The 56375-nt window shown below is 59.6% G+C and carries 57 protein-coding genes and 1 tRNA gene (1 of these 58 running past the window's edge); 37 read left to right on the forward strand and 21 right to left on the reverse strand.

What is annotated here, in order from left to right; all coding sequences use genetic code 11:
• From CVU60_11865 to CVU60_11975, 23 genes are all read left to right on the forward strand, one after another.
• Nucleotides 1-127: USH1C-binding protein 1 (locus CVU60_11865; protein PKN41140.1), on the forward strand; the 127-nt coding region annotated here is incomplete at its 5' end.
• 104 nt (nt 128-231) lie between these two features.
• The gene (locus CVU60_11870; GenBank protein ID PKN41141.1) at nt 232-735 is read left to right on the forward strand and encodes a hypothetical protein; all 504 of its coding nucleotides are present in this window, start codon (nt 232-234) and stop codon (nt 733-735) included.
• A 76-nt stretch (nt 736-811) separates the two neighbouring features.
• Nucleotides 812-1297 (forward strand): CesD/SycD/LcrH family type III secretion system chaperone, encoded by a 486-nt coding sequence (locus CVU60_11875; GenBank protein PKN41142.1) that lies wholly within the window; start codon nt 812-814, stop codon nt 1295-1297.
• A 133-nt stretch (nt 1298-1430) separates the two neighbouring features.
• Entirely contained in the window at nt 1431-2390 is a 960-nt protein-coding gene (locus CVU60_11880) for a type III secretion system protein (GenBank protein ID PKN41261.1), read from the forward strand.
• 66 nt (nt 2391-2456) lie between these two features.
• Nucleotides 2457-3236, forward strand: coding sequence for a type III secretion system protein (locus tag CVU60_11885; GenBank protein ID PKN41143.1), 780 nt, complete (start codon nt 2457-2459; stop codon nt 3234-3236).
• A gap of 156 nt (nt 3237-3392) precedes the next feature.
• Nucleotides 3393-3866 carry a hypothetical protein gene (locus CVU60_11890; GenBank protein ID PKN41144.1) on the forward strand — a complete coding sequence of 158 codons (474 nt, stop codon included), beginning with the start codon at nt 3393-3395 and terminating at the stop codon, nt 3864-3866.
• Nucleotides 3867-4285: 419 nt separating this feature from the next.
• A complete protein-coding gene (locus tag CVU60_11895) occupies nt 4286-6091 on the forward strand; it encodes an EscC/YscC/HrcC family type III secretion system outer membrane ring protein (GenBank protein PKN41262.1) in 1806 nt (601 codons plus the stop codon).
• Nucleotides 6088-7554, forward strand: coding sequence for an EscD/YscD/HrpQ family type III secretion system inner membrane ring protein (locus CVU60_11900; GenBank protein PKN41145.1), 1467 nt, complete (start codon nt 6088-6090; stop codon nt 7552-7554). The genes CVU60_11895 and CVU60_11900 overlap by 4 nt, the downstream gene beginning before the upstream one ends.
• Nucleotides 7547-7759, forward strand: coding sequence for a hypothetical protein (locus tag CVU60_11905; protein ID PKN41146.1), 213 nt, complete (start codon nt 7547-7549; stop codon nt 7757-7759). The genes CVU60_11900 and CVU60_11905 overlap by 8 nt, the downstream gene beginning before the upstream one ends.
• Before the next feature lie 45 nt (nt 7760-7804).
• Nucleotides 7805-8056 carry a type III secretion protein gene (locus tag CVU60_11910; protein ID PKN41147.1) on the forward strand — a complete coding sequence of 84 codons (252 nt, stop codon included), beginning with the start codon at nt 7805-7807 and terminating at the stop codon, nt 8054-8056.
• 11 nt (nt 8057-8067) lie between these two features.
• Entirely contained in the window at nt 8068-8436 is a 369-nt protein-coding gene (locus CVU60_11915) for a hypothetical protein (GenBank protein PKN41148.1), read from the forward strand.
• Between the two features lie 9 nt (nt 8437-8445).
• On the forward strand, nt 8446-9060 hold the full coding sequence (locus CVU60_11920; protein PKN41149.1) for a hypothetical protein: 615 nt from the start codon (nt 8446-8448) through the stop codon (nt 9058-9060).
• A 61-nt stretch (nt 9061-9121) separates the two neighbouring features.
• Nucleotides 9122-9898 carry an EscJ/YscJ/HrcJ family type III secretion inner membrane ring protein gene (locus tag CVU60_11925; protein PKN41263.1) on the forward strand — a complete coding sequence of 259 codons (777 nt, stop codon included), beginning with the start codon at nt 9122-9124 and terminating at the stop codon, nt 9896-9898.
• Between the two features lie 84 nt (nt 9899-9982).
• Nucleotides 9983-10690: a hypothetical protein gene (locus tag CVU60_11930; protein ID PKN41150.1), complete on the forward strand. Its 708-nt coding sequence runs from the start codon at nt 9983-9985 to the stop codon at nt 10688-10690.
• Entirely contained in the window at nt 10669-11289 is a 621-nt protein-coding gene (locus CVU60_11935; GenBank protein ID PKN41151.1) for an HrpE/YscL family type III secretion apparatus protein, read from the forward strand. Before CVU60_11930 ends, CVU60_11935 begins: the two co-directional genes overlap by 22 nt.
• 59 nt (nt 11290-11348) lie before the next feature.
• The gene (locus CVU60_11940; GenBank protein PKN41152.1) at nt 11349-12665 is read left to right on the forward strand and encodes an EscN/YscN/HrcN family type III secretion system ATPase; all 1317 of its coding nucleotides are present in this window, start codon (nt 11349-11351) and stop codon (nt 12663-12665) included.
• A 2-nt stretch (nt 12666-12667) separates the two neighbouring features.
• Nucleotides 12668-13156, forward strand: a complete 489-nt coding sequence (locus tag CVU60_11945; protein PKN41153.1) for a type III secretion protein — start codon at nt 12668-12670, stop codon at nt 13154-13156.
• A gap of 23 nt (nt 13157-13179) precedes the next feature.
• On the forward strand, nt 13180-13875 hold the full coding sequence (locus CVU60_11950; GenBank protein PKN41154.1) for a type III secretion protein: 696 nt from the start codon (nt 13180-13182) through the stop codon (nt 13873-13875).
• Entirely contained in the window at nt 13872-15014 is a 1143-nt protein-coding gene (locus CVU60_11955; GenBank protein PKN41155.1) for a YscQ/HrcQ family type III secretion apparatus protein, read from the forward strand. Before CVU60_11950 ends, CVU60_11955 begins: the two co-directional genes overlap by 4 nt.
• Nucleotides 15001-15654, forward strand: coding sequence for an EscR/YscR/HrcR family type III secretion system export apparatus protein (locus tag CVU60_11960; protein ID PKN41156.1), 654 nt, complete (start codon nt 15001-15003; stop codon nt 15652-15654). Before CVU60_11955 ends, CVU60_11960 begins: the two co-directional genes overlap by 14 nt.
• Before the next feature lie 12 nt (nt 15655-15666).
• Nucleotides 15667-15999, forward strand: coding sequence for an anti-sigma factor antagonist (locus CVU60_11965; protein ID PKN41157.1), 333 nt, complete (start codon nt 15667-15669; stop codon nt 15997-15999).
• Between the two features lie 10 nt (nt 16000-16009).
• A complete protein-coding gene (locus CVU60_11970) occupies nt 16010-16426 on the forward strand; it encodes an ATP-binding protein (GenBank protein PKN41158.1) in 417 nt (138 codons plus the stop codon).
• Between the two features lie 113 nt (nt 16427-16539).
• Nucleotides 16540-17127, forward strand: a complete 588-nt coding sequence (locus tag CVU60_11975; GenBank protein PKN41264.1) for a transglycosylase — start codon at nt 16540-16542, stop codon at nt 17125-17127.
• A 138-nt stretch (nt 17128-17265) separates the two neighbouring features.
• On the opposite strand, the gene CVU60_11980 is transcribed toward CVU60_11975, so the two are convergent.
• The 4 genes from CVU60_11980 to CVU60_11995 form a co-directional block, all read right to left on the reverse strand.
• Nucleotides 17266-18693: a hypothetical protein gene (locus CVU60_11980; GenBank protein ID PKN41159.1), complete on the reverse strand. Its 1428-nt coding sequence runs from the start codon at nt 18691-18693 to the stop codon at nt 17266-17268.
• Nucleotides 18694-18744: 51 nt separating this feature from the next.
• Nucleotides 18745-22272, reverse strand: a complete 3528-nt coding sequence (locus CVU60_11985) for a hypothetical protein (protein PKN41160.1) — start codon at nt 22270-22272, stop codon at nt 18745-18747.
• Between the two features lie 47 nt (nt 22273-22319).
• Nucleotides 22320-22775 (reverse strand): hypothetical protein, encoded by a 456-nt coding sequence (locus CVU60_11990; protein ID PKN41161.1) that lies wholly within the window; start codon nt 22773-22775, stop codon nt 22320-22322.
• A 454-nt stretch (nt 22776-23229) separates the two neighbouring features.
• Nucleotides 23230-23306: transfer RNA gene (locus CVU60_11995), tRNA-Arg, on the reverse strand.
• Between the two features lie 95 nt (nt 23307-23401).
• Here CVU60_11995 and CVU60_12000 point away from each other — a divergent pair.
• From CVU60_12000 to CVU60_12025, 6 genes are all read left to right on the forward strand, one after another.
• Nucleotides 23402-23968 (forward strand): phenolic acid decarboxylase subunit B, encoded by a 567-nt coding sequence (locus CVU60_12000; GenBank protein PKN41162.1) that lies wholly within the window; start codon nt 23402-23404, stop codon nt 23966-23968.
• Between the two features lie 41 nt (nt 23969-24009).
• Complete coding sequence (locus CVU60_12005) at nt 24010-24660, forward strand: site-2 protease family protein (protein ID PKN41163.1); 651 nt, start codon at nt 24010-24012, stop codon at nt 24658-24660.
• 10 nt (nt 24661-24670) lie between these two features.
• The gene (locus CVU60_12010; GenBank protein ID PKN41164.1) at nt 24671-25684 is read left to right on the forward strand and encodes a tryptophan--tRNA ligase; all 1014 of its coding nucleotides are present in this window, start codon (nt 24671-24673) and stop codon (nt 25682-25684) included.
• 66 nt (nt 25685-25750) lie between these two features.
• A complete protein-coding gene (locus CVU60_12015) occupies nt 25751-26416 on the forward strand; it encodes a hypothetical protein (GenBank protein ID PKN41165.1) in 666 nt (221 codons plus the stop codon).
• 244 nt (nt 26417-26660) lie between these two features.
• Nucleotides 26661-28745 (forward strand): peptidase M3, encoded by a 2085-nt coding sequence (locus tag CVU60_12020; protein ID PKN41166.1) that lies wholly within the window; start codon nt 26661-26663, stop codon nt 28743-28745.
• Entirely contained in the window at nt 28746-29585 is an 840-nt protein-coding gene (locus CVU60_12025; protein PKN41167.1) for a ribosome biogenesis GTPase YlqF, read from the forward strand.
• Between the two features lie 93 nt (nt 29586-29678).
• Here CVU60_12025 and pspF read toward each other — a convergent pair whose 3' ends face one another.
• Nucleotides 29679-30719, reverse strand: coding sequence for a phage shock protein operon transcriptional activator (pspF, locus tag CVU60_12030; GenBank protein ID PKN41168.1), 1041 nt, complete (start codon nt 30717-30719; stop codon nt 29679-29681).
• A 169-nt stretch (nt 30720-30888) separates the two neighbouring features.
• Here pspF and pspA point away from each other — a divergent pair, with 169 nt between their 5' ends.
• The 3 genes from pspA to pspC all read left to right on the forward strand — a co-directional run bounded on the left by pspA (nt 30889) and on the right by pspC (nt 32290).
• Nucleotides 30889-31548, forward strand: coding sequence for a phage shock protein PspA (gene pspA, locus CVU60_12035; protein ID PKN41169.1), 660 nt, complete (start codon nt 30889-30891; stop codon nt 31546-31548).
• A 74-nt stretch (nt 31549-31622) separates the two neighbouring features.
• Nucleotides 31623-31853 carry a phage-shock protein gene (locus CVU60_12040; protein ID PKN41170.1) on the forward strand — a complete coding sequence of 77 codons (231 nt, stop codon included), beginning with the start codon at nt 31623-31625 and terminating at the stop codon, nt 31851-31853.
• Nucleotides 31850-32290, forward strand: a complete 441-nt coding sequence (gene pspC, locus CVU60_12045) for an envelope stress response membrane protein PspC (GenBank protein PKN41171.1) — start codon at nt 31850-31852, stop codon at nt 32288-32290. Before CVU60_12040 ends, pspC begins: the two co-directional genes overlap by 4 nt.
• A 38-nt stretch (nt 32291-32328) precedes the next feature.
• Here the strand turns inward: pspC and CVU60_12050 are convergent, their stop codons facing one another.
• Entirely contained in the window at nt 32329-33945 is a 1617-nt protein-coding gene (locus tag CVU60_12050; protein PKN41172.1) for a hypothetical protein, read from the reverse strand.
• A gap of 216 nt (nt 33946-34161) precedes the next feature.
• Here CVU60_12050 and CVU60_12055 point away from each other — a divergent pair, with 216 nt between their 5' ends.
• A complete protein-coding gene (locus tag CVU60_12055; GenBank protein ID PKN41173.1) occupies nt 34162-37296 on the forward strand; it encodes a hypothetical protein in 3135 nt (1044 codons plus the stop codon).
• Between the two features lie 51 nt (nt 37297-37347).
• Here the strand turns inward: CVU60_12055 and CVU60_12060 are convergent, their stop codons facing one another.
• The gene (locus tag CVU60_12060; protein ID PKN41174.1) at nt 37348-37773 is read right to left on the reverse strand and encodes an acyl-CoA thioesterase; all 426 of its coding nucleotides are present in this window, start codon (nt 37771-37773) and stop codon (nt 37348-37350) included.
• Between the two features lie 311 nt (nt 37774-38084).
• On the opposite strand from CVU60_12060, the gene CVU60_12065 reads away from it, so the two are divergent.
• Nucleotides 38085-38645, forward strand: coding sequence for a hypothetical protein (locus CVU60_12065; protein ID PKN41175.1), 561 nt, complete (start codon nt 38085-38087; stop codon nt 38643-38645).
• A gap of 208 nt (nt 38646-38853) precedes the next feature.
• Here the strand turns inward: CVU60_12065 and CVU60_12070 are convergent, their stop codons facing one another.
• The 9 genes from CVU60_12070 to CVU60_12110 all read right to left on the reverse strand — a co-directional run bounded on the left by CVU60_12070 (nt 38854) and on the right by CVU60_12110 (nt 47244).
• Nucleotides 38854-39567 (reverse strand): lactate utilization protein C, encoded by a 714-nt coding sequence (locus tag CVU60_12070; protein ID PKN41176.1) that lies wholly within the window; start codon nt 39565-39567, stop codon nt 38854-38856.
• On the reverse strand, nt 39564-41009 hold the full coding sequence (locus CVU60_12075) for an iron-sulfur cluster-binding protein (GenBank protein PKN41177.1): 1446 nt from the start codon (nt 41007-41009) through the stop codon (nt 39564-39566). Before CVU60_12075 ends, CVU60_12070 begins: the two co-directional genes overlap by 4 nt.
• 1 nt (nt 41010) lies before the next feature.
• Complete coding sequence (locus CVU60_12080) at nt 41011-41745, reverse strand: Fe-S oxidoreductase (protein PKN41178.1); 735 nt, start codon at nt 41743-41745, stop codon at nt 41011-41013.
• Between the two features lie 202 nt (nt 41746-41947).
• Nucleotides 41948-42658, reverse strand: coding sequence for an ABC transporter ATP-binding protein (locus CVU60_12085; GenBank protein PKN41179.1), 711 nt, complete (start codon nt 42656-42658; stop codon nt 41948-41950).
• On the reverse strand, nt 42639-43421 hold the full coding sequence (livG, locus tag CVU60_12090) for a high-affinity branched-chain amino acid ABC transporter ATP-binding protein LivG (protein PKN41180.1): 783 nt from the start codon (nt 43419-43421) through the stop codon (nt 42639-42641). The genes CVU60_12085 and livG overlap by 20 nt, the downstream gene beginning before the upstream one ends.
• Complete coding sequence (locus CVU60_12095) at nt 43421-44305, reverse strand: branched-chain amino acid ABC transporter permease (GenBank protein ID PKN41265.1); 885 nt, start codon at nt 44303-44305, stop codon at nt 43421-43423. Before CVU60_12095 ends, livG begins: the two co-directional genes overlap by 1 nt.
• Before the next feature lie 7 nt (nt 44306-44312).
• Nucleotides 44313-45263, reverse strand: a complete 951-nt coding sequence (locus CVU60_12100; protein PKN41181.1) for a flagellar biosynthesis protein FlgM — start codon at nt 45261-45263, stop codon at nt 44313-44315.
• Between the two features lie 45 nt (nt 45264-45308).
• Nucleotides 45309-46481 (reverse strand): branched-chain amino acid ABC transporter substrate-binding protein, encoded by a 1173-nt coding sequence (locus CVU60_12105; GenBank protein PKN41182.1) that lies wholly within the window; start codon nt 46479-46481, stop codon nt 45309-45311.
• A gap of 319 nt (nt 46482-46800) precedes the next feature.
• Entirely contained in the window at nt 46801-47244 is a 444-nt protein-coding gene (locus CVU60_12110; protein ID PKN41183.1) for a hypothetical protein, read from the reverse strand.
• A gap of 340 nt (nt 47245-47584) precedes the next feature.
• Here CVU60_12110 and CVU60_12115 point away from each other — a divergent pair, with 340 nt between their 5' ends.
• Nucleotides 47585-49333 carry an acetylpolyamine amidohydrolase gene (locus tag CVU60_12115; protein ID PKN41184.1) on the forward strand — a complete coding sequence of 583 codons (1749 nt, stop codon included), beginning with the start codon at nt 47585-47587 and terminating at the stop codon, nt 49331-49333.
• Between the two features lie 148 nt (nt 49334-49481).
• Here CVU60_12115 and CVU60_12120 read toward each other — a convergent pair whose 3' ends face one another.
• The gene (locus tag CVU60_12120) at nt 49482-51068 is read right to left on the reverse strand and encodes a GGDEF domain-containing protein (GenBank protein ID PKN41185.1); all 1587 of its coding nucleotides are present in this window, start codon (nt 51066-51068) and stop codon (nt 49482-49484) included.
• 417 nt (nt 51069-51485) lie between these two features.
• Here CVU60_12120 and CVU60_12125 point away from each other — a divergent pair, with 417 nt between their 5' ends.
• Together CVU60_12125 and CVU60_12130 are read left to right on the forward strand one after the other, a co-directional pair.
• Entirely contained in the window at nt 51486-51827 is a 342-nt protein-coding gene (locus CVU60_12125; protein ID PKN41186.1) for an alkylphosphonate utilization protein, read from the forward strand.
• A gap of 135 nt (nt 51828-51962) precedes the next feature.
• Nucleotides 51963-52673, forward strand: a complete 711-nt coding sequence (locus CVU60_12130; GenBank protein ID PKN41187.1) for a short-chain dehydrogenase — start codon at nt 51963-51965, stop codon at nt 52671-52673.
• Nucleotides 52674-53108: 435 nt separating this feature from the next.
• Here CVU60_12130 and CVU60_12135 read toward each other — a convergent pair whose 3' ends face one another.
• The 4 genes from CVU60_12135 to CVU60_12150 all read right to left on the reverse strand — a co-directional run.
• Entirely contained in the window at nt 53109-54206 is a 1098-nt protein-coding gene (locus CVU60_12135) for an oxidoreductase (GenBank protein PKN41188.1), read from the reverse strand.
• A 57-nt stretch (nt 54207-54263) separates the two neighbouring features.
• Nucleotides 54264-54644 carry a hypothetical protein gene (locus CVU60_12140; GenBank protein ID PKN41189.1) on the reverse strand — a complete coding sequence of 127 codons (381 nt, stop codon included), beginning with the start codon at nt 54642-54644 and terminating at the stop codon, nt 54264-54266.
• 143 nt (nt 54645-54787) lie between these two features.
• Entirely contained in the window at nt 54788-56344 is a 1557-nt protein-coding gene (locus CVU60_12145; protein ID PKN41266.1) for a 4Fe-4S ferredoxin, read from the reverse strand.
• A 14-nt stretch (nt 56345-56358) separates the two neighbouring features.
• Nucleotides 56359-56375, reverse strand: the 3' portion of a protein-coding gene (locus CVU60_12150) for a tat (twin-arginine translocation) pathway signal sequence (protein PKN41190.1). The gene runs 904 nt beyond the window's last position; the window shows 17 of its 921 coding nt (coding positions 905-921); its start codon lies off the right edge, out of view — the gene reads right to left on this strand; the stop codon is at nt 56359-56361.

Below are 56375 nucleotides of genomic sequence, written 5' to 3' on the forward strand. Positions count from 1 at the left end.
CAAGACCCAGACCCTCATGGTCTACCTGCAGGACTTCATCGGACAGCACAATTCCTTCCTGCAGGGCGCGAACACGGCCATCAGCAACGCCAACCAGGTGCTGACCAACATCGCCCGCGGGCAATAGGATCGCCGGGATAGTCTCGAGCACGGAATAAACACGCCGCAATCGGGTATTCGCGATCCGGCACACACAAACGCACCAAGCACGCAACCGTAGAGGACATAACCATGACAACACCAATTTCCGGATCCCAGAGTCTTTCCCAGATCATGTCCGATATCGACCTCGGCCCGGCCGGCGGCATCCAGATGATGTTCGCCAAACTGCAGATGGCCCAGTCCCAAATATGTAAGAATCAGGCCAACGATTATATGGCACAGATTCAGGACATCCAGGCTGAGCAGAAGGCCTGCGCGAGTATGATCGAAAAGGCCCGGGCCCTGCAGAATACGGCCAAGACGGACGATAAGGCCACGACCATGCCTGCCGATATGAAAAAATTCTTCGACGACCGCGGCCTGTCCTATGACACGAAAGGTAACGACACCAAACACAACAAGGATGAATGGGACTTCAACCTCAAATCCCTGACCAACTACCAGGAACAGATCGGCAGCAAGACCCAGACCCTCATGGTCTACCTGCAGGACTTCATCGGACAGCACAATTCCTTCCTACCAGGTACTGACCAATATCGCTCGCGGACAGTAGGGCGTCGCCTCCAAGAGTGACGTATTCCAACCAAAAACACGGCCCGTCCGCAGATCCGCGCTCACGCCGACTGCCAACCGGGCCAAAGAGACATCCATGAATACCACACAGTCTTCCCTCGACGATCAAGAAATCCAGGCCATCGTCAAGGCGATGCAGAATGGCGCCAGCATCAGCGATGTGGCCAACATGAACGCGGAAGTCCTTGAAGGGCTCTATTCCCTGGGCTACAACCTCTACACCTCGGGCAACTTCAGCGACGCAGAGATCATCTTTCAGTCCCTGTGCCTTTACAAACACTCGGATGTCCGCTTCTGGATGGGCCTGGCAGGCTGCCGTCAGGCCAACGAAAACCTGCAGGGAGCCGTGGACGCATACTCCATGGCCGGGGTGGCCGGCGGGCTTTCAGACCCGTCTCCCTTCCTCTATGCGGCCAACTGCTACATCAAGATGGGTGACAAGGAGAATGCCGTGGGTGCCCTGAAAGGACTGCTCACCATGGGCGAAGAGTCGAATGCGGCCCATGCCCAGTGCAGAGACAAGGCCAAAGAGCTTCTCAAGATGCTGGAAAGCAAGGCGTAAGGGTACAGTCATGAGCAGCGACCTTACCATCAATCGTTTTCAGACCGGAAACATAGACGCGTCCACCGCCTCGCAGGAGTTGACCGGAACCCGGCAGGTCGGAGGGACGACCATCCCCCCGGCTATCGGCGACATGACCCTGAACAATGCGCTGGAACAGCTCGGGCTCCCGGTGCTGTCCACCCCGGTGGGCAGCATGTCGCTGGACGCTCTGATGAGCGCCATCGGAAACGAATCCCGCAGACAGGCGTGCAAGGACGGCGTCAACAGCCTGGAGCTCAAGGCCCAGCAGCAAAAAGAAGTCAACGACAAGCAGCTGGAACAACTCGCCAAACAGCTTGAGGAAATGAAGAAGAAGGCTGTGCTGAACGGATTTCTGAAAGCCTTCAAGATCATTGGCATGATCGTCGGCGCCATTGCCTCCGCAGCGACCATCGTCGCCGGAGCCATGACCGGCAACCCGCTGCTGATCGCGGCCGGTTGCATCGGCATGGCCATGACCGTCGACACCCTCGTGTCCACGGCCACGGATGGCAAGGTCAGCTTGATGGCGGGGTTCGAGAAGCTCGGCAAGGCCATGGGCATGGACGACGAGACCGCCAAGTGGTTCGCCTTCGGCATGCAGATGGCCATCATGGTGGTGGCCATCGGCGTGAGTCTTGGAGCGGGGCTGGCCGGCACGTCCTCCAGCGCCGCCAAGGTCGGTGCCGATGCCGTCAAGGTCGGTGCCGAGGTTGCCAAGGCAGGCGCCCAGACCGCCCAAGTCAGTACCCAGGCCGCCCAGAAGGCCCTCAGCGTTATCTTGACCGCGCAGAAGATCCTGAACTTCACCTCGGCCGGCCTGGGCGTGGCCCAGGGCGCAACGACCGTCGCCAGTGCGGTCGTTGATTACAACGTGGCCCAGACCAAGATCACCACCAAGGAACTGGAAGCCATTCTCGAACGGCTCAGAGAGTCCATTGAAATGGACAGGGCGCTGGTGGAAAACGAGATGGAGCGCGCCAACGATCTCATGGCCAAGGTCACGGAAATCATAAAGGGATGCGCCGAGACGCAGGCCGCAATTTTGACGACCACTCCGGCCATGGCCTAGCCGGACGGGCCCGGCCTGCCGGAGCCCCCACGCCAACCCGTTTCAAACAGGCCACGAGGTAGAAACATGACAATCACGAATGTCAATCAGATCAGCGGATTCGATGCCGCCCAATACAACCAGCTCCTGGAAACGGCCAAGTCGGATTATGTCTCCAGTGCCCAGGTCGACCAGGCCCTGCTGGCCGCGGTCAATTCCGGAAAAACCTTTGAACAGGCCCTGAGTGCGGTCAGCACGTCCCTGCCAACCCTGCCTCCCCCCATCGGCACCGGCAAACTGTGGGACAACGGGCTGGACGGGCTGCCGTCTTTCAGCGCCAACTACCTGGCCCTGATCGGAGACGTGGCCTCCGAACAACGCCGCAAAAGCGCCGAGCAGCGAGCCTTGCAGACGGAGCTCATCATCGACACGATCAAGGATCAGGCTCAGGAGATGCGCAGCAAGGCCGTCTTCCAGCTGTGCATGGGCATCGTTTCGGGAGCGCTGAGCATCGCCCAGGGAGCCATGGCCTTCAAAATGATGTCCAGCGGTGTTTCCGCGAATGCCAAAATTACGGATACGGCGGCCAAAGGGCACGCTGACATGCTGCTCAATACGCGGGTACAGAGCTTCAACGCTGGTGCAAGCGGCGTGACCGGCATGGTGGGCAGCATCAGCCAGGCAGTTGGCAGCTTTTACGACTCCGACATCAAGCTCATGGACGCCACCATCGAACGGGCCAGGGCCCAGACCGACGCCCTCAAGAGCATGGAGGACAGCCTCAGGGAACTGATCGGAAAGATGCTCTCGACCATGGACTCCATCCAGCAGAACACCAACCAGACCCGGACCAAAATTCTCGGGTAAAAGCCCGCTGGCGCGACCGGGACCCATCCCGGCGCGCCGAGGAGGGCCCGACGTCCGACAGGTCCGGGCCTATTTCAAAAACGCGACACACGGGCAAACTTGTTTGACAAAATGAGGGCCTTGGCCCAAGAGTTTCACGTTCTACAAGGAGTTCACATGACCTTGCCCCAACAGGCCGCCGACGCCATCACCTCGGCTGCAGGCTGGCAACCGGCCCGGCCGAACGACGACGGCGTGTTCCGCTTCCGCCTGGAAGGAGACCTCGAGATGGACTTTTTCTCGCCCGACGGGCGCACCGGCATCTTCCGCTCCACCCTGGCCACCCTGCCGGACACGGAAGCTGAGGCCGATGCGTTGCTGAAAACCTGCGCGCAGCGCGCGGTGGCCGCCTCCCGAAAGCGAAAATCCATCCTCTCCCTCGACGCCGGTCGCCTGCAGTTGCACCGTGCCGTCAGGCTCGACGGGCTTTCGCCGGACATGCTGGCCCGCGTAGCCTCCGATGAGGCCCGGAACTTCCTGAACGACCTCGCGTGGTGGCAGGTCCAGACCGGAGCGAAACCCGGACAATCCGCCGCACCATCTCCCTTCAGCCTGTCCGGATTCGGCGGCTCCTGGTCTCCGGGACGCTGATGGGCATGACCATTCATACACCTTCACGCTTCCTGCGCCGCGCGGCAATCCTCCTGGTCCTCGCCCTGGCCGTCCTGACGGCGGTCCCGGTCCCGGCCGCCCCCGGCGATCCAACGCTCAACGGCATCCGGCACCGTTCCGAACCCGGGCACACGCGCGTGGTTCTGGATGTCAGCGCACCGGCGGACTTCACGCAGTCCCTGGAGGAAAAAGCCGGAACACGGCGGCTTCGGATCACCCTGCGCGGCGTCGGCATGGCCAAAGATGTCAAGCCCGAGCTCGCCGTCGGCGACGGCATCGTCTCGTCCATACAGGCCACCGCCACCCCGGACTCGGGCGTGGAGGTGGTCCTTGACCTCATGGCCATGGGCCGCCACCGCATCTTCACCCTGACAGGTCCCGACCGGGTGGTCGTGGACATGTACACGGCCCCGGCAGTGAAAAAGCAGCCTACGACCGCGTCGACGCTCGCCGTACTCTCGGTAGCCCCGCCCCCCGTGGCGTCCGGGAGCGGTTTCTCCAAGCCCTTCAGCTACTACGCGGACCAGCAGGAACTCGCCACGGTGCTCATGCACTTCGCCCGCTCGCAAGGACTTGGGGCGTCCCTGTCCGCCGGGGTGACCGGCAAGATCAGCGGCCGTTTCTCCGACGTGCCCGCGGACAAATTTTTGCAGGGCATGCGCGCCGCCTTCGGCGTGTCCTGGTATCGCATCGGCAGCACTCTCCATTTCTTCAACGACGCGGAGATGACCCGCGCCTTCATCACCCCCAGGGCGCTGACGGCCGAAAAACTCTATTCCATGCTCCAGCAGTCGGCCGTATTCTCACCGCAGCTCCACCCGGTCCTGGCACCGGACGGGAACATGATCGTCGTTTCCGGTCCGCCGGAATACATCAACCAAGTCATGAGTGCAGTGACGGCCTTCGAGGAGGCCCAGACCGGGACCGTTGTCATGCGCGTCTTCCCGCTCAAGTACGCCTGGGCCGAAGACATCACCGTGAACAGCATGGACAAGACCGTGACCATACCCGGCATCGCAAGCATCCTGCGGGCCATGCTGAACGGAACGCCCGTCTCGGCCACGCGGGTGACCCAGCAAAAAGCAACGCTGGACACACTCTCGGGCACAGGGCTGGCCGCCCAGGGCCGGGAACCAGAGCAGCAGGAGCAGGCCGCGCAGCCCGAGGCGACCGGCCCAGGCGCCAACATCATGGCCGACCCCAGGGTCAACGCCGTCTTGATCCACGACGCCGAATACCGCATGCCCTACTACGCCAAGGTCATCGAAGACCTGGACAAACCCGTGGAGCTCGTCGAAATCCACGCGGCCATCGTGGACATCGATACAGACTTCAAGCGCGACCTCGGCATCAACTACCAGGCCGCGGACGGCTCCAGCAAAGGTTGGGGCTTCGGCGGCGAGCTCTCGTCAAGTGATGACGCGTTTTCCCCGCTGCCCGCCATCGGCTCTCCGGCCGGTGCCGGACTGACCCTGTCCACCATCTACACCATGGGCTCCGACTACTTCCTGGCCCGCATCCAGGCCCTGGAAGAAGAGGGCGAGGCGCGCATGCTCGGCCGCCCGTCCGTCCTCACCGTGGACAACGTGCAGGCCACCCTGGAGAACACCACCACCTACTACATCCCCATTCAGGGCAACGAAGCGTCGGACCTGTTCAAGGTCGAAGCGGGCACTGTGCTGCGCGTCACCCCGCATATCATCACGGAGCAGGACGGACGGCGCACCATCAAACTGGCCGTGAACGTCCAGGACGATCAGAACAACAACAGCGAAGCCACGTCCACCACAACCATCCCGCCCATCAAACAGACCAAGATCAACACCCAGGCCATCGTCGGGGCCGGACAGAGTCTGCTCATCGGCGGCTACTACTACGAGCAGAAGGGCAGCTCCGAAAGCGGCATCCCCATCCTCAAGGACATCCCGGGCGTAGGAAATCTGTTCAAGACCACGTCGAAAAGCAGCAAACGCATGGAACGGCTCATCCTCATAACCCCGAGGGTCATCAATCTGCAGGACATGCCCGCCATCCCGCCACGACTGGATGATCCGGCCATGCGCCAGAGCCCGACCCAGGCGGACTATTCAGAGCGCCCGGCACCGCCCAAGCGTAGCGGTTGTGCGCACGCCGCCCCGACCGACGAGGCTCTCGCGGCGCCGTTCAAACCCGAAGCCCGGCCGGCGGGAGGCACCCAGCCATGACCCCGGCCGGCTCCATCCGCCTGCGAATCTTTTCCGGCCCCCACATGGGCGCGGAAATCATCCTGCCGCCCGGGGAACACCTGGTCGGCAGTGACGATTCCTGCGACATCATCCTGAGTGAGGGCTTGGTGTCGCCGCGACACGCCCTGGTGCGGATCATCCCCGTTCAGGACGACTCGCCGAAGGCCAACATCCGGCCCGTGGACGACACCGTACTGATCGACCAGAGCCCGGCCGCTGCCGACGGCACACCCTGGAATCCCGGTTCACCGTGCCTGCTGGGCTCGACCATGCTGGCCTGGCTGCCGGCCGAAGACACGGCTGAAGCATGGCAGGACCTCATCGCCCGCCTCGCGAAACCCGCAGACAGCACCGACCGACAGGCAACGGCCCCTTTGGCGCCCGACACATCGGCCGTCGAAGCCGGAACGGTTCAGGCGCCAACAGAATTGGCAAACGCCGACGCCGTTGACTCCGCCACGACGCCGCCCCGACCCCGAAACCGGACCACAGGCAAGATCATACGCGCCCTTGTGGTCCTGCTCTGCCTTGGCTCCCTGGCCGTATCCTACGAATTTTCTACCCGGCCGACCGGCGTCAGCCAGCAAGAACTCACTGAAATTCTGAATGAAAGCGGGTTCACTAGCCTCTCGGTCCAACGCGACGGAGAGATCCTGGAGGTACGCGGGGAAGTGGCGGACGACCACGAACGGGCCCGCTTGCTCCGACTGGCCCAAAGTCTGCAGTCACCTGTTCAACTCGATGTCCACGTGCGTGCGGACCGGATCGGGGCCATCGCCTTCGCCTTCAACAGCCAAGGACTGTTCCCGGAGATCTTGAAGACCGAGGAAAGCAATGGCTACCAGGTACGCGGCTACATGCGCAGCAGTCAGGTGGAGGAAGCCGCCTTCGTCGCGGCGCAGGAGGATTTCCCGGCCAACATGCGTCCCCTGCTGGTGCGGGACATCATCCATGCCGACGCAGTGGACGAAGCCCTGCGCCCCCTGCTGGCCCGCGCGGGCATGGACTTCGTCTCGACCGACTACCACCCCGGGATGGTCATCTTCTCAGGGACTTTTTCCGAAGCCCAACGCAGCGTGCTGGAGTCGGTCATGTCCGAGACGCAACAAGCCCTTGGCGTTCCGGTGCCTTTCAGAATCGTTGCCGCGACGCAGGTCACACTGACCAGGGCTGCAACTCCCGCGAACACGACATCGGCCATGCCCATGGCTGCCCCGAGCCCCATGGCGACAGAACCTACCGAAGCGAGCATCGAGGGACTACAGGTGACAGGCGTGACCCTCTCACCCATGCGCTTTATCTCCGTACACACGGGTGAACGGGTTTTCGAGGGCGGATTGCTGCCCACGGGGCACACCCTGGAAAGCATCGACGACAAGGAACTAAGGCTCCGCAAAGACGGGGTTGTAACCATTTACAGACTGCGAGGCACCAATGAATGAAGCTTTTGTCTCGGTCCTGGACATACTGGAGAACGATCCATCGGGTGCGGGCCTAAGGCCCATCCGGGAAGACCTTCTGAACATGGACATGGACATCCGTAGGAACATGGACCGGGGTCTGGCACCGGATGAAATGACCACGGCCCGGACATCGCGCGCCATGATCCAGGCCGCGGAGAGCATCCTGAACAAGCTCTCATCCTGATCTGAAAAACGCAGCCTGCCGCTCCGGCGGGCAAGGAAGGTACATATGGCTATTTCAGGAACCCCCGGACTGAACCTGGGCAATCTCTTCGACAAGAGCATGGAAGCCGTAAGCAAGCGCGGCGCGAACATCGAGCAGAAAATGAAGGAGCTGCAGAACAGTGAGTCTGCCAGCCCCGAGCAGATGGCCATGCTCAATTTCGAACTTGGCCAGTACAACGCCATGCTCGAATCCCTCTCCACCGTCACCAAGAGCATGAACGACATGCTCAAAAGCCTCGCCCAGCGCGCGGGCTAGGGAGAATACCCATGCTTTCCACGGAACACAGACAACGCCTCCTCGACATCGCCAATGCAGGCTGCTCCAAGGGCCTCGTAGTCGAGGCGCGGGCCATCTACGAAGGCCTGCTGACCCTGGACCCGGACATGGCCCCGGCCAACATCGGTCTGGCCTTGAGCCACATCGTCCTCAACGAATTCGCCGAAGGCGAGGAACTCCTGCGGGAGAAAGTTCTGGCTGCCGACCCTGCCGACCAGGAAGCCCGCGCCATGCTCGGCCTTTGCCTTACTCTTGCCGGACAGCGCGAGGCCGCCGAGGACGTACTGGAGCCCCTGTCCAGGGAAGACGGTCCCAGGGCCGAACTGGCGACGACCCTGCTCGAACACGCGCGTCAGTAGCAGACACCCATGGAACTGGGGTCCGTTGCCAACCTGGCGAGTCGGCTGCTCGCCGCCCTGGAAAAAACCGGAGTCTCCAGCGGCGCGGAGCTGCGCTCGGACTTCGGTCCCAGTGGGCAACCGGACCCGGAACTTGTACGCGCCTTCGAGGAAGCCATGGAGCGCGGCCCCGAGCCCGTTTCTCCAGGATCATCCGGGACCGACGAAGCTACGGGGTTAAACGAGCTGCCCCAGATCGACGTGCAGCCGACAGAGCAGACCCAGTTCCAGACGGAGGCCGTGTCAAACGGCCCCCAGGCCATGGACGCTCCGGAGGCCCCGGAGAAAATCGCCGACCAGTCCGAGGGCTTACGCACGGCGGAATCGAATGGGTTCGCTCCACGAGAGGCTGCGGCAACGGATGCAGGCTCCCAGCCGAATGCTTCGTCCAGGGTCGAGGCCTCGGACGGGCTGCGGGAGCTGGAGAATATCCTGGGACGCATCGAGTCGGGCCAACTGCGCGCCGAGGACCTGTTCCGCATGCAGTATCTCGCCGGGATGCTCAAGGTACACGCCGAGAGTGGCATGAAAGCCTCGCAAAAAATGGCCCAGGGGTTCGAAAGCCTCCTCAGACAAAAGGGATAACAAACACAAGGATTGCACGGTGCCCACACCCAACGTTTCAACTCCCCGGGGCCGCTTCCCCCTGCCCAGTCGGCTCATCCCGGCCATTCTCGTGGTATTGTGCTGTCTCGTCCTGGCGGGTTGCCAGGTCGAAGTCTACCGGGAACTGAGCGAGGAGCAAGCCAACTCCATGCTGACCGTTCTGCTCAAGCGGGACATCCAGGCCAAAAAGGTGGCCGAGGGCAAGAAAGGTTTCTCCATCACCGTCGATGAAAAAGAGCTCGTCCAGGCCCTGGAGATCCTCCAGGAAAACAACCTGCCGCGCGGCAGCTTCACGGACATGGGGCAGATCTTCTCCGGGCAAGGCATGATCTCCTCTCCGGCCGAGGAACAGGTGCGCCTGGCCTACGCCATCTCCCAGGAACTCGCGGACACCTTCTCGCGCATCGACGGCGTGCTCACTGCCAGAGTGCACGTGGTTCCGGCCGGAGTCGCCCAGGCCGGCGAGCACCAGAACCTGCCGTCGGCGGCCGTATTCATGCGTCACCTGCCGGATTCCCCCGTGACCAACCTCGTGGCCCGGGTGCGCGAGGTCACGGCCAAGGCCGTTCCGAATCTCGACCCCGAACGCGTCTCGATCATGCTGGTTCCGGCGCGCGAATCCGTGAGCGTCCCCATGGTCGCACAGGAACGCTTCCTGGGCATACCGTACAGACCCGCCGACGGTCCGCCGTTTGTCCAGGCCCTGGCCCTTCTGGTCGCGGCCCTGTGCGTCAGCGGAGGCATCCTCTTGGCAGGGTACGAGCTGTACCGTCGCAATCAGCGCCGGAAGGATCCAAAAGCCGCCCTGCCCGAGTGAACCGGCGCGATCCAAGCGGATCAGCGTTCCCAACACCAGCTCGACGGACTCCTTCGCAAGTGACCCGTGACGACAAGGCAACGCATGCACAAAGACTTTTTTATCCACATCATCCGGCACAAGCCGCAGCTCTTTCGCTCCATGCTCGCATTCAACGGGCAGGGTGACCTGCGGCCGACCGAGGTGCCCGCCGGTCTGCTTCGGATTCAGGGCTTGGACGCAGAGACCCTGTGGGCCAATGGACGCGCTCGACGCCGTCTCGCCGACCAAGGCACTTCCGACGGACCGGACCGATTCTGGGACTTCGCGGAGGAATCGCGTCGTCTGGCCCTTCTGCCGCCGGAACTCCTGGCTCGGGCCGTGCTCCAGTTCGGCGTGGCCCTGCATGCCGACGAACTGTCCCATCTCATCGCAAGCGAGGACGTCCTGACCGCGCGAGGGGAAATAGGCCCGGAACTCTACGCCTATGCCTTGCAACGCGGCAGATTCCAGGCAGGATCACTGACTGGTCTCTTCGGCGACGGACACGGCGGCCTGACCGCGCGCATCCGTCTGCACGGACGCCAGGCCCTGGCCCTGTGCAGTTCCGTCTGGCCCCGGGAACTGCTGGACATCTGCGCCGCCCGGTTCGCAGAACTGGCCCCGACGTTCTCCGCCGCAGGCGCCCCGGACAACATGGACACGGACCTGGATGAGACTCTCCCGACCGAAGCCAGACGGGCCGTATGGTTTGGATTCAAAAAAATTCTGCTCAAGGAGGTCGCGCCGCAATGGGCTCCATGTTTCGACTAACCAAGGACACGGTCCTGCCCCCGGCCGGCCTGCGGGTACTCAAGGCCGCAGACGCCGCGACCCTCCATTCCTCCCAACAGATTATCGACGCCGCGCGGGAGCGGGCGGAAGCCATCGTGCGCGAGGCCGAAGAGGTCTACGAACAGCAACGCCAACAGGGCTACGAGGACGGCCGGACCGAGGGCAAGCTCGAACATTCCGAGAAAATGCTCGAAACGATCATGTCCTCGGTGGAGTTCATCGAAGGCATCGAATCGACCCTGGTCGACGTCGTCGGCCAAGCCCTCCGCAAGATCATCGGCGAACTCGACGATGCGGACCGCATCGTGCGCATCGTGCGCACGGCCCTGACGGGCGTGCGCAACCAGCAGCACGTCACCGTGCGCGTTGCCCCCGCCGACGCCGCAGCCGTGGAGAAGGCCCTGGCGGCCATGCTGCAGTCCGCCCCTGGTCGGACCAGTTTCCTGGACATCGTGCCCGACGCGCGCCTCGATCGTGGAGCCTGCCTCCTCGAAAGCGAACTGGGCGTGGTGGACGCCAGCCTCGAAACCCAGCTGCGGGCCTTGGAGAATGCACTTCAGGCCCGCATCAACACCTGATCCGCGCAGCGGGCCGGCATAATCCGCGCGGCCCTCGGCCGCACGGAAGGAGAACGGGAATGGCATTTGAATATATCGGCGCGCTCCTGGAGGAGACGGTCCAGAACACCAGTTCCGTAGAGGTTCGGGGGCGAGTGGAGCAGGTCGTCGGCACCATCATCCGGGCCGTGGTGCCCGGGGTCAAGGTGGGCGAACTGTGTATCCTTCGCAACCCGTGGGACAGCTGGACCCTCAAGGCCGAGGTGGTGGGCTTCGTCAAACAGGTGGCCCTGCTGACCCCCCTGGGAGATCTGCAGGGCATCTCCCCTGCCACGGAGGTCATTCCCACCGGCGAAATCCACTCGGTTCCGGTAGGCGAAGACCTCCTGGGCCGCGTGCTTGACGGCCTGGGCAATCCCATCGACGGCGGGCCGCCGCTGAAACCTCGCACCCGCTACCCCGTATACGCCGACCCGCCCAATCCGATGTCGCGGCGCATCATCGACCGCCCCATGTCCCTGGGACTACGGGTACTGGACGGGATGCTGACCTGCGGCGAAGGACAGCGCATGGGCATCTTCGCCGCAGCGGGCGGCGGCAAGAGCACCCTGCTCTCCAGTATCATCAAGGGCTGCTCCGCCGATGTCTGCGTGCTGGCCCTCATCGGCGAACGCGGCCGCGAAGTGCGCGAGTTCATCGAACACGACCTTGGGCCCGAAGGCCGCAAGAAGGCGGTGCTGGTGGTCTCCACTTCGGACAGATCGTCCATGGAGCGCCTCAAGGCCGCCTACACGGCCACGGCCATCGCCGAATATTTCCGCGACAAAAGCCGCAGCGTGCTGCTCTTGATGGATTCCGTGACCCGCTTCGGCCGCGCCCAGCGCGAAATCGGCCTGGCCGCAGGCGAACCGCCCACCAGGCGCGGCTTCCCGCCATCGGTCTTCTCGACCCTGCCGAAACTCATGGAACGTGCCGGCACATCGGACAAAGGCTCCATCACGGCCCTGTACACGGTGCTGGTTGAAGGCGACGACATGACCGAGCCCATCGCCGACGAGACCCGCTCCATCCTTGACGGTCATATTGTCCTGTCCAGAAAGCTGGCCGCATCTAACCATTACCCGGCCATCGACGTTCAGGCCAGCGTCAGCCGCGTCATGAACGCCATCATTTCCAGCGAACACCAGCAGTCCGCCCAGAAACTCCGCAAGATCCTGGCCAAATTCGCGGAGGTCGAGCTGCTCGTGCAGATAGGCGAATACAAGAAGGGGTCGGACCGGGATGCCGACGAGGCCTTGAGCCGAATCGATGCGGTAAATACGTTCCTCAAGCAGGGGCTGTCCGAGAAAAGCACTTTCGAGGAGACCCTGCAGGCCATGCACAAGGTCGTGGCCTGACCATGGCCCGCTACCCCCTGGCCCCCCTGCTCTCGGTGCGGCAGTACAGGGAAGAAGCCGCTCAGAACCTGCTGCGACAGGCCGAGCGGATGGCTCGCGAGACCGAAGCCACGCTGCGGGAACGCGAAAAAGAGCTTGAGCGCTATCGCATCTGGCGCGTAGAGGAAGAGGATAGGCGCTACGAGGCCATAATGGGACAACTTTTGAGCCTCGACGACCTGGAGGCTTTCAAGGCCGGACTCGGTCGCCTGCGCGATGCAGAACTCCTGCGCGAGGAGGATGTGGCCAAGGCCGAGCAGGCCCTCGTCAAGGCCCGCCAGGAAGTGACCGACGCCAAGAACGGCCTGAACAAGGCCCGTCGCGACACGGCCCGCATTCTGGCCCACAAGAACATATGGAATGAAATGACCCGCCGGGAAGCCGAACGGAAAGAAGACCTGGAAAGCGAAGAATTCAGGCCCCTGCCCATCGGCACGGGCGATGACGCCTGATCCCGGTCAGGAAGGACAAGAATATGCCGGATTTCATGAAAGTCGACTCCGCACGCCTCGAAAGAGCCGGCGCGGGAGAGGAAAAGCCCGGGCCGCAGCAACCCGACAAAGACTCGGTGCAACGTTTCCAGGATTCGATGGAGACCAAGGGAAGGGATCACGAAAGCCGACCTGAGCGATCCGACAAAGACGCGGCGCAGCGTTTCCACGATTCGGTGGAGACGAAGGGAAAGAATCGCGAAGGCCGACCTGGCGACACTCCCGGGGATGCCTTTGATGACGACGCCCCCGGACAGATGCCTTCCTTGCCCCTGAATGACCTGTTCAGCGGTCGTATGACGTCGATTACGCCCGGTGCAGCCCGGCCCGAAGCGCCCATGCCGCCCAGCGAACTGGCCGAGAAGCTGGTGGAACGCATCCTGGTCGGCCAGACCGCGGACGGCGGACAGGAAGTGCGGCTACGCCTCGGACCCGACGTATTGCCCGGAACGGAAATACGTATGACCAAAGGCCCCGACGGTACCCTGCAGGTCGTCCTGATTACGGACAACGCCTCGTCCTTCCAGACCCTTGTCGCGGCGCAAAACGACCTCAAGGCCAGGCTGGAAAGTCTGGACAGTCCGGTGCGCATCGATATCACCTCCGAAAGCGGCGCGGAAGACAACGACAGCAATCGCCGTTCAAGGGGCTGGATCCCCGAAACCGATGAATCCCGATGACAGGACCAACCATGCCTGAACACACGTCCGCCGTGTACGCTCCTCCACACCTGGACCCGCTCCAGGCCCACGTGGACAACATGCTTCTAACCCGCGAGCAGCCCTGGACCGTAGTTGTCGGCCATCGCCCCGCCACGCTGCGGGCGGTGCCTGCGCCCTTTCCCTTCACGGCCATGGGCTCGCTACGCCTGCACTGCGCCGGGGGCGCCTGGCGCGTGGAGCTGGGCGACACGGATTTCATACGCCGCCATCCTGCCATCGCCGAAGTTCCACTCTGGACAGACCTGCCCGGGGCAGTGCGCCTGGCCGTGCTGGACCTGATCCTTGGCACCTTGCTTGAGCCCCTGCAACGACTCATGGGCAACGCCGCCACCCTGGGGGAAGCCACGCTCGAACCCGGCGAGACCGAGGACGATAATCCGGCCGCATTCGTGCACCTGATTCTTGAATTTTCCGACGCCGGGCATGACGATGCACCCGTGCCCTTGCGCGTCGCCATACCGGACCGACAGTCCGCCCTGTTCCTCTGCGATCGCCTTGCGGAGCTGCCGATCCGCGGCGCAGGCCAGGGCGCGGAAGAGCATCCCGACCTGCCCATCGCGGTGTGCGTGGACGCGGGCAGCATGCACATCTCCATCCGGGAGCTTTCCGCACTGGAGCAAGGCGACATCCTCCTGCCGCCCGACTACCCAGGCGCACAGGGCAGGATCATGCTCCGTCCGTGCCCTCCCGCGACCGGACAGGCAAATCCCCCGGCCGGTGCTACCGGCGTGCTGTGCACCGTTAACGACACCCAAGCCACGGTGGTGAAAGCCGTGACGAATTTCCAGGAGCCCCCCATGACCACCACAGATCCGTCCGCAACCACTTCTCCCGCCGAAGATCAGGCAGGGCTGGATGTCGGCGGCATCGACGTCGAGCTCTGCTTCGAACTTGAACGCCGCACCATGACGGTCGCGGACCTCGCGGCCCTTGTGCCGGGCTACACCTTCACCCTCGGTTGCGACCCGCTCTCGCCGGTATCGCTACGCATCAACGGGACCGTTGTCGGCACGGGACGCCTGGTGGACATCAACGGCGTGCTCGGCGTGCAGGTCGATTCGCTGGCCCGGAAGGGGGGACAGGATGGTCGGGGTTAATCCACTCTTCTTCATCTTCGGCATCGCAGCTCTTGGCTTGGCGCCGTTCATGCTCATGATGGTGACCTCCTACGTCAAGATCGTGGTGGTCACCTCCCTGGTGCGCAACGCCCTGGGCGTGCAGCAGGTCCCGCCGACCATGGTCATGAACGGCCTGGCCATCATTCTCAGCATCTTCATCATGGCGCCCATGGCCATGAACACGGCAGCGCTCCTTGAGACCGCCGACATCAAGGAGAACCCGACCCCCGCGGAAGTCGGTCAGATCCTGGAGCACATCTCGCCGCCCCTGCGCAAATTCCTGTCAGCCAATGCCAACGAATCGGTGGTCCGGACCTTCATGAGCACGGCCAAACGCATTTGGCCCCAGAATCTTCACGAACGCATCGCGCCCGACAACATGTTCATCCTGATTCCGGCGTTCACCATCTCGGAACTGACCAAGGCCTTTCAGATAGGATTCCTGCTCTACCTGCCTTTTGTAGCCATAGATCTCATCATTTCGAACATCCTGCTGGCCATGGGCATGATGATGGTGTCCCCCATGACCATCTCCCTGCCCTTCAAGCTCCTTCTCTTCGTAACCCTTGACGGGTGGGTGAAGGTCAGTCAGGGGCTGCTTCTGAGCTACGCACAATAAACGGAGAAAGACATGCATATCGACGTATCACAGACACAGGACATCGTCGTCATCAAACCCAGCGGCAGCATGGACGCGACGACCACGAACATTTTCGTCAACGCCTGCCAGGAGAGCCTTGATGCCGGAGCGGTCAAGATCCTGGTCGACCTGGCCGGCATCGAATACATGAGCTCCGCAGGCCTGCGCGGCGTGCTGACCCTGCTCAAGGGGAGCCGCGCAAAAAAGGTCCCCGTGGCCTTCTGCAATCTGCAGCCCATGGTCAGTGAAGTATTCAAAATATCGGGATTCACGGCCATGATGCCGATCTACGACACTCCGGAAACGGCCCTGGCCAAGCTCTGAGAGGAGAAACATGGCCACCCTGACCGTGCCCGCCCGCATTGAGGAACTCGACGCAGTAAACGAGTTTCTGGAGAGCCGCATCCCGCCGGATTTCCGGGACATCGCGCCCCATGTACGGCTTGCGGCCGAGGAGCTCCTGGTCAACGTCTTCTCCTACGCCTACAACGGCGGCCCAGGCGAGGCCCGGGTGGAATGCCGCCCCGCACGCCTGGAAGGCCGGGACTACCTCTTCTTCAGCGTCACGGACTGGGGACGGCCCTTCGACCCCTTCGACGAGGCACCGAGGCCCGATCTCGACCTTGACGCGGACCACCGGCCCATCGGCGGTCTGGGGGTCCATCTGGTGAAATCCGTCAGCGCCCGCCATGAATACAGATATCACAACGGCGCGAACATCGTCGAAATCTACTTCGCCAAGCCCGAGTGATGCGTCCCCTCCGACACGCCGCCGCCGCTCTGACCTGGGCCGCCCTGCTCGCCTCTCCGGCCCTGTCCGCAGACGTGCCAAGGCGCAGCATGCCCGGCATCCTGCAGGAGGAAATGAGCGTCTCCGAGCGTATGCCCCAGGTCGTGCGGCCCCTGCATAACGATGAAGCCACGGCACTCCCCGACCCCGCTCGCGGAACAGAGAACATGATCGAGCAGATGGACGTCTATTCCCTGTCGGATCACGCCCATCTCCTGGCCCTGCCGCGCATGGTCCCACCCCTGCTCGTCACGGAATCAGCCCAAGGACGAGCGCACATGCCGACCATGACCGAATGGGACCCGATCATCGGCCACGGCAGCCGCGTCTCGGGCCTGGACCCGGACCTCATCAGGGCCGTCATCCGCGTGGAGTCCAACAACGACCACCTAGCCATCTCACCCAAGGGGGCTCAGGGCCTCATGCAGCTCATGCCCGGCACCCAGGCGCACCTGGGGGTGACCGACCCCTTCGACCCCCGCGCCAACGTAGAGGCCGGCAGCCTGTACCTGCGCCGCCAGCTGGACGCCTTCGGCAACCTGGAGCTGGCCCTGGCGGCCTACAACGCAGGCCCGGGCAACGTGCAGCGCCACGGCGGCATTCCACCTTTCCGCGAAACACAGGATTTCGTGCGCAAGGTCCTGGCGCTCTATACTCCTTAAGCCCTCGCACAAAAAAATACGCCCGTGTCAGGGATACGGTTTTCGATGCTGTCGAAAACCGGCCTGATCGGGCGCTTTGTAAAAACGGACAACTTCAGTCCGTACTGCCAGAAAAAACTATCGTATCCCTCTATGTATTCAACTTTCCAAGTCGGCCAGCGCAACCCGGTTCCGGCCATGATTCTTGGCCTGATAGAGAGCCTGGTCAGCGGCCGTGATCGCTCCTTCCAGGTCTCCACCATACTGCGCCACTCCGAAACTCGCCGTAACCCGGATTTCCTTGCCCGCGAAATAGTAAGTCGTGTCGGCGATGCGCGCACGGACCTTCTCGGCGACCTCCAGTCCCCCCGCCGAGTCGGTATCCGGCAGAAGCATCATGAATTCCTCTCCGCCCCATCGGGCCAACGTGTCCTGCCCACGAATGACGCCTTTCATGCGCACCCCCGTTTCCACCAGGATACTGTCCCCGGCATCGTGACCATGAGTGTCGTTGATCATTTTGAAGTGATCCAGGTCCACGATGATCAGCGTGAAGGGCGTGTTCTGCCTGCTGTTGCGGGCCACTTCGAGATCGAGCCGTTCCTGGATGACCCGGCGGTTGAAGAGACGTGTCAGGGGATCGATGGTAGCGGCTTCCTGTAAAGCCTTTTGCGCGACAAGGCGTTCGGCCACTTCCTGGCTGAGCTTGCTGTTAACTTCCGAGAGATCGGCGGTACGCTGGCGAACCCGGATCTCCAGCTCTTCCTTGGCCTTGCGCAAGGATTTGACGGCCGCCTGTGTCGTGCGCTGGGACAGGGACAGACTGCTCGACATCTTGTTAACAGCTTCGATGAGCCTGTCGAGTTCGTCATTGGTCTGGATGTCGATCTGCTCGTCGTAGCGACCTTCAGCGATGGAAGAACAGCGGGAGATGGAGACGTGTATGGGCATCATGAATCGGTTGGCCAGGATTCGGGCCAGGACAAAGGCCAGGACAACGGCCGCGATCAGCGCGACAGCACCGGAGATGCGCAGGGCGCGGTATTTTTCACGCACCTTGTCGGCGCGCATGTCGATGCCGACCAGAAACTGCCCCCTGCCGTTTTTGATCGGGGCGTAGCCAGATAGAAACGAGCCCCATTCGTCGGAAGCGATCTCGTCGTCGACGATCATGGACGTGAAGCCCCTCAGCAGGGTCGGCAGAACCTGATCGTACTTTTTGCCCGGCAAGGCCTGCGCATTGGTTTCGTCGGAATCAATGACGAAGAAGACTTTCTCCGCCTCAAGGCGCATCACGTACAGGAAGGCGATGTCAGAGTTCATGTGTTTGAGGGTGCGCAACTGGTCGAGGGTGGCCACATATTCGGGGCTGGCCGTATTTTCCTCGGCACGGATGTGACGCAAAGCCTCCGCGTCAAGAGTCTGGCTGATCAGGGCCGCGCTGGCCTGAAGACGTTCCCTGATCCCGTCCATGAGGCTTTCCACAGCGCTCAGGTAGAAATACGTCCCCGCAGTGCCGGCGATGAATAAGACAATGAGGACGTGGCTCAGGAACAGTTTGGTGCGGACGGAAATGCGGATGTTCATGCGTAAGCTGCTCCATGCTTTTATTGCTTATCTTTCGGGATTGCTTTTCTTCTATAGCATCGGAAAGCGGGCATTTCCGTTGGCGACAGGGGCAGTGAACACCCCTTTGCCAGACTTGTCGTCGGTGGGAGTGAAGGTCAACGTGTCTTTGTTCAGACTCACGTCATACCAGCGTGGTTCCTTCGTTAAGGACGAATCGATAAGAATTCTGGACATTTTTCCGTCGATATCATGCGAAGAAACGACCCGCAGGCTCTTACGCAACGATTTGGTATCAAGAGGATGCCAAGCAATCTCCACGCACCCCGTGAGATGTTTTTGCGCCTCGGCATTAATGCGCGCCTGGGTTGATTTGACGTTCAGCCCTCTGGCCTGGATGTGCGAAAAGGCATGTATCACCGCTATATGCAATTTTTCAAACTTAACTCCGAAATCGTTGGCGTCTTTCTGTCCCTCGGGAATAATATAATGGTCCAACCACGTGGTTTCACCAGGGCTTAACACATGCTCGCTGAACAGCCGTTCAATAGATTTGGCTATTGCCGGATCAAGGTTTCTGGCTTTTGCATCAACCAAAGCGACCGCCAAATCCCGCGTCAGGGTGAACAACTTGGTGATCTGCTGCTCTTTACCCATCTGAATCCTGAATTCCATCAGCGCCTTGGATTCCTCCATCATGGAACCGGTCACCGAGATTAGCGGATTATCCACACCTACCTCACGCGACCTTTGACCGCACTCGTTTATTATTTTGACTTGTTCAAGTGCTGCAGCTTCACGCAATTCAGCGGGACTGACGTCAACATCACTCAACCTAACGGCACTCTCTGTCAGGTCGACGACTCCAAGCATATCCGAAACCCCACGCGCAGCGTCAAGGCCCAGCGTGCCGACATTACGGGCGACGTCAAACACCGTGGAATACGCATTGAGCATGGTGGCGCGCAGGTCCGTTATCTGCTGCGTCTGAGCCACGGTGAATTTGTCTGGATTCAGCAAATAAGCCTGTTCCTGCTCAGCCAAAAATTCCATTGCCGGGAAGAAAGAGTGTATCGTCTTGCTCAAGGATTCCTGAGCTTCCTGACGTATTCCCCGCAACTCCAGTGTCATTTCCTTATTACTGGACATGGTATCGGCATAGTGCATCAACTTTTTCGTATATTCAGAAATATTGGACCGCAACTCATCAGCATGAGAGAATCCTGCTTTGGTCAAGGCGATGAAGGAATCCTGCATAAGATTGATCGTGTCGGAAATACGGATACGCGCGGTGGTCATCTTGGACACACTCTCAAGCACTTCGTTCATGTGTCCCATGTTGTTCAGGCTGTCACGTCCCATACCAACTGTGAAGCCCCAATCTCTCCACTCGTTCACATCATCTTTGAGACTCTTGTACAGTTCAACTTTCTGTTGATCCGCAACGCTGTCGGTGGACAGAGACTTGTTGAGGGTATCCAGAAGACGTTCAAACATCGCCACGGTCTCTTGGCCGGGAATTTCGTGGGGGTGCTCCATGATAAAGTCGACAATGGCGTTGCAGTCGCTTTCCCATGCTCCCCGATCGACGCCTTCCGGGCAGGACTGGCGTAGCATGTCCAGTCCTTCGGAGGCCAACTGGCCCATGGCGTGCATGTTGATCATGCCTTGGAGGTCGGCTTCCAGCCGCATCAGTCCTTGCAGTTCGGTATTCAGGGTCGCAAACAGCTTCGTCCGCTGATCCAGTCTGGCCTGTTTGCCGTCGATGCCGCTGAGAGCCGAAGCCATCTCGTAGGAATACGCCGCCTTGATGTCTGTGATCCGTTCTGCCAGCTCTGAAAGCGTGCCGCGCAGCGAGGCTTCGTCCAGTTTTTCGGGATTCAGCGTGAGCGGCGTGCGCAGCTCGGCCAGCCGGTTGTCCAGTTCAGAGATGCCGGTTTTGGGTGCCGAATTCCGATATTCCTGCATGTGCCTGCCAAACCGCTCGGCATCTTCCTGCATGCGCATTTCGCCGGTCTGTTTGAACTTTTCAATCTGCTGCGCACTCGGTTTGGGCACTGTGACCGTAAACGACGTGGTGGCATCAAGCCGGGTGAACAGCTTTTCAAAGCTCTGCACCGCGACACCTTGCAGTCCTTCGGTGAACTGAGCCGCGTGTGTCTTGATAAGATTCAGCGCAGGCACATCCTTTGCGGAAATGAGCGAACCGGGTGCTTCCAGCAGGTGCCTCGTCATCACGGAACAGGCTTCGTGCCATGAGTTGCCATCCACTCCCGCGGGCGGCTTGTCGCCCTTGGCGGCCAACTGCCTGGCCAACGTAATGGCCGAAAGCTCCACCTCGATGCTTTTGAGTTCCTGGCCCGCAGCAACGAACTTGAGCGTCATGTCTTTAACCGAATTGACCGCGATCTGCGCCACGGCTCTGGCCCCCACGGGCATTTCCGGACTTTGATTCTGACTGCGGATATAGTTGCGGATGAGGTCATCCGCCTTTTCGTCAAGCGGGCTTTGCAGGCTCTTGGTCTGCTCCAGTGTCGCGTTTTTGTAGAGGAAGAGTTTGGATAAATCGCGGTTTGCTTCTTCGGCCGAAACCAGCTGGGGCTGGTATTTATCCACCGCCAACTGCCCGGTCATTTTGGCCGATTCCGTCTCCAGTGCCTTTTCGGCAATTTCCTTTCCCCGCTTGATGGTCGCGCCGATAATGGTGTCCAGCTCCTCCCGAACGGCATCAAACTTTTCCATTGTCAGTTCCGTTTCGGGGTTAAGGCCCTCTCGCAACAATCGGAGCTGGTCAGTGAATTCTTCCATTTCGGGGGCGCCGGTCTTGCACAATTGCTCCAGCCCGTTCAACTTCTCCCGCAGGAGCTGTCCGACACGTTGTTCTTTCGAGCCGAACAGGCCCTTGAAAACGTCGCCCAGCTTTTGCAGCCCGCTTCGTTGATCCACGGGTTCGGCCACGACATCAGGCAGGCTCGCATGCAGCAGCTTGTCGAATTGACGAACCAATGCGCCGTGGTCGCGCGTAACGGGGTTTTCGTCCGGCATTCTGGCCACCACGGCAACGGCTGCTTTCATGCTGTTCAGGGCGCTGGGGTTGTCCTTCTTCAAGCCATTGATCAACCGCTGCAGGAACAACTTCTCAGTGTCTTCACGGTTCAGCCCGTACGAACGGACCAGACTGTCGACTTCAGTTTCAAACGCGCTCAGTTCTTTGGAAATGCCGTCGATCAGAAGATTCTTTTGCTTCACGACATCGTCCGAAAGTCCGGACTTGCCAGCAAGCGCCTGGAGATTGACGAACTTCCCGGCCATCCGGCCCAGATTCACCTCGATGGCGTCCTGCGTCCGGCGCAGCTTTCCGGCTGAATGCCACCAATCGCACTTGTCGATCGTGGCTCTGAACAGGCCTTCAAGCCCCGTGTTCGCCTTATGCGGCTTGTGCTGGGGACGGGCCGGAGCATCCATGATTTCGGCCTTAACAATTTGACCTTTCTGTCCGATGGTAATAGCACGCTCGTCGCCGAGTTCGTTCATCTTGAAACCATCTTGCCGTCTCACCAGACAATCTTGCGCCTGATTCATATTAAGGCCGATGCTCATAGTATTTCCTTGGAATTTGTGCCGATAATATTCACAAAAAACACCCGTCAGACTCTGATAAAAGTACAGGAAGGCAGATCGGGCAATTCTTCGCAGGGTAAAGGATCCTCAGTTGACCCGCCGGACAATTTTTCTTTCCATTCGAGATACGTGGAAAAAAAGGCTTCAAACATTTCCACCCAGAGCTCTTCCGCCAGTTCAGAAGTCGGCGCGCGCATGAACAGGCACAGCCGGTCGTCGGCATCAAGCCCGAACGAGGCATGGCCGGTATCGTTAAACAGGTAATGCGCCCGGAACAGTTTAAGCAGTATGTCACGGGACAGGTTCGCGGTATCGTCCGTCAGCGCAGCGAAAACATGCAACCAATTCTTGGTGTCATCTTCTTCAAAAACAACGACGATGCTGTCGTTCAGTCTGATTCTGCACAATCCCATTTCATTCAGGCACAACTCGGGAATGCCTAGGCGTTTGCCGATATGTTGCACCATTTCGCTTGCAGTCATAAAAGTCCTCCGTGATATTTTGAGCACAAAATGCGCCACGCGATTAAAATATAATTATTTCAAATAATTAACTATTTCGATCGACGCTACAAGCCACGCATTCAAATCGTAACGCCAACAACATTGGCAACTCAGCGCCAACCGCCGGCATTCAGTTAGAACAACGGCGCGTTACCACAACGCTATGTGTGTTTCGTCGCACCATGACACGGAGTACGTCAAGTTAAGCATAAATTTCCCCGGCATACGAGGTGACCGCAATCACTGGGGGCAGCATATTTCGGAGCGTTCGAAAGAAGCACACCCAATCATTGCAAGGACGTTCACTGTACGGGGAAGCGTGTGGAAAAAATGGCCTACAGGCGATTTCTCCCTAAGCCGTGCGGGGTGCGGATTTGTGTGCGGGAAAAAAAAGGGTTTATGAGTGACTTACTCATAAACCCTTGATTTCTCATGGTGCGCAATGCAAGAATCGAACTTGCGGCCTTTAGCTCCGGAGGCTAACGCTCTATCCAACTGAGCTAATTGCGCACGAGGAATGCTTACCTATGCAGACGTCCCGCGCTTGTCAAGCATTCGTGTCTGGGATAGCCGGGTGGGCCAATCTCAAATTTTCGAGGTGATTCATGACAGTTACGCGACGCATAATCCTGGCCATTTCCGGGGCCAGCGGCATGGAGTATGCCCGGCTCCTCGCTCGCGCCCTGCGCGAGGTTCCGGGGGTAGAGCTGCATGGAATCATCTCCGATGGTGCGCGTCAGGTCTTTCGTCATGAACTCGGCTCGGACCCGCTCGAACTGGAAGCGAACTTTCATGTCCTGCATGACCCCGCCAATATCGCGGCCGCGCCTGCCAGCGGCTCCTGGGAGCACGCGGGCATGATCGTCTGCCCCTGCTCCATGGCCAGCCTCGCCGCCATCGCGAGCGGAGTCGGCACCAATCTGCTGCATCGCGCCGCCGACGTGACCCTCAAGGAGCGCCGCCCCCTTGTTCTGGTGCCGCGCGAAACGCCGTTGAACGAGATCCATCTCAGGAACATGCTCCGTGCCCACCGGGCCGGGGCCGTGATCATGCCGCCCTGCCCCGGGTTCTATCATCGGCCGGAATCCATCGAGCAGCTGGTGAGCCAGTTTGTGGGCCGCATCCTCGAACAGCTCGGGATGCCCCACGACCTCTACACCCGCTGGAGCTAAAAGAGTTGCCCGCCGGGGCGCTTGATGATAGCCGAGGCTGCATGTTCGACATCAGCCAGACACTTCATCATTTCTCCATTATCGCCGTACCCTTTTTTCTTGGCATCACCTGCCACGAAGTCGCGCACGGCTACGTTTCATACCTCATGGGCGACCCGACGGCCAAGCTGGCCGGACGACTGACCCTCAATCCCCTGAAACATCTCGACCCCATGGGCACGCTGGTGCTGGTCCTGACCCAGCTCATCGGCTGGGCCAAGCCCGTTCCCATCAATCCGGCCTATTACAAGGATTACCGGCGCGGCATCCTGTACGTGTCCCTGGCCGGACCCATGGCCAATTTCGCGGTGATGACCTTCTTCGCGGTGCTGCTCAAGCTCCTCGCCATCTATTCCCAAACTCAGGGAGCCGCCGACTTCGCATACATCCTGCGGCCCATGATCAACATTGCCGTGGCCGGCGTCTTCATCAACGCCATCCTCGGCACGTTCAACCTGCTGCCCATACCCCCGCTTGACGGAAGCAAGATCCTGGCCTGCCTGCTGCCCGGCCCCATGGCCGCCCGGTTCATGCAGCTCGAACGCTACGGATTCATCATCCTGCTTCTGCTGGCTTTCACCGGAGGACTCGGCATGATCCTGTCCCCGGTCTCGGCCTTTGTGCAAAACATGATCATCAAACCACTCCTATAGGTTTCACGCCATGAAGAAAATGACCGTCCTGACCGGAATCACCACCTCCGGAACGCCGCACCTCGGCAATTACGTCGGCGCCATCCGCCCGGCCATCGAGGCCAGCCGCGATGAAAACGTCAACTCCTACTATTTTCTGGCCGATTTTCATTCGCTGATCAAATGTCACGATCCGGCCCGCATTCATCAGTCCCGCCTGGAAGTGGCCGCCACCTGGCTGGCTCTTGGCCTGGACACGAACAAGAGCACCTTCTACTGCCAGTCCGATATCCCTGAAATCCCCGAACTGACCTGGATCCTGACCTGCATGACGGCCAAGGGCCTCATGAACCGCGCCCACGCCTACAAGGCCGCGGTGCAGGAAAACGAGGAGAACGGCAGCCAGGATCCGGACAAGGGCATCACCATGGGGCTGTACTCCTACCCCATTCTCATGGCTGCCGACATCCTCATGTTCAACGCCAATGTTGTGCCCGTGGGCAAGGACCAGACCCAGCACCTGGAGATGACCCGCGACATCGCGCAGCGCTTCAACCACCATTTCGGGGAGCACTTTGTCCTGCCCGAGGCCCGCGTGGACGAGTCCACGGCCGTGCTGACCGGTCTTGACGGACGCAAGATGAGCAAGAGCTACAACAATTACATTCCGCTCTTCGCCCCGGAGAAGAATCTGCGCAAGCTGATCATGAAGATCACCACCAACTCCCAGGCTCCCGAGGAACCCAAAGAGACCGAAGGATGCGCCCTGTTTGAAATGTTCCGCGCCTTCGCCACAAAAGAGCAGGTTGCCGAGATGCGGGCCAAATTCGCCGCAGGAATCGGCTGGGGTTACGTCAAGCAGGATCTGTTCGAGGTCGTCAATGCCCAGCTTGCCGAGCCGCGCGAAAAGTATGCCGAGTTGATGCAGAACCCGGATTACATCGAGAAAGTGCTCAAGGAAGGCGCCGAAAAGGCCCGCGCCTACAGCCGCCCCTTCCTGGACCGCATCCGCGCATCCGTGGGGATCAAGACGCTGGGAGCCTAATTACACACTGGTCTTCGGACCTTTTTTTGTTTATTGATTATCTTTATTCGAGTGAGGGAGGAAACCATGGGTGCCGCCAAAAAAGTCGTTCAGCTGGAGCGCAAGACCAAAAAAGAAACGCCGCCGGCTCGCAAGACCAAAAAGGTCGAGCTGACCGAGGTCGTCAAGGAAAAGAAACCGGAAGTCATTTCCTTTGAGGAATACGCAGATCTGGCCCAGAGCCTGACCCGGGAAAAATCCCTCAGTCACGACGAGGTTGAAGCGGCTCTCAAAGAGCGTCCAAAGGCCCAGACCCCACAGTCAGCGCCGATCCCCGAAACCGAACACAGACATGCTCCCGAAGCCGTCCCCTCGGCACAGCCCCCGCGCCGCGACATGAGCAAGATCGCGCTTTTCGCCTCTCTTGCGGCGGTGATCCTGCTGCTTGGCTTCTATTTCAACCTCAATCAGAACATCAAGCAGCTGACCATGCAGGTGCAGGACCTCGCCGTGATCAAGACCGCCGTGTCCAGCCTGGACACCAAGGTCGGGACCATGGAATCCAAGGTGGCCGAGCTTGAGACGCTGCCTTCCAAGACGCGCGCGGCGCTCATGAGCTCGATCCTGCAGGAGATGACCCAGAAGACATCCTACATGTCCACGCAGCTGCAGTCGCCGGAACAGCAGGAAAAGCTGATGAAGGCCAAGGAGCTGATCCAGCAGGTGCAGACCGACCTCAACGCCCAGAACTAGGCCGTCCGGACAGCATCGCGGCTTTCTTCGCGCCCGTTTCGCAAGGCCTGCCCACGCCGTGCCGCCCGGAATGCGCCTCGCGAATCGCCGCGATGTTTTAACGCCCGGCTCCCCGTCCCGTGCAGCCGGGCATTCTCATCCTGATACCGTCGCGAATCAAAAGGAGGCCTCCCTCCTTGTCCGCTCCTCCCGTTTTTTATACACCCGAAGCCATCACTTGAAACGATCCATGCCAAGGACTGCCATGCACGAGCCAAATCCCCTGCTCAACTGGGAACTTTTCCCCAATTTCCCCTCCATCACCGCCGACCATGTCGTGCCGGCCATGAACGAAGTCATCGCCAGAAGCAGCGCCGAACTTGAGGACCTCGAAAAGGCCGCTCCCCGGACCTGGCACGGGCTGCTGGTCCCCCTTGAGCGCCTGACCGACAGGGTCGCACGCGCCTGGGGCGTGGCCACGCATCTGCATAACGTCAAGAATTCCACTGAAATGCGTCAGGCCTATGCGCAGACGCAGCCCATGGTCGTTGAATTCTACAACCGCCTGGGCCAGAGCCGTCCCATCCATGACGCGCTCCTCGCCCTGCGGGAGAGTCCGGAATTTCCCACATTCAGCCAGGCCCTGCAGCGCACCATCAGCCTGCTGGTCCGCGACGCGATCCTGCAGGGCGTGGGACTTGCCCCCGATGATCGCGAGCGCTTCAACGCCATAAGCCAGGAGCTGGCCGAACTGTCCACCCGTTTCACCAACAATGTCCTTGACGCCACCCAAGCCTATTGCCTGACCCTGACGCAAAGGGAAGAGGTCGCAGGGCTTCCCGAAGACTCTCTGCGCCTGGCCGCGAACATGGCCAGGTCACGTGGACAGGCCGAGGCAACGGCGGAAAGCGGCCCGTGGAGCATCACTCTTGATCTGCCCTCGTTTCTGTCCTTCATGCAGCACGCCGCCAGACGCGATCTGCGCGAGGAGGTCTACCGGGCGTACATCACCCGCGCCGCCGCCGGGGACACCGACAACCTGCCCGGTATCCTGCGCATTCTGAAACTGCGCAAAGAGCTGGCCGCGCTGCTCGGCTTTGATAATTATGCCGCAGTGAGCCTAGAGCGCAAGATGGCCCCGGGCGTGGCCAGCATCGAATCCCTGCTGCGCACGATCCAGGAAGCGGCCACGGACCAGGCCCTGAACGACCTCATCGACCTTGGCGATCTGGCCCGCGCCAGCGGCCAGCCCGACGACATCCAGCCTTGGGACGTCATGTACTGGGCCGAAAGGCTCAAGGAGCGGCGCTTCGGCCTGCGCGACGAACTGATCCGCCCCTATTTCCCACTGCCGGCCATCCTGCAGGGCCTCTTCGAGCTGATCGAGAACCTCTTCGGGGTCAGGATCGAAAGCGGCGCCGAAGTGCCTACCTGGCAGGCGGACGTGACCTACTACCGGGTCAGAAATGGTGAAGGCCACGAAATTGCAGGCTTTTATCTGGACCCTTACGCCCGTCCCGAAGAAAAGCGCGGCGGCGCCTGGATGGATGAACTTTACGGACGCAGCACGGTCTGCGCGCCACGCGGTCATGCCGTGCGCCTGCCCGTTGCCTATGTGAACTGCAACCAGCGCCCGGCCATGGACGACGCGCCATCCTTGATGAGCTTTCAGGAAGTGACCACGCTCTTTCACGAATTCGGACACGCCCTGCAGCACATGCTGACCACGGTGGACCATGGCTTCGTGGCCGGAATCTCCAATATCGAGTGGGACGCCGTGGAGCTGCCGAGCCAGTTCATGGAAAACTGGTGCTACCACCTGGCCACGCTGACCAAGCTGGCCCGTCACTACCAGACCGGCGAGCCCATGGCTTCGGAACTTCTGGACAAGCTCCTTGAGACCCGGACCTTCCGCGCCGGTTCCAATGCCCTGCGCCAGGTCTCCTTTGCACTGACCGACCTCGCCCTGCACACGGCCGATCCGGGCCAGCTCGATCCCACGGAGACAGCCCAACGCATCGCCCGCGAGATCCTGCCCCTGCCGCCCCTGCCCGAGGACCGCTTCCTGTGTTCGTTTTCGCACATCTTTGCCGGCGGCTACGCGGCCGGGTACTACAGCTACAAATGGGCCGAGGTTCTGAGCGCCGACGCTTTCGGCGCCTTCGAGGAAGCCGGACTTGAAGATGCGGACCGCCGACGGGATCTGGGCCGGCGCTTCAGGGACACGGTCCTGGCCCTGGGCGGCAGCCGCAACCCCATGGACATCTTTCGTCTCTTTCGCGGTCGCGAACCCGACCCAAGGGCCCTCCTGCGACAGGAAGGTCTTTTGCCAGCAAACAAGGATAACTAGATGTCGATTCAATGGTTCCCCGGCCACATGCACCGGGCCAGAAAACAGATTGCCCTGGTCATGGCCAAGGTCGACGTGGTCATCGAAGTGCTCGATGCCCGCCTGCCCGCATACAGCGAAAATCCGCTCCTGCGCGAACTGCGCGGACCACGGCCGTGCCTGAAGGTCCTGAACAAGAGCGATCTGGCCGACCCGGCCGTGACCGCGGCCTGGATGGATTTCTTCCGCGAGTGCGGCACCGTGCCCATGGAGATCAGCGCCACCAGCCCCAAGGACGCGAAGCGCATTCTCACCACCCTGCCGGGCATGGTCAAGGAGCGCAATTTCCTCATGCAGCCCGTCAACTGCCTCATCGTCGGCATCCCCAATGTGGGCAAGTCCACGCTCATGAACACCCTGGTCGGGCGCAAGGTCGCCCGGGCCGCCAACCAGGCAGCCATCACCACCAAGCAGAAGCGGGTTCACGTAAACGACGAGCTGACCCTGTACGACACCCCCGGCGTGCTCTGGCCCAAGATCGAGAGCGTCACGGCCTCCTACATGCTGGCTGGCAGCGGCGCCGTGCGCGAGACGGCCATGGACAACGCCGAGGTCGCGGCCCGCGTCGGCGAGTATCTTCTGCGCGAATATCCAGGCCTGCTCAGGGAGCGCTACAAGATTGCCGAACTGCCGCAGGACGGACTCGGCCTGCTGGAAGCGCTCGGCAGGAAACGCGGCTGCCTGATCAAGGGCGGCGAGGTGGACGTGACCAAGGCGGCGGGCATCCTCTTAAACGAACTGCGCGCCGGACAGATCGGCCGCATCAGCCTGCAAAAGCCGCCTGCGCCCAAAGCGGCGTAAGCCCCACGCTGCCACAAACTCCAAAAGCCGGGTCTGCCCATCACGGGGCAGATCCGGCTTTTCTTATTTCGGGCATGGGCCTGCACTTCGCCGTCAGTCGTCCTGGCCCGCGCCGAGCCTGCGATAAAGACCGCGAAACTGATGGTAGGTCAGTCCCAGCAGAGCGGCAGCCTGCTTCTGGTTATGGCGGCTTTGTTCCAGGGCAGCCGCCAGATACGACTCTTCCAGGCCGCGCACGGCCCTTGCCAAGGGAATGTCCAGATCAGGGTTGGCGGAGCGCGGACGACCCGGCTTTGCCTGGGGGGCCGGAGCTGGGGGTTCTGCCTGCTCCACCGGGCGATACGGAGACAAGAACGGATCAAAGACCACCTCCCTGATAGTTCCAGGACCGGTCCGATACACCGCCCGTTCGACCACGTTCTTGAGCTCGCGCACGTTGCCCGGCCAGTCATGGGCCAGCAGCATGGTCATGGCCCGGGCGGAAAACTCCGGCGACTCCGGAAAACCCATGCTGATGGCCATGCGTGCGGCGAAATGACGGGTCAGCAGCTGCACGTCCCCCTCGCGCATGCGCAGCGGTGGCACGGTCAGCACCTCGAAGCTCAGGCGATCCAGCAAATCCTCCTTGAAAGCCCCGGCCCTGGCTCGTTGCGGAAGATCCACATTCGTCGCACCCACGATGCGCACGTTGACCGTCACCGGTCGGCTCCCTCCAACGCGGTCGAAAGATCCGTATTCGACCACGCGCAGTATCTTTTCCTGCGCCTCGGGCGAGAGATTCGCGATTTCGTCCAGAAACAGGGTGCCGGTGTCTGCATTTTCAAAGCGTCCCTTGCGGCGGACCGTGGCCCCGGTGAATGCCCCGGCCTCATGCCCGAAGAGTTCCGCATCCAGCAGCGAACTGGCCAGAGCCGCGCAATTGAGTGTGACCAGCGGCCCCTGCCAGCGCCGTGAAAGATAATGCAGACGCGCGGCGGCCAGCTCCTTGCCGGTTCCGCGCTCGCCGATGATGAGCACCGGCCTGTCTATCCGCGCCACGCGGGAGAGATGCTCCTGAAATTGCAGAAATGCGTCGGACTGACCGATGGCTTCCATGGATGAAATCGGGGACGCCGAAGAGTAAGTGGATTCCATGACCAATAAATAGTATTATTTACCAAGTAATGCAATAATGAACCACTTTTCAAATAGTTGCATTTTGAAAAAATACAATATTTCAAACTAGTACACCACATTAATAAATGTGGCATGAACCCTGCTGATGATCAGGCAAGTTAGAAAGACGTTACTCATGGAGGAACTCATGGGCGTATTTACCAGATTCAAGGACATAATCAGCTCCAACATCAACTCCATGCTGGACAAGGCCGAAGAGCCGGAAAAGATGATCCGGCTCATGATCCAGGAGATGGAAGAGACCTCGGTTGAGCTCAAAGCCGCCTGTGCCGGGCTCATGGCCGACCAGAAGCGCATCTCCAGAGAAGAGTCCCAGGCCCGGGCCCGCATGGAGCTCTGGGAGGACAGGGCCAAACTCGCGCTGGAAAAGGGACGCGAGGACCTGGCCCGCGAGGCCTTGCTGGAAAAACTGGCCGCGCAGCGGCTGAGCGAAGGCCTGGAGCGGGAACGGGATCGCTTTGCGGTCATGATCGAGCAGGCGCGCGAAGACATCGAGCAGCTCGACGTCAAGCTGGAGTCCGCCAAGGAGCGCCAGCGCAGCCTGGCCAAGCGCCATGTGCGGGCCGACCAACGCATCAAGGTCCGTTCCAATGTCTCGCGGGTTCAATCGGCCGATGTCATGATGCGCTTTGACCAGTTCGAACAGCGCATCGAACGCATGGAAGCGGAGGCCGAACTGGGCGCGCCGCGACAGAACCGGAACCTGGAACAGGAATTTGCACTGCTCGAGGGCGGTGACGAAGTGGAAGCACAACTCGCCGCCATGCGCTCTTCCAACGACAGATAGCGTAGGCTGAAAATTTGTTTGGCGGCCGCCAAAGCCTCGGCTATGCGCATAGAAAAACGCAAGGAGAAGACTGCATGGAACATTTTTTCGGCTTTATATTCGTGCTCATGTCAGCCGGAATCCTGCTGGTCGGCGCGGTTATCTTCGGGTTCATAAAGATGTTCACCAGGTCCGGCGGGGTGAATGTGGCCCAGGAGGCGCAGATGATTCAGGAGATCTATAACGGCATGTCCCGCATGGAAGAGCGCATCGAGGCGCTGGAGACAATTCTTCTGGAAAAGGACGGCAAGGAGAAAAGATCGTGAGAGCTTTCGGACGCGGCAATGGCCGCATGCATGGCGGCGGAAGCCGTGGTTCGCGCTGGAGAAGACCGGTGGAAGAACAGCGTGGCCTCTACCGTGCCCGGGACGGCGTTTTTCTGGGCGTGTGCAAGGGCCTGGCCCGTTACTTCGATTTCTCCGTCGGAGCGCTGCGTGCCATCGTCATACTCCTGTTTCTGGTCACCGGCATCTGGCCCGTGGGGCTTTTGTATCTCATCGCGGCCATGGTCATGAAAATGGAGCCGGTGGTGCCCTTTGACAGCCCCGCCGACCAGGAGTTTTACGACTCCTACACCAACTCCCGGGCCGGAGCGCTGGAGCGGATCAAGCGCAAGTTCGAGAATCTGGACCGCAGGCTCAGGCGCATGGAAGACGTGGTCACCAGCCGCGATTTCGAATGGGAACGGCGCATGCGCAATTGACCGGAAAGCTCCTTGCGGACTCTCCAATCGCCTCTCCATCACTCCGCCGCAGACGTTTCCGAATTCAGCCCGCCGAGCACGCGCTGGGACTGGGCATGCTTGAGGGCATGCCCTTTCGCCAGTATCTCGTAAAAAGACTCATCCGGAGTCCGCCTGGTATCAATCTCCATGCAGACGTCCGGAACTTCGTGAGTGAACGGTTCGAAATTCTTGATCATGTCCTCGAAATGCACAAGCCGCGCATCGGACTCCCCTGCCCCGCCCTCACGTTGCGCCAGCCGGGATCTCAAGATTTGGGGATCGCAGACGCAGTGCACGAAGACAAGGCCCGCCTTCTGGTCCTGCGCCAGACGGATGGCCGACTCCCGCCAGTCCGCCCTGGAAAATGTTGCATCCAGAGCCACGGAGCGCCCCTTCTTGAGCTCGTCCTGGGCCAGATTCAAAAGCTGCGAGTAAACGCGGCTTCGCAGCACGGGCCGATACGCTCCGGTATTGAAAGCCACCACCCCCGCATCGGGAAAATCCTCCGCCTGTTTCCTGACGCTGTCCGAACCAAGCAGCGGCATGAACAGCGCCTGGGTCACCCGGCGTGCCAGCGTCGATTTACCGGAGGCGGGCAAGCCAAAGAAAACCCACAGCACCGGCCGCCCGAAAGCCAGGGCGTACCCGTAGGCCTGCCGCATATACTTGCGGATCTCTTCCTGCACGGGCGCCCTTGGATTTGCATGCTCAAGGGAAAAGCAGGCGACCTTGAGCCGCACAAAGGCGCGATACGCCGCATAGAAATCCATGAGCGCGTAAACTTCCGGATCGCCCGCCGCCGTTGCGTAGGCCTGCAGCAGTCGCCGGGCCGTGTCCGCATGCCCCAGACGGTCCAGGTCCATGATCAGAAAAGACAGATCCAGAGTGCAGTCGCCGTATCTGAAACGTTCGTTGAACTCGATACAGTCGATGACCTGCACCCCGTGGTGAAAATAGACATGTTCGGCCCGCAGGTCTCCGTGCCCGTCGGTGATTCTGCCTTCCCTCAACCGGTGCATGAACAGGTCGACATGATTGTCCGCAAACGAGCGGCAGACCTGCAGGAAAAATTCCCATCTCTGCGGGTCGAGAAGACCCGACGCGAAAGGAAGGATCTGCGTGAAATTCTCCTCCATGTTGAATCGGATATGCTCGGGATCACCGTATATGTCGATACCGGGCCCACGCTCGCCGCTTTTGTGAAAACCGGCCAGGGTTTCGCCAAGGCTTGAAATATTCTCCTGCGTTACCGTCCCTTTACGCAACAAGGCCTCAAGGCTTGCCTCGTCCGGCAATCGCGCCATCTTCACGACATATTCGAGCGCCCCTTCCACGGGACCAAAACACAGGCCTTTCTCGCTTTCATGAATGCCAAGCACCTCCTGATACACGCCAAAGCTCAAGCGTTGGTTGAGCTTTATCTCCTGCAAGCAAAAATGAAGACGCCTGACGGGATCGCGAAAATCGAGAAATCCCAGGTCCTTGTGTTTTTTCAGCTTGTAGGCCCACTCTCCGGCCAGAAACACGACGGAGATATGAGTTTCGCGGCGTTCAACGTCGGATGCGGAATGCGGATAAAAAGCGGATTCGGACATGGCCCGGCAAATGTCCTCGAATCGATCGGCGGAATTCATGATGTGCGTTCTCCCGGCAATTTTGCATGTTGACTAGCATATCCGCCGACTCGTGTCATTTCGCGCCCGTAAGCGCTCCCCAACGAAAGACAGGGCTAGAATTTTTCGGGGTGGTCTGTCCTGAAGTTTGTTGATAGTGATATAAACACCAGTCTCCACATATTCTGCCGAACAGAAACAATCCGCATACGCGGCACCCAGAAAAGCGGAGTTCGAATGCTTTCAGACGACCAACCCGCCTCTCATGACATATCGCGCACCCTGCTCCACGTGACCCTGTGGATATTTCTACTGGTCGTCCTTTTTTTCATCAGCCAGCACAATTTTCTCCTGTTTCACACCCTGGCCGAACTCTTTGCCGTGGCCGTGGGGTGGAGCGTTTTTCTGCTGGTCTGGAACACACGCACCTTTCTGCGCAACGACTCCCTTCTGTTCCTGGGTATTGCCTACTTTTTCATTGCCCTGATCGACCTGAACCATACCTTGGCCTACAGTGGAATGAACATCTTCGCGGCCGCAAAGAGCACAAACCCGGCCACGCAGCTCTGGCTGGCAGCCCGTGGGCTGGAAGCGGCCAGCCTCTTTGTCTACAGCCTGATGCTGGGCCGCGGCTTTTCGCTGAGGGCAGTGCTCCTGGGTTTCTGCGGCGTCACTGCGACCTTGCTCCTGAGCATCTTCGCCTGGAAGATTTTTCCGGTCTGCCACGTCGAAGGGCAGGGACTGACGACTTTCAAGATCGTCGCAGAGTATGTCATTTGCGCTGTGCTGGCGGCCGCCATGCTCAATCTGACGCGACAGCGGAACAAGCTCGAACCCGGCATCTACCATCTGCTGATCATCTCCATGGCCCTGAGTATCATGAGCGAGTTGGCGTTCACCTTCTACGTAAGTGTTTACGGCCTCTCCAATGTCATAGGACATTTTCTCAAGATCCTGTCCTTTTTCCTGATCTATCTGGCCCTGGTCCGTTTCGCCCTAACGCGCCCTTATCACACCCTGTTCAGGCAACTTGCCCAGGAACGCGAAGCACTTGTGCATTCGGAAAAAAAATGGCGAAACATTCTGCTTCGCACGCCGCAAATCGGCATCTCCCTCGATCCTGGGGGACGAATCATCTTTGCCAACGAGCATTTTCTCAAACTCACCGGCTGGAACAAGGATGAGGTACTCGGTCGGGACTGGTTTGAAATGTTCATTCCCGCAGAGATCCGCGAGGCGACCCTCAAATTTTTCGTTTCGACCATGGCCGGCGGGCAAAGCCAAGCCTACTCCACGTACGAAAATGAGATACTCGACAAAAACGGTGCGCGCCACGCCATTGGCTGGGCCAACGCGCTGACTCTGGATTCAGCGGGGAAGCCCACGGACGTGACCAGTCTCGGTGTCGATCTGACGGAACGCAAACACGCCCAGGAGGTGCTGATCGAGAGCAGAAATCTTTACCAGTCCCTGGTAGACAACCTGCCGCTCTCGATCATGACTTTCGATCGGGATGGAAAAATCAATTACGTCAACCAGTTTCACATCGACAGTTTCGCCAGAAAACTCCTGGACAAGGAATATTTTCTGGGCCGGGCCCTGCATGAACTGCCCGGCCTGGTCTCCGCCGGGATCGGCCCCGACCTTGAACACGTGCGTGATGGTCGGCCGATCAACCTGCCCAGCCTTTTCATCCCCCGTCTCGCCGCTGGTGGTTCAGCCTGGCAAAGCGTCAAGGCCATCCCCCTGTTCAAGGACGGAATCTTCTCCGGCGGCATCCTCATGCGCGAGGACATCACCTCCCGCAGGATGGCCGAGGAAGCCATGCGCCAGAGCGAGGAACGGCTCGCTCTGGCCCTCGAGGTCACAAACGACGGGCTCTGGGATTGGGACTTCCTGTCAGGCAACACATATTTCAGTCCCCACTATTACGCCATGCTCGGCTATGAACCCGGAGAGTTCGAGGCGAGCTACAGTTCATGGCTCAGCCTTGTTCATCCCGATGATGTGCAAGCTGTCGAAGACCAGATAAGCAGGCATGTCGGCACCGGACAGGTTTTCGAGATCGAATTCCGCATGAAGGCCAAATCCGGGCAATGGTTGTGGATCATGGCACGCGGTCGAGTTGTCGAACGAAACGAACAAGGGCGCCCCGTACGCATGGTGGGTACTCATGTGGACGTGACCGCACGAAAGAACGCCGAATACGCCGCACTGAACGCCAAGGAGGCCGCCGAAGCGGCAAACAAGGCCAAGAGCGAATTTCTGGCCAACATGAGCCATGAGATCCGCACCCCCCTGAACGGCATCATGGGCATGCTGCAACTTCTGCAGACCACCAGCCTGAATAGTGAACAGCTCGAATACAGCACCATGGCCGTTCAATCGACCTCCCGCCTGACCAGCCTGCTTTCCGACATCCTTGACCTCTCCAGGGTCGAAGCAGGCAAGATGCCCCTCAGAACCGAAGTCTTCGACCTGCGTGAAAAATTGCATCAATCCATCTGCCTCTTCGCGCCCATTGCCCTGCAGTCTGGAATCGAGCTCAAACATCATTTCGACGGCACGTTGCCGCAAAACGTCATCGGCGACCCCATCCGCCTGCAACAGGTGCTCACGAACCTGATCGGCAACGCCTTCAAGTTCACGCAGTACGGCTTTATCAACGTGGAGGCCTACCCCCTGCCGGCCCGCAACGAAAACCAGCTGCGCATATTCTTCGAAATTACAGATACAGGGTGCGGCATTCCCGATGAAGCGCTGGACCAGCTCTTCAAACCTTTCAGTCAGGTAACCCAAGGCTACACCAGACAATATCAGGGTGCGGGCCTGGGCCTGTCCATCTGCAAACGGCTGGTTGGGCTCATGGACGGCACCATGGCCATTTCAAGCGAGGTCGGAGTGGGAACGAGCATATATTTCTGCGTCACCCTTAAAAAGGCGATGGAATTGCCGGCACAGGAGTCACCGGGCAAGCAGATAATTGCGATGCGGGAGAAAAAAATTCTTGTGGCCGAGGACGACGAGGTGAATCTTTTCGCCGTCCACAATCTACTGACCAAAAATGGCCACGAGGTCGTCACCGCCCATAACGGGCACGAGGCGCTCGAACGCGTTCTGGAGCAGGATTTCGACCTCATCCTGATGGACATCCAGATGCCGGGCATGGACGGAATCGAGGCCACGCGACGCATCCGTGCATCGGAGATGTCGACAGGAAAAAAACCGGTGCCCATCGTCGCCATGACCGCCTATGCCATGGACGGAGACAGGGAAAAACTGCTGGACAATGGCCTGGACGGTTACGTGGCCAAACCCTTCAGCATCAAGAAGCTGATGGAAGTGATAAAGGAAAACGTGGACAAAGACTGACGCCCGTTCGCCGGCCCGGCCGGACAGGAGTCCGGCCGAGCCATCGCTGTATCATCTGGTGAAAAAACTCGGATTGTCGGGAACCCTGCGTGGACGGCGGTTTTCATCCACGGCCACATACCGGAACACCCCTTCGGTCACCAGCTGGCGCTGGGCCTCGTACGCGCCAACCAGCTGCCTCGCCCAGACCTCAAGCTTGATGTCCATGGACGAGTTGCCCACATGCATAAGCTCTGCATGCACGCAGATCGTGTCGCCCATGCGCACCGGCTTGTCGAAGCTCATCTTCTCCACACTGACCGTCACGGTCCGTCCCTTGGAAACCTCCGAGGCCATGAGTCCCCCGGCCACGTCCATCTGGGCCAGAATCCATCCGCCGAAAATGTCACCGCTGGGATTGGTGTCCTTGGGCATGGCCAGGGTGCGAAGGACCAGTAATCCGCGGGGCTGTCGTCCGGTATTTTCTTCCAACGTCATCACATTCTCCTTTACGGCGTCCGGTTTGGAGCATGGTCACCGTGGGGTTGATACCTATCGCATTGGAAAGGCCAACTGTCGTTCGTCATTGCCTCATCATTCCTGAAGCTTCGGGCTGTCTTATGGACTGTCATGCATTTTCAGGCTATTTGCAACAAACCAAATCACTCTTGCACCTGCTTGAAACACCGGGAACGGCCTTTGAAAACTTCCAACTTTTTGAATTACAGCAGCCTGCAGCGCACCCAACTCACAATGTCGATTTTTTGAATAATCATCGAAGACAGGGTGTGAACATACGGAGGTTCCTCATGCAAAAATTCGCGATCATTACACTGCTGATCATCGCCCTGGCTTCCTGCGCTCCGACGAGCAGAGAAGCACACAAGAAAAAGGATGTCGCTTCGGGATATGGACACCTGGAAACAAGGAAAAAACCTGCCAGCGCAGTAGATAAAATTTCTATCGGAAAATCAGGAGCAGAATTCTATTACAATAATAAATTATGGCAGATAAAAAATGAATCCATTTCAAAAATAGATTTTTCTGCCAGAAGATTCACAAACGCGCATATATTCGTATATAATGAAAATATAAATATGACTGAAATTCATAAAAAACTTTATGAACACTATAATATTAAAAATGCTCAATTAGTCGAATCTGAATTTATCAATCTGAACAACTCTGTAGTAATATACAATAAAATAGAAGGCATGCTCAATAGAAGAGAAGTTTCCATACTAAGTTATGGATTTTCCGAAGACGCACACACGATAATCACACACTGCTATATATACAAAAGCATGCTCAGAAGCGAAACGGAACAGGAGATCATCGAATTTTTGAATGGATTTACTGCAACAGATTGATCCGCTTTCCGTGGGCTGACGTCAACAGATCCGCCTGCCAAAAGTCAAAGATCCCCGCCTTTGCGGGAATGACTTTTTGCGACGTTGGCAGAGTTTTTTGCAACCGCGCCCCGGCGTTCACCGTAAAAAAAGCGCCAAGATGACACGAAGTCAGCTTGGCGCTCTCTTTTGGCGCTCGCGCGAAAAGCGCCCTCGACAGCGTGGGCTATCAGGAAGAGACCACGAAAAGATGCATCTCGCGCGGCCCATGCGCGCCGTGCACCAGAGTGGCCTCGATGTCGGCGGTCTTGCTCGGGCCGGTGATGATGCTCACGTTGGACGGCAGCACCTGGCCGTTCAGACGGGAGAGCATCTGCCGGTAGGAGCCGAGCATGCGATTTTTGGGCACCACCGCGACATGGATGGACGGCACCAGGGACACGGAGCGTGCGCGGCCACGGCCGCCCAGAAGCACCAGCGAGGCAGTGTCGGCCAGCAGGTAATCGGCGGTGGTGATGCCGATATACGAGGCGATGACCTCACGCCGGAACTCGGCACGAGCGGATTCATCGAATGAGTCCGCCACGGGCACTGTCCGGACGGGGATGTCCGCGCCCAGACGCGCTTCAAGGCCCAATCCATCAAGTAGCGGGTCGCTCCAGCGCACGATCTGCTTCAAGGTGCCCCATTCCGGACTGCGCTCCCGGGCCAGGGCCGCGATGGCCACGCCGCAGGCATCCTGATCCGGACACTCGTGCACCTGCAGATTGAGCGCCTGCGCCTCCTTGCGGATGCTTTCCATCCATCCGGCCCGCTCTTCTTCCGGGGCCATGATGTCTGCGCACTTGATGAATTCCTCGCTCTTGGCAAAAACCAACCTGTCCCGTCCGTCATTGGCCCGCACTTTAAGCGCCTGCCTGACCCGTTCAATGATGCGACTCATGCACCCCTCCCTGTCTTGTCACGACGTGCCCAGCGTCCGGCGAAACTCTCCTGTGCCAGAGGCGGAAAATCGCGGCCTCGGGTCCATCCGCCCAGCGGTCCGGGCAGGCGCGTAATCCAGCCGTTCCTGCGAGGCAGCAGTCTCTGGCCGAATCTGGCCAATGCACACAGCGCATCGTACAGGCGCCGATGCCGCATGATCATCGACCAGAGCCCGAAAACCAGCTTTGTCGGCAGGCTTTGACGACGCACGTTCCAGCGCCTGTCGCCGTCGGCAAGTTTGGAGCGCAGCAGCGAGAGCATGCGCGGCAGATCGTTGTCCACAGGGCAAACCTGCTTGCAGGCGCCGCACAGGGTTTCACCCTGGCAGAGATGGTGGCATTCGTTGATACCCCGGGTCAGCGGCGTGAAGACCGCGCCGATGGGGCCGCAATACGGCGAGCCGTAACTATGCCCGCCAATGGCCATGTAGACCGGGCAGACATTCAGGCATCCGCCGCAGCGCACGCAGTGCAGAACCTCGCGAAAGTCCGGGTCTGCCAGAATGCGGCTGCGGCCGTTGTCCACCAGAACCAGATGAAATTCCTCCGGTCCGTCCGGTTCGTCGGGCAGGCGCGGTCCGCCGACGTAGCTTATATAGGTGGAGATCTTCTGCCCTGCCGCCGCGCGGGTCAGCATGCGCAGCAGGATGTCGTGATCCTCCAGGGTGGCCGCGATCTTCTCGATGCCCAGCAGCACTATGTGCACCCTCGGCATGGTCGTGGCCATGCGGATGTTGCCTTCGTTGGAGACGATGGTCACGTGTCCGGTCTCGGCGCAGGCGGTGTTGCCGCCGGAGATGCCCATGTCGGCAGTAAGCATCTTTTCGCGCAGGGCCTTGCGGGCCATGGCGGTCAGGGTCGGCGGATCGTCCGTGTAGGGCTCGCCCAGTTTCTCGGCGAAGAGTTCGCCGACCTGCTCGCGGGTGTAGTGGATGGCCGGGGCGATGATGTGCGAAGGCGCTTCGCCCTTGAGCTGCACGATGTACTCGCCAAGATCGGTCTCCACGGTCTCGATGCCTGCGGCTTCGAGGGCGTCGTTGAGGTGGATTTCCTCGCTGAGCATGGATTTTCCCTTGACCACGCGAGCGACCTGATGGCGCTTGGCAACGCCCAGGCAGTATTCCACGGCATCTTCCCCGGTCCCGGCAAGATGGACATGCCCGCCCCTGGCCCGGATATTCGCGGCCAGGGTCTCAAGCACAACGTCCAGATTGTCCACGACCTTGCGTCGCACGGCCTTGGCGTCCTGACGCGGATCATGTCCCGGCGAAAGCTGATTGTAGAGGTGCACCGCATTGCGCCCGATCTTGTCCCGCATCTTGGCGAGGGCTCGGTGAAGCTGCTTGTCCTGAACCGCCTTGGCGGCCAATTCCCTGTATTTCAGAGGATCCTGATTCAGCATCCTATTCCTCCCCGGCCAGGATTTCGGCGATGTGGTGCACGCTGATGGGCAGCTCGCGGCGGCGGATCATGCCCTGCATGTGCATGAGGCAGCCCATGTCGCAGCCGACCACGGCGCTTGTGCCCGTGGCCTGGATGTTGGCCAGCTTGGTCTCCAGCAGGGCCTCGGAAATTTCCGGATATTTGGCCGAAAATGTTCCCCCGAACCCGCAGCATTCATCGGAACGGGTCATCTCGACGAGGCTCAGTCCGCGCACTGCGGAAAGCAGCGCCCGGGGCTGGTCCTTGACGCCCAGACCGCGCAGGAGATGACAGGAATCGTGGTAGGTGACCTCCCCGTTCCAGGTTGCCCCGACATCGGTCACGCCCAGCACATCGACCAGAAATTCGGTGAACTCGAAGGTCCTGGCGGCCACCCGCTTGGCCCTGGCCAGCAGCCTTGGGTCGTTGGCGAAAAGTTCCAGGTAGTGGTGCCGGACCATGTGCACGCACGATCCGGACGGGCAGACAATGGCTTCGGCGTCTTCGAACACGTCCAGATAATGGCGTGCCAGACGCGCCGCCTCATCACGATATCCGGCGTTGAAGGCCGGCTGTCCGCAGCAGGTCTGGTTCGCGGGATAGTCGAGGGTGAGTCCCTGGCGTTCAAGCACCTTGACCATGGCTTCGCCCACGGCCGGAAAACAGGAATCCACTATGCACTGGATGAACAGGGTCACCCTTTTTGGTTTGGTCATTCAAACACCTCAAAAGCGCTGCTGCGCTGTTCATTAAATACAAGTCGTTGAAGCTTCAGCACCAACAAAAATATCCACTGCCGGGAAAGATGGAGCAAAAGCAGCGCAAATGCCGCTACGCAAGCCTCCCTGCACGAGTCAAGGGGCGAACCCCTTGCGGGCCCCCGGGGCAGCGCCCCGCCTCTTCTCTCTTCTCCCCGCGTCAGGCCCCCAGATACGCAGCCAGGACACGGTCATCGTCCAGCAGCGCCCTGGCTTCACCGGTGGCCGCGATCTGCCCGGATTCGAGCACGTAGCCACGATGGGAGTGAGCGAGGGCCAGCCGTGCGTTCTGTTCCACGAGCAGGATGGTCATGCCCTGGGCGCTCAGGGAATCGAGGATGCCGAAAATCTCCTCCACCACCAGCGGCGCAAGCCCCAGGGAGGGTTCGTCGAGCAGGAGCATGCGCGGCGAGCTCATCAGGGCGCGGGCAATGGCCAGCATCTGCTGCTCGCCCCCGGAAAGGGTCCCGGCCGGCTGGCGGCGGCGCTCCCGAAGACGCGGGAACATGGTGTAGGACTTTTCCAGGTCACGCGCGATGCCGTCTTTGTCCTGGCGGATGTAGGCTCCAAGCAGGAGGTTGTCCTCGATGCTCTGCCGGGCCAGCACCTGACGTCCTTCGGGGCAATGCGCGAGCCCCGCACGGACGATGGCGTCCGGCCGGGTTTTGGCCATGTCGGTTCCAGCAAAACTCAAAGAGCCGGATGCGATGCGGGCCAGACCGGAGACGGCGCGCAGGATGGTGCTCTTGCCCGCGCCGTTGGCGCCGATGAGGGTGACCACCTCGCCATGCTCCACGTAAAGGCTGACGTCCCGCACGGCTTTGACCGCGCCGTAGTTCACGCAGATCTGATCAAGTTCGAGCAGTGGCATGGCTGTCTCCCAGATAGGCGTCGATGACGCATTGATCGCTGCGCACTTCGTCCGGCTTGCCCTGACATATGAGGCGGCCGAAGTTGAGCACGGCCAGACGGTCGCAAAGGCCCATGACCAGCGGCACGTGGTGTTCGATGATGAGCACGGTCAGGTCGAAGCGGTGGCGCAGATCACGGATGAAATCGCTCAGTTCCGCCTTTTCGGCCAGATTCAGGCCCGCAGCCGGTTCGTCCAGAAGCAGGAGCTTGGGGCGCAGCGCCAGGGCGCGGGCGATCTCGAGCCGCCTGCGCTCACCGTAGGGCAGGGATGACGCCAGATCCGAAGCCTTGGAACCCAGCCCGACAAGAGCGAGCAGCTCAAGGGCCTTGTCCCTGATCCGCCTCTCCTGGGCCCGGCTGGCCGGAAGGCCGAGCAGGTCCGACAGGAGGCCGGTTTCGGCAAAGGCCTGCATGGGCGCGCGCACGTTGTCGAGCACGCTCATGCCGCTGAACAGACGGATGTTCTGGAACGTTCTGGCCATGCCCATGCTGGCGACCTTGTGAGGCGCGATGCCCAGAATATCCTTGCCCAGAAAACTGATCCGGCCCGCGGAAACGGGCGTGAGTCCGGAAATCAGGTTGAAGAGCGTGGTCTTGCCGGCGCCATTGGGGCCGATCAGGCCGAAGATCTCACCAGACTGCACGGAAAAGCCGACATCGCCGACCGCCATGAGCCCCCCGAAAGACCGCGATACGCCTTCAAGGCTTAAAATGGCGTCCATCAGGCCACCCCCGAAACTTTGCGGCGCAGGGAGGCCAGCAGCCCCGCGATGCCTTGGGGCAGGTAGATGCAGGCCACAACCAGGACGATGCCGTTCATGATCAGGCGGGCGTCCTTGAGCGGACGCAGCACCTCGGGCAGCGCGACAAGCAGGATAGCTCCAAGGAGCGGCCCCCAGATGGAGCGCGCGCCACCGATGAGCACATAGGCCAGACATGCCACGGAGGCGTCGAAACTGCTCTGGCGGGCGTTCCAGGTATTGAGGAACGGCGCGCTCATGGCTCCGACCACGCCGGCCAGGCCGCAACCGATGACAAAGGCGCGGACCTTCTCGAAGGTGGTGGAGATGCCCATGGCCTGGGCAGCCAGCTCGTCCTCGCGGATGGCCATGAAGGACCGGCCGGCCACGGTGCGGGTCAAACGCCAGGAGAAGAGAAGCATGACGATAAGGAGCGGACCGAAGAACCACAGGTAGCCAATGCGCTTCTCGAAAGGCTGCGGGATGCCGAAAAGGCCCACCGCCCCGCCGGTGACGTCCAGAACCAGCACCACGACGTTGAGCACCTGCACGAAGGCGATGGTCGCCAGGGCCAGGTAGATGCCGCGCAACCGCAGGGCCGGGATGCCGACCAGAAGTCCGAGCAGGCAACTGGCCAGCATGGCGATGAGCCATTCTACGGGATAAAGGGCCACGCCCAGAGTCTCCCGCCAGGAGGCAAAGATCGGGCTCGTGCCCATGATGGCCGCGATGTAGCCGCCCAGGGAATAGAAGCCGATGCTGGCCAGCGAGAGCTGTCCGGCCATGAGCGGATACCAAAGGCTCATTCCGAGCAGGGCCTGCTGGATGATGGCCACCATCAAAAAACCGTAGTTGTCGAAAAACATGCCCATCCTAAACCTTCTGGATGGTTTGCTGGCCAAGGAGCCCCTGGGGGCGGGCCAGAAGAATGACGAAAAGCATGACAAAGGCCACGGCCTCTTTCATGGACGAATAGTCGGGGGGCAAAAAGGCCTCGCCCAGACCGATGACCAGCCCGCCGAGGACCGCGCCGGGAATGCTGCCGAGGCCGCCCAGCACGATGACCGCCAGCCCCTTGAGGCCGTAGCTGACACCAAAGTACGGTCCGGCCAGGCCGAAGCTCGCGCCGATGAGGGTGCCTGCCAGGCCGCCCAGAGCACCGGAGATGAAAAACGTGGACAGGATGTAGCGGTCGACGTTGATGCCGAGCAGGCTTGCGGTTTCGGGATTTTCGGCAGTGGCTTGCAGGGCCTTGCCCATGCGGGTCCGGTTCATGAACCAGGCAAGCACCAGCAACATGGCCAGGCTGACGCCCAGGATGATGAGCTGCACGGTGCGCACGGCCAGGATCTTGCCATCCATCTTGAAAATCATGGCCATGGGCAGCGAACCGAAAATGTCGGACGGGAAGGAGTATATTTCCGCGCCGACAAGAAATTGCAGGCAATTGACCAGAATGAGAGCCACCCCAAGGCTGCTGACCAGCGCCAGGAGCGGATCGGCCCCTTTGGCCCGCAGCGGCCTAAAAGCCAGCCGCTCGACCAGCACCCCCACACAACCGGCCATGATGGAGCCTCCCAGAAGCGCCAGGGGAAAAGGCAGGCTGAAAGGCAGGCTCGTGCCGGCCAGAAGGCCGTTCAGGCCGAAATCGCCGACAGCCAGGGCATAGGTGCAATATGCGCCAAGGGTGAAGACCGCGCCGTGGGCGAAGTTGATGATTCCAAGAATGGAAAAGACCAGCGTATAGCCAAGGGCGAAGATGGCGTAGACCGAGCCGATGGAGAGGCCGTTCAGAATATTCTGCAGAAAATAGACGGTGTTCATGATATGCCAAAAGCCGGGGAAGCTTCGCTCCCCCGGCAGGATGCGTTATTCGGGCAACAGTTCCATGACTCCGGTCTTGCCGTCTTCGGCGATCTTGATCTGGGAGACATAGAATGTTTTCTGGGTGATCTCGCCGTCGGCGTCGAGGACGATTTCGCCAAGAGGCGTTTCGTAGGAACTGGAGATGATGGCTGCATTGAGGGCGGTGCGCAGTTCGGCCGTGTCCATTTCGGCGACTTTCTTGCCGGTGCTCTGCTCCACTTCGTTCAAGGCGTCCACGACGACCTTCACGCTGGTGTAGGCCTGGGCCGAGAACTGGGCCGGATCCTTCTTGAACATTTCCTTGAACATGGGGACAAAGGCGTTGTTCTCGGCGTTGTCGGCCTTGGGACTGTAAGCCTGGGCCACGATGACGCCGGTGCATTCCTTGCCGCAGACCGGGTACATGTTGGGGGAATTGAAGCCGTTGCCGCCGACGATGAGGCCCTCGTAGCCGAACTGGCGCAGCTGCTTGACCATGTTGCCGCCGTCGGCAGCCAGGCAGCTCATGACCACCATGTCCACGCCCGCTCCGAGGATGGCCGTGACCTGGGTGGTGAAGTCCGTGTCCTTGACGCTGGTCTTCTGGATGAGGGCGATGTTCAGGCCCATGCCCTTGATGGCGTCCTGAAAAATGCCGGTCTCGGAGACGTTGAAGGCGTCATCCTGGGCATAGACCACGGCCACATTCTTGATATTCGGGTTGACCGCAAGGGCCCGCTTCAGGGCATTGGGGGCGACCAGGGTCATGGGGGCGGAGATGCGGGACACATATTCACCGATCTGGGCCACGCCTTTGGCAGTATTGGACGGTCCGACCACGGGCACTTTGGCCTGGTTGGCGATGGGGTTGGCGGCAAAGGCCTGCTGGGACAGGGTGGGCCCGATGATGGCCACGACCTTGTCGCGGGAGATCAGGTTCTGAAAGGCGTTGATGGCCCCGGCTTCGTCTCCGCCCGTATCCTGGAAAATCAGTTTGATGGGAGTTCCGCCCACGCCGCCCTTCTCGTTGATCATCCTTTCAGCCACCTTGGCGCCGTTGACCTGCTCTTCGCCAAACAGGGCTACGTTGGTGGTCTGTCCCACGGCGATGCCAATGGGGAGGGGGCTGCCGGCCGGCTCGGCAAAGGCTGCCTGGGCAAAAAACAGGCTTGCTGCCAGCATTACGAATATGCGCATGAAATCCTCCGTAAGAATACGATTTGCTGAAAGAAAAACGAGTCAATCGATTAAAGATCGAAGGAAATATCAAGGAAGGTCAGTAGGTGCAAGCTGAAAATACCCTACTGAAAAATAAGTATGAAAAAAAAGTTTCGGAATAGACTCGGTGAGCCCTCGCAGCGCATAAAATTTCACCGCGGCGGAATCGTGAACCACTCCCCGACTTTTGGAAGCATGAAGAGCGATTCGTCGACTTCCCTGGACTGCAAGGCTTCCGAAATACCACTTCGGAGGCCGCATAAGCTTCGTCAGCCTCGGGGAAGACCGAACAAGGTTATCAAATCTTCTTCTGCAATGAAGGGTTGGAGGAACTTTCCGTAAGTGACGAGAAATAACTGGAGAGTTTGGTTTCATGAGCCTTGAGCGCGGCCTGCATTTCCTCCAGTTCGATGACGTCGTTGCCACTGGTATCGATAGCGCTGAAGGCGGGGGCGGATACGGATGTTTCTGCCTTGGACAGAACTCCATCCTTGTCCGCATCCATGCGCTTCATATACTTCCGGGCTGCTTTTTCCGAAGCGGAAGTATCATTCTGCGTGGCGGATTCACCCAGAATTTTGCCCAGAAGATCAAGGGAGCTTGCTCCTGCCTTCTTCTTGGAAACATAGTGGGAATAGACATCCTTACCGTGTTCCGACATGGCGGCAGATATTTCCTCCTGGGTGACTTTTCCGTCCCGGGATGCGTCAAGCTTCGCGAAAGCTTCAGCGGACAGGCTCACTTCATCCTGAGTGACGACGCCATCCCGGTTCGCATCCCCGTCACGAAAGCACTTCCGCGCTCCGAGTTTGGCTAACAACTCGTTTTGTGACGTTTCGCCGTTATTGGACAATTGTGACGTAGTCTCAAGATATTGTCTGGAACTGATGCGCATGACGTCCCTCCCGCAAGGCTGGAAGCAAATTATGCACCAGAAAAGATCGGGGGCGGGAGTGGAAAAACATTTTTACGGACGGCAGCAAAATGCGATTTACCATTTGCCTTCGCGGTCGTATTGTCCTGGTCAGCAAGATAATCCCATTCATTTTCAGATCTCGGCACCGGCTCAAACGAGGCTCTCCATGTTCAGCATTCGCCCCATCTACGACACCACCGTGCCCGTCGACGCTCAGAGCGTCGAGCAGGTCCAGACCATCCTGGCCGAGCGGTTTCCGCTCATCGCGGCCGAGGAAATCGCGAACCTTCCCGCCACCCTCAAGAATCCCCTGGGCAAGGGATACCGGACCATCGTCTTCGTGGCCGAGGGGCAACGCAGGGTCGTGCAGGGATTTGCCCTGCTGTGCCACTTCTCGGACCTGCGCTTCTGCTACCTCGACTACCTCTCGGTCAGCCTGCGCCATGGCGGGCGCGGGGTGGGCTCGGCCCTCTACGAACGTGTGCGCGAAGAAGCGAAGGCACTCGGCGACACAGCCCTCTTCTTCGAATGCCTGCCTGACGATCCCAACCTGTGCCGTGACCCGGAACTACTGCGCGAAAACGTCGCGCGGCTTCGCTTCTATGAACGCTACGGGGCGCGACCCATCGTCAACACGGCCTACGAGACGCCTCTCTCCGCCGAAGACGACTGCGCCCCCTATCTGGTGGCCGATCCCCTGGACAAACCCCTGCGTTTGGCGCGGGAGCGGGTGCGCCATGTGGTGCGCGCCGTGCTGGAGCGCAAGTACAAGGAAAAATGCTCGCCGCAGTACGTCAAGATGGTCCTCGACTCCATTCCGACCGGCAATCTTCTCCTGCGCGAACCGCGATATGTCAGGGAATCCGCGCCCCCACGGGTCCCGGGCATCAGCGACGACCGCAGGATCGCCCTGATCTGCAACGAGAATCATGCGATCCACCACATCCGCGAGCGCGGCTATGTCGAGTCGCCGGTGCGCATGAAGTCCATCCTGAAGGAAATCGAGAAGACAGGCCTCTTCCTGCGCAGGCAGCCCCGGCATTTCGCCGAGCGGCACATCACCCAGGTCCACGACCGGCAGTTCGTGTCCTATCTTCGGACCGTCTGCTCGAACCTTCCCGAGAAGAAATCCGTCTACCCCTATGTCTTCCCCATCAGAAACGCAGCCCGCCCCCCTCGGGAATTGGCCGTGCGGGCTGGCTACTACTGCATCGACACCTTCACGCCCCTGAACGGCAACGCCTACGCAGCGGCGCGCGGGGCCGTGGACTGCGGGCTGACCGCAGCCGAGGAACTGCTGGCCGGACGTCGCCTTGCCTACGCCCTGGTGCGCCCCCCCGGGCATCATGCCGAACGCCGGGCCTTCGGAGGATTCTGCTATTTCAACACGTCGGCGGTGGTCGCCCATCGACTCAGTGCCCACGGGCGCGTCGCCGTGCTTGACGTGGACTACCACCACGGCAACGGCACCCAGAACATCTTCTACGAGCGCAGCGACGTGCTGACCGTGTCCATCCACGGCCACCCCAGATTCGCCTACCCGTATTTCAGCGGATTCGCGGAAGAACGCGGGGAGGGAGCGGGTCTGGGATACAACCGCAATTTCCCCCTCCCGGAGGACGTTGAAGGCGAGAGATACGCCGAAACCCTGCGCCAGGCCCTGAAGGTCATGGCCGACTTCGACCCCGCCTTCGTCATCGTGGGCCTCGGCCTTGATCCGGCCAAAGGGGACCCGACGGGTTCATGGCGTCTGCAGGCCAGGGATTTCTTCCGCAACGGCCAGCTCATCGGAGCTCTGGGCAGACATACGGTGGTCGTACAGGAGGGAGGATACAAGATCAGGTCGCTGGGCGTGAATGCTGCCAACTTCTTCCAGGGGCTGTTCGAGGGAATGCAGATCGCGAGACGGATTTGAGGACTGTACCGGACCCGGCTCTGGACGGGAGGCTTCTATCGGCAGCATGGGAAAAGTCTTAATTAATCCCTTCTTCAAGGGAATGACAAATTAGTGCAGTGCCAGCAGTAATCATCAAGAATTATGTGATGAAATCCAGGTTCAGGAACTACCGGCTCCAGAACTTGAACACGTTTTTTCCCGCTTTTTTTGATTCATAAAGCGCCATGTCCGCTTTTTTGAACAATTCACCAAAATTTTCGTATTGCCCATTATCCATGGCAATGCCAATGCTGACCGAAATATTGGTGTGGGAAAACTTGCGGGCAACTTTCTCTTCAAATCCCGCCAGAAGTTGCTCAGCGCATTGTCTCGCCTTACCTGAATCGCTCACATCGTGAAGAAGTATCGCGAATTCATCCCCGCCAAGTCGGAACAGGTTTGCAGCTGGAAATATCTGCTGAAGCATGTCTGCAAAGGCTATCAGCACCTTATCCCCTTCTTCGTGGCCGTACTGGTCGTTGACTTCCTTGAAGTTGTCCAGATCCGCAAGCAACAGCACCGTGTCCGGGTGAGGCGGCGTTTTCCTCATGAAGTCCTGGAGGCTGCGTCTGTTGTTCAACTTGGTCAGGTAATCTGTGTTTGCATCTGACAGCAGCTTGTTTTTGTGGTGATATTCAAGAGTGATATCCACAAAAAGATAAATATGCCCAGCCTGCACGCCAAATATATCCAGAAGATTTTCATCGTGCAGTTTCAGAATTCTGTTTTTGGAAAGAAGCAGTGTGCAGTCATCATCCTGCTCAATAATCCATCTCTTGCTGCATGTATATTTATTTGTTTTATCAATAAAAGATTCTATTTTTTTACCAATAAGATCTGATTTTTCCTGTAAAAAAATATCAACAAACTTCTGATTCACACTGGTAATTTCACCAATCTTATCGGTTACCATGATCGCAAAAGGAAGACTCTCAATCAATATATTCAATTCAATCATCAAATTTTGCAGATCTGTTACATCATGCGCAAAACCTGAAGTACCAATTACTTCTCCATCTATATCGAATATAGGAGATTTGTATGTCTTGAACTTACGAAGTTCATCACCGCATTTCACTGTTTCGTCAAAAAGACAGGTTTTCTTTTTAGCAAGAACAATTTCTTCAGATTCCAGACAAATATATTCTCCCTGGGCATATTCATCAGGCTCGATGTCCCAGATATAATAATGCCCGCGCCCCTCGATCTGCTCCTTGGTCTTGTTTACAGTCCGGCAGAAGCTGCTGTTGACTTTCAGATGAGCGCCCCGCGCATCCTTGAACCAGATCAATTCAGGCAGACTGTCAATCAGCGTGTCCAGATATTTCCGGTTCAACTGCGCGTCTTCACGCTCTTTGAAACGCCTCAGAATCCCGGAAAAAGAAGCGTGGATCTTGCTTTCACTGAACGGCTTGATCCAGACCTGATCAAAAAAATCGTGATACTCTGCCAGAATTGAAAAATTATCGGCGCCAAAGCAGCCGATCACGACTGCCCGCTCATTTTTAGCTTCGTGAATCTTGATCAATGACTCAGCCCGAGCTGTTTCAAAATCGAGGATAATGACTGCGCAGCTGTTGATATCGACTGCAAGGATGTCAGCGCTGCTGAAAAAATGGTGAGAAAACCGGTCCTGCGGCGGAACTCCCAAAAGAAGCGTTTCCAGCTCAGGACTCTGTGTAGCAATGAAGATATTCAATAACCTTTGATACAAGCTCAATACCTCGATGAGATAAAGTACGGGACATGTTGACCAGCCTTTCGAACGCCTCCCCGTCGGGCAGCAGGGGGGGGCGAACGAGGCGTTTCACTCTGCCACCAAGAAGGCTTTTCGCTGTTCCGGCAGTGTTCTCACAGCGACAGGCCCTCGGCAAGGATTAAAGAAACGCCCCCCTAACGGACAATTGGGGTCCTTGCTCCAACCGGATTGGAAAAAGGTCGCATCGGCGATGGCTTATTCATGGACGCCTCATCGCCATGCAAACAATGCTTCATTCCCGTCCCCCGCCTGCACCAACCTTTGAGCCCGGCATTTTGCATTGACCGGAGCAGCTTCAAACGGCTAGCGGGTTCAGCTGTCTGCAATCGCGGCCATTTCACGTAAAAACCCCAACCAGCCAAGGACACCGAAATGAGTGATCTGCCCATCTGCCCCAAGTGCGGCTCCGAATATACCTACGATGACGGCATGGCTTACGTCTGCCCGGAATGCGGCCACGAATGGTCCAAGGACGCCGCTGCCGGTGACGGACCGGATGACAAGATCATCAAGGACGCCAACGGCAAGCCGCTTCAGAACGGCGACACGGTCACGGTCATCAAGGACCTTAAAGTCAAAGGCTCGTCCTCCACGGTCAAAGTCGGCACGAAAGTCAAGAACATCAGGCTGGTGGACGGTGATCACGACATCGACTGCAGGATCGACGGCATCGGCGCCATGAAGCTCAAATCCGAATTCGTCAAAAAAGTTTAGCTCCTGCCCTTTCCCCACGCGACGCGCTCAAGGCCGGATGCATTGCGGTTGCAGGGCACCGGCAATTCATTCAGGATTCATGGCCACGTCCCCCGCTCTTCGGGGATGAAAACAGAGCAAGGAGATCTTGTCGTGATGAAACAGAAAGTCGCGGTCGTTACGGGCGGAGCGCAGGGCATAGGCAAGGCGATCTGTGACGCTTTCGCCGAGCAGGGAGTTGCCGTCTGCAATATCGACATGCAGGATAACGACTATTTCGTCGGCGACATTGCCGATGAACAGGCATTGCGTGCCTTTGCGTCAAAGGTAATCGCCCAGCATGGCGCCATCGACTATCTCATCAACAATGCGTGCCTGTCCCGGGGCGGCCTCAAGACCTGCTCCCATGAGGATTTCAATTACGTGTTGCGTGTCGGAATCTCGGCTCCGTTTCTTTTGACCCAATTGTTCATGGATCACTTCAAGCCTTCGGCAAGCATCGTGAACATCTCATCGACCCGGCATCTGATGAGCCAGGCCGATACCGAAAGCTACACGGCGGCCAAGGGGGGCATCACCGCGCTGACCCATGCCATGGCCGTTACCCTGGCAGGCAAGGCGCGGGTCAACTCCATATCGCCGGGCTGGATCGACACCACCGGCACCCGGTTCAATGGCCCGGACGCGGACCAGCACCCTGCCGGCCGTGTGGGCGTTCCTTCAGACATCGTCCATGCGGTCATGTTTTTGTGTGATGAAAAAAGCGGCTTTATTACTGGCCAGAACATCACGGTGGATGGCGGCATGACGAAGCTGATGGTGTATCACAACGATTTTGGATGGAAAAAATTGGGAGGAGAATATTGAATCTTAAATTATCCCGTTTCCAAAATGATTATATTCATCGAAGAATATATGTCACAGTTGCAAATTGATATCATTCAAGACTAGAAATTTGCCCCCCCCATTGAAATTAAATTATGAAATAAGATTCCAATTCTTTGATGTTTGTCAGAAATTCATCTTTCTATATTTCTTTTACTCATTAGTCCTAAAGAGTAACCTTTGTCTTTGATTTTGCATCGATAAAGACAATTGGACCATTATCTTCTTCGTCAAAACCATGCCGTGACGCCATCACTTCGTCTCCAAAACAATCTCGCCATCAGGGCGCGAATTCTTCAGAAGGCAGACGAGGATTCGCGGCCTTTCTTCGCGGGCATGACACTCGCGAGATCCAGGTAAAAAGAGCACCGACCCGCAGGACGATGCCGACCTTTCCACGCGGCGCGGCCCGGACGGTCAGCTCTTCTTGAAGAGGTCCTTCACGCCGTGGGGCTCGCAGCGAAGATATTGCGGCGGCGCATCCACGCAGGCGCCCAGTTCCGCGGCCGCGTGCCAGGGCCAGCGGGGGTTGTAGAGCATGCCCCGACCCAGGGCCGTCAGGTCGGCCTGGCCGGAGGCGATGATCTCCTCGGCCTGCCTGGGCTGGGTGATCAGGCCCACCGCGATGGTGGTCATGCCGGTTTCGCGCTTGATATGCGCCGCAAAGGGCACCTGATAGCCAGGTCCCGGCTTGATTTTCTGCATGGGGGACAGGCCGCCGCTGGAGACGTGGATGTAGTCGCAACCAAGCTCCTTCAGACGCGCGGCGAAGACCGTGCTCTGCTCAAGGTCCCAGCCGCCCTCGATCCAGTCCGTCGCCGAGATGCGTACTCCGAGCGGAAAGCCCAGCGGCAACGCGGCGCGGATTTCGCGGAAGACCTTGAGAGGCAGGCGCATCCTGTTTTCCAGGCTGCCGCCGTACTCGTCCAGGCGCTGGTTGGACAACGGGGACAGGAACTGGTGCATGAGGTAGCCGTGGGCGCAGTGCAGTTCAACGCCGTCGAAGCCGCAGTTCAGGGCGCGCTCCGCCGCCCGGCGAAAGGCTTTGACCACCCGCGCGATGCCGTTTGCGTCCATCTCCACGGGCGGGGCGTCCTCGGGGGCAAAGGGCAGGGCCGAGGCCGAGGACGTAGTCCAGCCGCCGTGGCCGAACGATACGGACGCGCCCCCGTCCCAGGGCCGCGCCGTGGACCCCTTGCGACCGGCATGAGCCAGCTGAATGGCCACGGGCATGGAAGAATGGTCCCGCATGGTCCTGCGCAACGCTGTCAGGGCCGCCTCGGTCTCATCGGACCACAGCCCGAGATCCTGCGGAGAGATGCGCCCGGCCGGTTCGACGGCGGTGGCTTCGACGATCAGCAGTCCGGCCCCGGACAGGGCAAGCTGCCCAAGGTGAATTAGGTGCCAGTCGGTCGGCTGCCCGTCCTGTGCGGAATACTGGCACATGGGAGCGATGACGATGCGGTTCCGCAAAGAGAGATTGCCAAGAGAAATGGGGGAAAAGAGTGCGCTCATGGTTGCTCCTGATGTTTGACATCAAGGGCTACATGCGTCGTCGGGAGATGACAATCGTTATGGGATCTGAAAATTCTCGATCTTCCAGGTGTCAATCGGGAGTTTTTGAAACTCGATGATCGAATTCAGCCGAATCCAGAACTTCCTGTCCTCGATCCGCTCCAGAATCAGTACGACCCCTGCCCGCTTTCCGGTCTGCATGGAATAATACAGGGCCTGGCCTATGGACTCCGCCCACTTGCGGCCGAAGTCGAACTCGATGGCATGAGTGCGCGTGATGCAATCGGCCCTGGTCCCATCGGCAAGGCGGATCTCGGCCTGGCCGCGCGCTTCGGCACACCAATCCTGTTGATATTCCTTCTCAAGTCGCTTGTGTTCGGCAAGTACTGATGAAGACCAAAAAGTAAGTAGCATTAGTGAGAGAATTACGGTTCGCATGGGTAGAAGCCACTAGCAAGCCTCGACCCTTGTGTCCATATATTTAAGTATATCAGAATATTATGCGCACCGTCGAAAAAAGCCCAGTCTGTTAAAAATGAGCCTCGCGGGACTTTTCCAAGATCCTCTTTTGGGGCCGAGTCTCAGAATGGAAAATCTTCCGTGTCGTTGATTTTGATCTCCGGCGCCGTGGGCTCCGGCTTTTTCGACCGCGCGTGAACCGGATTGCCGTCCACGCAGATCGCCTTGAAGGGCCTCGTGGGACAGGCGTGCTCGCAGGCTCCGCAGCCGACGCAATAGTCCGCATGCACTTCCGGGATCAGCAACGGGCGGTTTTGCGGATTGGGATACGGCACCATGCGCACCGCCTTGGTCGGACAGTGTTCCGAGCACGCGCCGCAGGCCGTGTTGTCCGTGAAGACCACACAGTTTTCCTTGATGAACCTGGCCACGCCCAGCTGGGTGCGCTTCTTTTCCTTCGCGGCCAGGGGCAGGATGGCTCCGGTGGGACAGACCTGCGAACAAAGCGTGCACTCGTAGTTGCAATAGGATGCGCGAAAATCGAGGCGCGGCTGCAACATGCCCGATGGCCCGAATTCGAGGATCGACGGGGACAGGACCTGCGAGGGACAGACACTCACGCACAGGTGGCAGGCCGTGCAGAGGGAAGTGAAGCGCTCGATGCTGACGGAGCCAGGCGGGGATACCGGACCGGTCACGGCCTCGGGTATGGTGGTCGGCCGGCTCTGCAGCACAGTGGCATTGGTCTCCACCAGCCCGGCAAGGCCCAGCAGGGAGACCCCCGAATGGAGGAGAAAATCCCTGCGGCCCTGATCCGCCCGCACGACGGGACCACGTCGCCACCTGTTTTCAAGATGCACCGCCCCTTCCGGGCAGGCTGCCAGACAGTTGTAACAGGCCACGCAGCGGGCTGCATCGACCCGCATGCGTGCAAGATCGATGCAGCCCGCCTTGCATACGCGTTCGCAGCGCCTGCACTTCGTGCACCTGTCAGGGTCGATCCCAAGGCCCAGCCATGAAATCCGCGACACCAAGCCAAGGAGCGTGCCCACCGGACAGACGGTGTTGCAGTAAAGACGGCCGCGTCTGGCTGCCAGCCACCCGACCGCGAGCAGGGTTGTCGCGGCGACTCCAACGGCATGGGGCGTCAGCACTGCCCACTGCTTGCGGGAAATTGCGTATTGGCCGAACTGTTCAAGGGCTAGTGCGGCAAGATTGTTGGTCACGACGACCGCCGGACGCACGAGATCTGCCAGAATCCTTCCAAAAGCGCTGAACGGATCGAGCAGGTTCAGCAGCAGGCCGCTGCCGCCGACCAGCAGCAGCGCGGTGATGGCCGCGATGGCGTAACGAAGCGATCCGGCCGGTCTGAAGCGATGTCCCCGTCTTTTCCCGGCCGTAAAACTGACGGCATCCTGGAGGGTCCCGAGGGGGCATACGCTGGAACAATAGACACGGCCGAAGAATACAGTCAGCCCCGCCACAACGAGCCATCCCGCCGCGCCCAGGGCCGCCCCGTGCATGAAGGCGAGCATGGAGGGCACGAACTGAAGGTACAGGATCCCCTCAGTCAGCGACGGCGGGACCACGTTCCCCAGATCAAGAAAGACCAGCGCCGTCAGACCGAAAAAGACCAGGGACAGGGCGACGCGTACCGGCTTCAAATGCCCGGGTTTCAAGCGCACACGACGCCTCAAAGCCTGATGCGTT

This window comes from Deltaproteobacteria bacterium HGW-Deltaproteobacteria-18, assembly GCA_002841885.1.
Classification (GTDB): domain Bacteria; phylum Desulfobacterota; class Desulfovibrionia; order Desulfovibrionales; family Desulfomicrobiaceae; genus Desulfomicrobium.

What these genes read in the sequence shown, in the direction of transcription:
- CVU60_11935 (PKN41151.1), top strand. Translation starts at nt 10,669, where the DNA reads ATGGGCTCCATGTTTCGACTAACCAAGGACACGGTCCTGCCCCCGGCC.
- CVU60_12105 (PKN41182.1), bottom strand. Translation starts at nt 46,481, where the DNA reads ATGCGCATATTCGTAATGCTGGCAGCAAGCCTGTTTTTTGCCCAGGCA.
- pspA (PKN41169.1), top strand. Translation starts at nt 30,889, where the DNA reads ATGGGCGTATTTACCAGATTCAAGGACATAATCAGCTCCAACATCAAC.
- CVU60_11885 (PKN41143.1), top strand. Translation starts at nt 2,457, where the DNA reads ATGACAATCACGAATGTCAATCAGATCAGCGGATTCGATGCCGCCCAA.
- CVU60_12065 (PKN41175.1), top strand. Translation starts at nt 38,085, where the DNA reads ATGCAAAAATTCGCGATCATTACACTGCTGATCATCGCCCTGGCTTCC.
- CVU60_12010 (PKN41164.1), top strand. Translation starts at nt 24,671, where the DNA reads ATGAAGAAAATGACCGTCCTGACCGGAATCACCACCTCCGGAACGCCG.
- CVU60_11985 (PKN41160.1), bottom strand. Translation starts at nt 22,272, where the DNA reads ATGAGCATCGGCCTTAATATGAATCAGGCGCAAGATTGTCTGGTGAGA.
- CVU60_12100 (PKN41181.1), bottom strand. Translation starts at nt 45,263, where the DNA reads ATGAACACCGTCTATTTTCTGCAGAATATTCTGAACGGCCTCTCCATC.
- CVU60_11975 (PKN41264.1), top strand. Translation starts at nt 16,540, where the DNA reads ATGAGCGTCTCCGAGCGTATGCCCCAGGTCGTGCGGCCCCTGCATAAC.
- CVU60_11945 (PKN41153.1), top strand. Translation starts at nt 12,668, where the DNA reads ATGGCCCGCTACCCCCTGGCCCCCCTGCTCTCGGTGCGGCAGTACAGG.
- CVU60_11880 (PKN41261.1), top strand. Translation starts at nt 1,431, where the DNA reads ATGACCCTGAACAATGCGCTGGAACAGCTCGGGCTCCCGGTGCTGTCC.
- CVU60_11890 (PKN41144.1), top strand. Translation starts at nt 3,393, where the DNA reads ATGACCTTGCCCCAACAGGCCGCCGACGCCATCACCTCGGCTGCAGGC.
- CVU60_12075 (PKN41177.1), bottom strand. Translation starts at nt 41,009, where the DNA reads ATGCTGAATCAGGATCCTCTGAAATACAGGGAATTGGCCGCCAAGGCG.
- CVU60_11960 (PKN41156.1), top strand. Translation starts at nt 15,001, where the DNA reads ATGGTCGGGGTTAATCCACTCTTCTTCATCTTCGGCATCGCAGCTCTT.
- livG (PKN41180.1), bottom strand. Translation starts at nt 43,421, where the DNA reads ATGGACGCCATTTTAAGCCTTGAAGGCGTATCGCGGTCTTTCGGGGGG.
- CVU60_11965 (PKN41157.1), top strand. Translation starts at nt 15,667, where the DNA reads ATGCATATCGACGTATCACAGACACAGGACATCGTCGTCATCAAACCC.
- CVU60_11915 (PKN41148.1), top strand. Translation starts at nt 8,068, where the DNA reads ATGCTTTCCACGGAACACAGACAACGCCTCCTCGACATCGCCAATGCA.
- CVU60_12005 (PKN41163.1), top strand. Translation starts at nt 24,010, where the DNA reads ATGTTCGACATCAGCCAGACACTTCATCATTTCTCCATTATCGCCGTA.
- CVU60_12130 (PKN41187.1), top strand. Translation starts at nt 51,963, where the DNA reads ATGAAACAGAAAGTCGCGGTCGTTACGGGCGGAGCGCAGGGCATAGGC.
- CVU60_11895 (PKN41262.1), top strand. Translation starts at nt 4,286, where the DNA reads ATGTACACGGCCCCGGCAGTGAAAAAGCAGCCTACGACCGCGTCGACG.
- CVU60_11900 (PKN41145.1), top strand. Translation starts at nt 6,088, where the DNA reads ATGACCCCGGCCGGCTCCATCCGCCTGCGAATCTTTTCCGGCCCCCAC.
- CVU60_12140 (PKN41189.1), bottom strand. Translation starts at nt 54,644, where the DNA reads ATGCGAACCGTAATTCTCTCACTAATGCTACTTACTTTTTGGTCTTCA.
- CVU60_12020 (PKN41166.1), top strand. Translation starts at nt 26,661, where the DNA reads ATGCACGAGCCAAATCCCCTGCTCAACTGGGAACTTTTCCCCAATTTC.
- CVU60_11930 (PKN41150.1), top strand. Translation starts at nt 9,983, where the DNA reads ATGCACAAAGACTTTTTTATCCACATCATCCGGCACAAGCCGCAGCTC.
- CVU60_12070 (PKN41176.1), bottom strand. Translation starts at nt 39,567, where the DNA reads ATGAGTCGCATCATTGAACGGGTCAGGCAGGCGCTTAAAGTGCGGGCC.
- CVU60_11875 (PKN41142.1), top strand. Translation starts at nt 812, where the DNA reads ATGAATACCACACAGTCTTCCCTCGACGATCAAGAAATCCAGGCCATC.
- CVU60_12080 (PKN41178.1), bottom strand. Translation starts at nt 41,745, where the DNA reads ATGACCAAACCAAAAAGGGTGACCCTGTTCATCCAGTGCATAGTGGAT.
- CVU60_12050 (PKN41172.1), bottom strand. Translation starts at nt 33,945, where the DNA reads ATGAATTCCGCCGATCGATTCGAGGACATTTGCCGGGCCATGTCCGAA.
- CVU60_12015 (PKN41165.1), top strand. Translation starts at nt 25,751, where the DNA reads ATGGGTGCCGCCAAAAAAGTCGTTCAGCTGGAGCGCAAGACCAAAAAA.
- CVU60_12095 (PKN41265.1), bottom strand. Translation starts at nt 44,305, where the DNA reads ATGTTTTTCGACAACTACGGTTTTTTGATGGTGGCCATCATCCAGCAG.
- pspF (PKN41168.1), bottom strand. Translation starts at nt 30,719, where the DNA reads ATGGAATCCACTTACTCTTCGGCGTCCCCGATTTCATCCATGGAAGCC.
- CVU60_11905 (PKN41146.1), top strand. Translation starts at nt 7,547, where the DNA reads ATGAATGAAGCTTTTGTCTCGGTCCTGGACATACTGGAGAACGATCCA.
- CVU60_11980 (PKN41159.1), bottom strand. Translation starts at nt 18,693, where the DNA reads ATGAACATCCGCATTTCCGTCCGCACCAAACTGTTCCTGAGCCACGTC.
- CVU60_12000 (PKN41162.1), top strand. Translation starts at nt 23,402, where the DNA reads ATGACAGTTACGCGACGCATAATCCTGGCCATTTCCGGGGCCAGCGGC.
- CVU60_11910 (PKN41147.1), top strand. Translation starts at nt 7,805, where the DNA reads ATGGCTATTTCAGGAACCCCCGGACTGAACCTGGGCAATCTCTTCGAC.
- CVU60_11870 (PKN41141.1), top strand. Translation starts at nt 232, where the DNA reads ATGACAACACCAATTTCCGGATCCCAGAGTCTTTCCCAGATCATGTCC.
- CVU60_12135 (PKN41188.1), bottom strand. Translation starts at nt 54,206, where the DNA reads ATGAGCGCACTCTTTTCCCCCATTTCTCTTGGCAATCTCTCTTTGCGG.
- CVU60_11920 (PKN41149.1), top strand. Translation starts at nt 8,446, where the DNA reads ATGGAACTGGGGTCCGTTGCCAACCTGGCGAGTCGGCTGCTCGCCGCC.
- CVU60_12060 (PKN41174.1), bottom strand. Translation starts at nt 37,773, where the DNA reads ATGACGTTGGAAGAAAATACCGGACGACAGCCCCGCGGATTACTGGTC.
- CVU60_12025 (PKN41167.1), top strand. Translation starts at nt 28,746, where the DNA reads ATGTCGATTCAATGGTTCCCCGGCCACATGCACCGGGCCAGAAAACAG.
- CVU60_11955 (PKN41155.1), top strand. Translation starts at nt 13,872, where the DNA reads ATGACAGGACCAACCATGCCTGAACACACGTCCGCCGTGTACGCTCCT.
- CVU60_11940 (PKN41152.1), top strand. Translation starts at nt 11,349, where the DNA reads ATGGCATTTGAATATATCGGCGCGCTCCTGGAGGAGACGGTCCAGAAC.
- CVU60_12040 (PKN41170.1), top strand. Translation starts at nt 31,623, where the DNA reads ATGGAACATTTTTTCGGCTTTATATTCGTGCTCATGTCAGCCGGAATC.
- CVU60_12125 (PKN41186.1), top strand. Translation starts at nt 51,486, where the DNA reads ATGAGTGATCTGCCCATCTGCCCCAAGTGCGGCTCCGAATATACCTAC.
- CVU60_12115 (PKN41184.1), top strand. Translation starts at nt 47,585, where the DNA reads ATGTTCAGCATTCGCCCCATCTACGACACCACCGTGCCCGTCGACGCT.
- CVU60_12055 (PKN41173.1), top strand. Translation starts at nt 34,162, where the DNA reads ATGCTTTCAGACGACCAACCCGCCTCTCATGACATATCGCGCACCCTG.
- CVU60_11970 (PKN41158.1), top strand. Translation starts at nt 16,010, where the DNA reads ATGGCCACCCTGACCGTGCCCGCCCGCATTGAGGAACTCGACGCAGTA.
- CVU60_11990 (PKN41161.1), bottom strand. Translation starts at nt 22,775, where the DNA reads ATGACTGCAAGCGAAATGGTGCAACATATCGGCAAACGCCTAGGCATT.
- CVU60_12085 (PKN41179.1), bottom strand. Translation starts at nt 42,658, where the DNA reads ATGCCACTGCTCGAACTTGATCAGATCTGCGTGAACTACGGCGCGGTC.
- CVU60_11950 (PKN41154.1), top strand. Translation starts at nt 13,180, where the DNA reads ATGCCGGATTTCATGAAAGTCGACTCCGCACGCCTCGAAAGAGCCGGC.